This window comes from Nonomuraea sp. NPDC048892 (assembly GCF_040649735.1).
In the GTDB taxonomy this organism is placed as follows: Bacteria; Actinomycetota; Actinomycetes; order Streptosporangiales; family Streptosporangiaceae; genus Nonomuraea; species Nonomuraea maheshkhaliensis.
This window is the reverse complement of record NZ_JBEZFZ010000034.1, coordinates 1-57,671: the sequence shown is the minus strand read 5'-3', so window position 1 is coordinate 57,671 and position 57,671 is coordinate 1. Positions and strand designations below refer to the sequence as shown.

46 protein-coding genes and 1 pseudogene (1 of these 47 running past the window's edge) are annotated in these 57,671 nt (G+C 69.5%); 15 read left to right on the top strand and 32 right to left on the bottom strand.

All coding sequences use genetic code 11. From position 1 onward, the window contains the following. A protein-coding gene (locus tag AB0C28_RS50070; protein WP_358083606.1) for a BTAD domain-containing putative transcriptional regulator crosses the window boundary here: on the top strand, positions 1–2,878 show its 3' portion. The gene continues 110 nt to the left of window position 1, outside the view; 2,878 of the gene's 2,988 nt are visible here — the last part of the coding sequence; its start codon lies off the left edge, out of view; the stop codon is at positions 2,876–2,878. 35 nt (positions 2,879–2,913) lie between these two features. Further along, the gene (locus AB0C28_RS50065) at positions 2,914–4,428 is read left to right on the top strand and encodes an MFS transporter (RefSeq protein ID WP_357858027.1); all 1,515 of its coding nucleotides are present in this window, start codon (positions 2,914–2,916) and stop codon (positions 4,426–4,428) included. A gap of 66 nt (positions 4,429–4,494) precedes the next feature. Here AB0C28_RS50065 and AB0C28_RS50060 read toward each other — a convergent pair whose 3' ends face one another. The 8 genes from AB0C28_RS50060 to AB0C28_RS50025 form a co-directional block, all read right to left on the bottom strand. After that, on the bottom strand, positions 4,495–5,433 hold the full coding sequence (locus tag AB0C28_RS50060; RefSeq protein ID WP_358083603.1) for a serine hydrolase: 939 nt from the start codon (positions 5,431–5,433) through the stop codon (positions 4,495–4,497). Between the two features lie 119 nt (positions 5,434–5,552). Next, on the bottom strand, positions 5,553–6,425 hold the full coding sequence (locus AB0C28_RS50055; RefSeq protein ID WP_358083600.1) for an alpha/beta hydrolase: 873 nt from the start codon (positions 6,423–6,425) through the stop codon (positions 5,553–5,555). A 13-nt stretch (positions 6,426–6,438) separates the two neighbouring features. Continuing rightward, complete coding sequence (locus AB0C28_RS50050; RefSeq protein WP_358083598.1) at positions 6,439–7,833, bottom strand: FAD-dependent oxidoreductase; 1,395 nt, start codon at positions 7,831–7,833, stop codon at positions 6,439–6,441. Between the two features lie 21 nt (positions 7,834–7,854). Then, the gene (locus AB0C28_RS50045) at positions 7,855–8,640 is read right to left on the bottom strand and encodes an ABC transporter permease (protein ID WP_357858015.1); all 786 of its coding nucleotides are present in this window, start codon (positions 8,638–8,640) and stop codon (positions 7,855–7,857) included. Further along, a complete protein-coding gene (locus tag AB0C28_RS50040; protein ID WP_358083596.1) occupies positions 8,637–9,488 on the bottom strand; it encodes an ABC transporter permease in 852 nt (283 codons plus the stop codon). Before AB0C28_RS50040 ends, AB0C28_RS50045 begins: the two co-directional genes overlap by 4 nt. 4 nt (positions 9,489–9,492) lie before the next feature. Beyond that, on the bottom strand, positions 9,493–10,686 hold the full coding sequence (locus tag AB0C28_RS50035) for a spermidine/putrescine ABC transporter substrate-binding protein (RefSeq protein ID WP_358083593.1): 1,194 nt from the start codon (positions 10,684–10,686) through the stop codon (positions 9,493–9,495). A gap of 30 nt (positions 10,687–10,716) precedes the next feature. Then, positions 10,717–11,784 carry an ABC transporter ATP-binding protein gene (locus AB0C28_RS50030; protein ID WP_357858006.1) on the bottom strand — a complete coding sequence of 356 codons (1,068 nt, stop codon included), beginning with the start codon at positions 11,782–11,784 and terminating at the stop codon, positions 10,717–10,719. A gap of 16 nt (positions 11,785–11,800) precedes the next feature. Continuing rightward, the gene (locus AB0C28_RS50025; protein WP_358083591.1) at positions 11,801–13,234 is read right to left on the bottom strand and encodes a gamma-aminobutyraldehyde dehydrogenase; all 1,434 of its coding nucleotides are present in this window, start codon (positions 13,232–13,234) and stop codon (positions 11,801–11,803) included. A gap of 198 nt (positions 13,235–13,432) precedes the next feature. Here AB0C28_RS50025 and AB0C28_RS50020 point away from each other — a divergent pair, with 198 nt between their 5' ends. Continuing rightward, a complete protein-coding gene (locus tag AB0C28_RS50020; protein ID WP_106252021.1) occupies positions 13,433–13,924 on the top strand; it encodes an Lrp/AsnC family transcriptional regulator in 492 nt (163 codons plus the stop codon). A 67-nt stretch (positions 13,925–13,991) separates the two neighbouring features. On the opposite strand, the gene AB0C28_RS50015 is transcribed toward AB0C28_RS50020, so the two are convergent. The 10 genes from AB0C28_RS50015 to AB0C28_RS49970 are packed head-to-tail and all read right to left on the bottom strand — an operon-like array spanning position 13,992 to position 25,257. Continuing rightward, positions 13,992–14,270 carry a hypothetical protein gene (locus tag AB0C28_RS50015; RefSeq protein ID WP_357857999.1) on the bottom strand — a complete coding sequence of 93 codons (279 nt, stop codon included), beginning with the start codon at positions 14,268–14,270 and terminating at the stop codon, positions 13,992–13,994. Next, positions 14,267–15,166: a hypothetical protein gene (locus AB0C28_RS50010; RefSeq protein WP_358083588.1), complete on the bottom strand. Its 900-nt coding sequence runs from the start codon at positions 15,164–15,166 to the stop codon at positions 14,267–14,269. Before AB0C28_RS50010 ends, AB0C28_RS50015 begins: the two co-directional genes overlap by 4 nt. A gap of 34 nt (positions 15,167–15,200) precedes the next feature. After that, entirely contained in the window at positions 15,201–17,945 is a 2,745-nt protein-coding gene (locus AB0C28_RS50005) for a glycoside hydrolase family 38 C-terminal domain-containing protein (RefSeq protein ID WP_357857994.1), read from the bottom strand. Next, a complete protein-coding gene (locus AB0C28_RS50000) occupies positions 17,942–19,021 on the bottom strand; it encodes a Gfo/Idh/MocA family oxidoreductase (RefSeq protein ID WP_358083585.1) in 1,080 nt (359 codons plus the stop codon). Before AB0C28_RS50000 ends, AB0C28_RS50005 begins: the two co-directional genes overlap by 4 nt. Further along, entirely contained in the window at positions 19,018–19,911 is an 894-nt protein-coding gene (locus tag AB0C28_RS49995; protein ID WP_358083582.1) for a TIM barrel protein, read from the bottom strand. Before AB0C28_RS49995 ends, AB0C28_RS50000 begins: the two co-directional genes overlap by 4 nt. Then, on the bottom strand, positions 19,902–21,080 hold the full coding sequence (locus AB0C28_RS49990; protein WP_358083579.1) for a CehA/McbA family metallohydrolase: 1,179 nt from the start codon (positions 21,078–21,080) through the stop codon (positions 19,902–19,904). Before AB0C28_RS49990 ends, AB0C28_RS49995 begins: the two co-directional genes overlap by 10 nt. Further along, positions 21,077–22,141 (bottom strand): ABC transporter ATP-binding protein, encoded by a 1,065-nt coding sequence (locus AB0C28_RS49985; protein ID WP_358083576.1) that lies wholly within the window; start codon positions 22,139–22,141, stop codon positions 21,077–21,079. The genes AB0C28_RS49990 and AB0C28_RS49985 overlap by 4 nt, the downstream gene beginning before the upstream one ends. Then, positions 22,141–22,959: a carbohydrate ABC transporter permease gene (locus AB0C28_RS49980; protein WP_358083573.1), complete on the bottom strand. Its 819-nt coding sequence runs from the start codon at positions 22,957–22,959 to the stop codon at positions 22,141–22,143. Before AB0C28_RS49980 ends, AB0C28_RS49985 begins: the two co-directional genes overlap by 1 nt. After that, positions 22,956–23,888 carry a sugar ABC transporter permease gene (locus AB0C28_RS49975; RefSeq protein WP_357857980.1) on the bottom strand — a complete coding sequence of 311 codons (933 nt, stop codon included), beginning with the start codon at positions 23,886–23,888 and terminating at the stop codon, positions 22,956–22,958. The genes AB0C28_RS49980 and AB0C28_RS49975 overlap by 4 nt, the downstream gene beginning before the upstream one ends. Then, positions 23,863–25,257, bottom strand: coding sequence for an extracellular solute-binding protein (locus tag AB0C28_RS49970; protein ID WP_358083570.1), 1,395 nt, complete (start codon positions 25,255–25,257; stop codon positions 23,863–23,865). Before AB0C28_RS49970 ends, AB0C28_RS49975 begins: the two co-directional genes overlap by 26 nt. Before the next feature lie 186 nt (positions 25,258–25,443). Between AB0C28_RS49970 and iolC the strand changes: the two genes are divergently transcribed. The 6 genes from iolC to AB0C28_RS49940 all read left to right on the top strand — a co-directional run bounded on the left by iolC (position 25,444) and on the right by AB0C28_RS49940 (position 31,746). Continuing rightward, positions 25,444–26,382, top strand: a complete 939-nt coding sequence (gene iolC, locus AB0C28_RS49965; RefSeq protein ID WP_357857974.1) for a 5-dehydro-2-deoxygluconokinase — start codon at positions 25,444–25,446, stop codon at positions 26,380–26,382. 5 nt (positions 26,383–26,387) lie between these two features. Further along, positions 26,388–27,296, top strand: a complete 909-nt coding sequence (locus AB0C28_RS49960; protein ID WP_358083567.1) for a deoxyribose-phosphate aldolase — start codon at positions 26,388–26,390, stop codon at positions 27,294–27,296. Then, positions 27,293–28,132, top strand: a complete 840-nt coding sequence (gene iolB, locus AB0C28_RS49955; RefSeq protein WP_357857968.1) for a 5-deoxy-glucuronate isomerase — start codon at positions 27,293–27,295, stop codon at positions 28,130–28,132. The genes AB0C28_RS49960 and iolB overlap by 4 nt, the downstream gene beginning before the upstream one ends. After that, on the top strand, positions 28,132–29,976 hold the full coding sequence (iolD, locus tag AB0C28_RS49950) for a 3D-(3,5/4)-trihydroxycyclohexane-1,2-dione acylhydrolase (decyclizing) (RefSeq protein ID WP_357858115.1): 1,845 nt from the start codon (positions 28,132–28,134) through the stop codon (positions 29,974–29,976). The genes iolB and iolD overlap by 1 nt, the downstream gene beginning before the upstream one ends. Positions 29,977–30,037: 61 nt before the next feature. Next, entirely contained in the window at positions 30,038–31,072 is a 1,035-nt protein-coding gene (locus AB0C28_RS49945) for an AI-2E family transporter (RefSeq protein ID WP_357857965.1), read from the top strand. A gap of 17 nt (positions 31,073–31,089) precedes the next feature. Further along, positions 31,090–31,746, top strand: coding sequence for an HAD family hydrolase (locus tag AB0C28_RS49940; RefSeq protein WP_358083564.1), 657 nt, complete (start codon positions 31,090–31,092; stop codon positions 31,744–31,746). 88 nt (positions 31,747–31,834) lie between these two features. On the opposite strand, the gene AB0C28_RS49935 is transcribed toward AB0C28_RS49940, so the two are convergent. Next, positions 31,835–32,386, bottom strand: coding sequence for a DivIVA domain-containing protein (locus AB0C28_RS49935; protein ID WP_346115395.1), 552 nt, complete (start codon positions 32,384–32,386; stop codon positions 31,835–31,837). Positions 32,387–32,480: 94 nt separating this feature from the next. Between AB0C28_RS49935 and AB0C28_RS49930 the strand changes: the two genes are divergently transcribed. Both AB0C28_RS49930 and AB0C28_RS49925 read left to right on the top strand, forming a co-directional pair. Beyond that, positions 32,481–33,209, top strand: a complete 729-nt coding sequence (locus tag AB0C28_RS49930; RefSeq protein WP_357857959.1) for an ATP-binding cassette domain-containing protein — start codon at positions 32,481–32,483, stop codon at positions 33,207–33,209. Further along, complete coding sequence (locus AB0C28_RS49925) at positions 33,206–33,874, top strand: hypothetical protein (RefSeq protein ID WP_358083561.1); 669 nt, start codon at positions 33,206–33,208, stop codon at positions 33,872–33,874. The genes AB0C28_RS49930 and AB0C28_RS49925 overlap by 4 nt, the downstream gene beginning before the upstream one ends. A 135-nt stretch (positions 33,875–34,009) precedes the next feature. On the opposite strand, the gene rlmN is transcribed toward AB0C28_RS49925, so the two are convergent. Beyond that, complete coding sequence (gene rlmN / locus AB0C28_RS49920) at positions 34,010–35,110, bottom strand: 23S rRNA (adenine(2503)-C(2))-methyltransferase RlmN (protein ID WP_358083558.1); 1,101 nt, start codon at positions 35,108–35,110, stop codon at positions 34,010–34,012. 120 nt (positions 35,111–35,230) lie between these two features. Between rlmN and AB0C28_RS49915 the strand changes: the two genes are divergently transcribed. Continuing rightward, the gene (locus tag AB0C28_RS49915; RefSeq protein ID WP_358083555.1) at positions 35,231–36,250 is read left to right on the top strand and encodes a suppressor of fused domain protein; all 1,020 of its coding nucleotides are present in this window, start codon (positions 35,231–35,233) and stop codon (positions 36,248–36,250) included. Between the two features lie 189 nt (positions 36,251–36,439). Here the strand turns inward: AB0C28_RS49915 and AB0C28_RS49910 are convergent, their stop codons facing one another. From AB0C28_RS49910 to AB0C28_RS49885, 6 genes are all read right to left on the bottom strand, one after another. Beyond that, positions 36,440–37,279: a phosphatidate cytidylyltransferase gene (locus tag AB0C28_RS49910; protein WP_358083552.1), complete on the bottom strand. Its 840-nt coding sequence runs from the start codon at positions 37,277–37,279 to the stop codon at positions 36,440–36,442. 138 nt (positions 37,280–37,417) lie between these two features. Next, positions 37,418–37,975 (bottom strand): ribosome recycling factor, encoded by a 558-nt coding sequence (gene frr, locus AB0C28_RS49905; protein WP_357857944.1) that lies wholly within the window; start codon positions 37,973–37,975, stop codon positions 37,418–37,420. A gap of 43 nt (positions 37,976–38,018) precedes the next feature. Beyond that, positions 38,019–38,717, bottom strand: a complete 699-nt coding sequence (gene pyrH / locus AB0C28_RS49900) for a UMP kinase (RefSeq protein ID WP_357858112.1) — start codon at positions 38,715–38,717, stop codon at positions 38,019–38,021. 145 nt (positions 38,718–38,862) lie between these two features. Further along, positions 38,863–39,696: a translation elongation factor Ts gene (tsf, locus tag AB0C28_RS49895; protein ID WP_357857941.1), complete on the bottom strand. Its 834-nt coding sequence runs from the start codon at positions 39,694–39,696 to the stop codon at positions 38,863–38,865. 1,309 nt (positions 39,697–41,005) lie between these two features. Further along, on the bottom strand, positions 41,006–41,977 hold the full coding sequence (gene rpsB / locus AB0C28_RS49890; RefSeq protein WP_358083549.1) for a 30S ribosomal protein S2: 972 nt from the start codon (positions 41,975–41,977) through the stop codon (positions 41,006–41,008). A 1,117-nt stretch (positions 41,978–43,094) separates the two neighbouring features. Further along, entirely contained in the window at positions 43,095–43,718 is a 624-nt protein-coding gene (locus tag AB0C28_RS49885) for a metalloregulator ArsR/SmtB family transcription factor (RefSeq protein WP_358083545.1), read from the bottom strand. A gap of 264 nt (positions 43,719–43,982) precedes the next feature. Here AB0C28_RS49885 and AB0C28_RS49880 point away from each other — a divergent pair, with 264 nt between their 5' ends. Together AB0C28_RS49880 and AB0C28_RS49875 are read left to right on the top strand one after the other, a co-directional pair. Next, positions 43,983–45,236: an MFS transporter gene (locus AB0C28_RS49880; RefSeq protein ID WP_357857934.1), complete on the top strand. Its 1,254-nt coding sequence runs from the start codon at positions 43,983–43,985 to the stop codon at positions 45,234–45,236. A gap of 175 nt (positions 45,237–45,411) precedes the next feature. After that, positions 45,412–45,948 (top strand): annotated as a pseudogene (locus AB0C28_RS49875) (M23 family metallopeptidase); the annotation flags it as partial. 275 nt (positions 45,949–46,223) lie between these two features. Here AB0C28_RS49875 and AB0C28_RS49870 read toward each other — a convergent pair. The 3 genes from AB0C28_RS49870 to AB0C28_RS49860 form a co-directional block, all read right to left on the bottom strand. After that, complete coding sequence (locus tag AB0C28_RS49870; protein WP_358083676.1) at positions 46,224–46,850, bottom strand: hypothetical protein; 627 nt, start codon at positions 46,848–46,850, stop codon at positions 46,224–46,226. A 466-nt stretch (positions 46,851–47,316) separates the two neighbouring features. Beyond that, positions 47,317–48,183: a tyrosine recombinase XerC gene (locus tag AB0C28_RS49865; protein WP_358083670.1), complete on the bottom strand. Its 867-nt coding sequence runs from the start codon at positions 48,181–48,183 to the stop codon at positions 47,317–47,319. Positions 48,184–48,824: 641 nt separating this feature from the next. Further along, on the bottom strand, positions 48,825–50,222 hold the full coding sequence (locus AB0C28_RS49860) for an alpha/beta fold hydrolase (protein WP_358083667.1): 1,398 nt from the start codon (positions 50,220–50,222) through the stop codon (positions 48,825–48,827). A gap of 58 nt (positions 50,223–50,280) precedes the next feature. Between AB0C28_RS49860 and AB0C28_RS49855 the strand changes: the two genes are divergently transcribed. Continuing rightward, positions 50,281–50,841, top strand: coding sequence for a helix-turn-helix domain-containing protein (locus tag AB0C28_RS49855; protein WP_357857925.1), 561 nt, complete (start codon positions 50,281–50,283; stop codon positions 50,839–50,841). A gap of 599 nt (positions 50,842–51,440) precedes the next feature. Here AB0C28_RS49855 and dprA read toward each other — a convergent pair. The 3 genes from dprA to AB0C28_RS49840 all read right to left on the bottom strand — a co-directional run bounded on the left by dprA (position 51,441) and on the right by AB0C28_RS49840 (position 56,306). Beyond that, on the bottom strand, positions 51,441–52,655 hold the full coding sequence (dprA, locus tag AB0C28_RS49850; RefSeq protein WP_358083543.1) for a DNA-processing protein DprA: 1,215 nt from the start codon (positions 52,653–52,655) through the stop codon (positions 51,441–51,443). Between the two features lie 1,753 nt (positions 52,656–54,408). Continuing rightward, positions 54,409–55,947, bottom strand: coding sequence for a YifB family Mg chelatase-like AAA ATPase (locus AB0C28_RS49845; protein WP_358083541.1), 1,539 nt, complete (start codon positions 55,945–55,947; stop codon positions 54,409–54,411). After that, the gene (locus AB0C28_RS49840; protein ID WP_357857915.1) at positions 55,947–56,306 is read right to left on the bottom strand and encodes a YraN family protein; all 360 of its coding nucleotides are present in this window, start codon (positions 56,304–56,306) and stop codon (positions 55,947–55,949) included. Before AB0C28_RS49840 ends, AB0C28_RS49845 begins: the two co-directional genes overlap by 1 nt. Positions 56,307–57,671 lie beyond the last annotated feature (1,365 nt).

Sequence of the window (57,671 nt, the reverse complement as noted above, 5' to 3'; positions counted from 1 at the left end):
CGGCCGCATCGTCGGCGCGGAGCAGCTCGTGGCGGGCCTGTACGGCCCCAGGCCCCCTGAGGGCGTGGCGAACGCGCTGCAGTCGCAGGTGTCCCGGCTGCGCCGGTCGCTGGGCAAGGACCTGGTGGAGTTCCACCCCGCCGGTTACCGGCTGGTGACCGATCCGCAGGAGGTGGACGCGCGCAGGTTCGAGCTGCTGGCGTCCGCCGGCAGGCAGGCGCTGGCCGGCGGGGACGCGGAGCGGGCGGCGGCGCTGCTGCGCGAGGCCCTGGAGCTGTGGCGGGGCGCGCCGCTCGCCGACGCCCCGCACGCAGGTGCCGCCGCCGCGGCCCTGGAGGAGCTGCGCCTGACCGCCACCGAGGACCGGGTGCAGGCGGACCTCGACCTGGGCCGGCACCGCGAGCTGGTGGCCGAGCTGAGCCAGCTGGCCGCCGCCCACCCGCTGCGCGAGCGGCTGCGCGCCCAGCTCATGCGCGCCCTGTACGGCAGCGGCCGCCAGGCGGAGGCGCTGGCCGTCTACACGGACGCCAGGAAGCTGCTGGACGAGGAGCTGGGCGTCGAGCCGGGCGCCGAACTCGCCGCCGCCCACCTGGCCGTCCTGCGCGCCGACCCGGCGCTGAGCAAGACGACGGCGTCGCGGGTGGAGCCGTCGGCGGGGCGGGCGCGGGGCAGGCAGGGGCTGCGGGCACAGCTCACCAGCTTCGTCGGCCGGTCCGAGGAGCTCGGCCAGGTGAGCGCCAGGCTGCGAGCGGGACGCCTGGTCACGCTGATCGGCCCCGGCGGTGCGGGCAAGACGCGGCTGGCGATCGAGGCCGCCGCCCAGGAGAGCGGCGACGTGTGCTTCGTGCCGCTCGCGCCCGTCTCTGCGCCCGCCTCTGCGCCCGCCTCTGCGCCCGCCTCTGCGCCCGCCTCTGCGCCCGCCTCTGCGCCCGCCTCTGCGCCCGCCTCTGCGCCCGCCTCTGCGCCCGCCTCTGGGGCCGCCTCTGGGGCCGCCTCTGGGGCCGCCTCTGGGGCCGACGGCGTGGCGAGCGCCGTGCTGGCCGCCCTCGACATCCGCGACGCGCTGCTGCACCACCCCGACCGGCCCGCCGTGGACCCCCTGTCCAGGCTGCTCGCCGCGCTGGCCGATCGCGAGCTGCTGATCGTCCTCGACAACTGCGAACACCTCGTGGCGGCCACGGCCGAGCTGGCCGATCAGCTGCTGGCCGCCTGCCCCGGCCTGCGCGTGCTGGCGACCGGGCGGGAGGCTCTGGGCATCACGGGCGAATCGATCCTGCCCGTCTCGCCGCTCGGCCTGCCGCCGCCGGAGACGGGCAACCCGCTGGACTACGCGGCCGTGCGGTTGTTCGCCGACCGGGCGGCGGCCGTGCGGCCGGGCTTCGCCGTGGACGCGGGCAACGCCGCGCAGGTGGCGCACATCTGCCGGGCGCTCGACGGGCTGCCGCTGGCCATCGAGCTGGCCGCGGCCCGCCTCCGTACGCTGTCGGTCTCCGACATCGCGGCCCGGCTCGACGACCGGTTCCGGCTGCTGACCCGCGGCAGCCGTACGGCACTGCCCCGCCACCAGACCCTGCGCGCGGTCGTCGCGTGGAGCTGGGACCTGCTGGACGAGGACGAGCAGCGGATGGCCAGGCGGCTGAGCGTGTTCGTGGGCGGCGCGCGGCCGGAGGCGGCGGAGCGGGTGTGCGGGCTGCCGGAGGAGGTGCTGTTCTCGCTGGCGGAGAAGTCGCTGGTGGAGTTCGCGGACGGCCGGTTCCGGATGCTGGAGACGATCAGGGCGTTCTGCGCCGAACGGCTGGCGGAGTCGGGCGAGCAGGAGGCGATCCGCGACGCGCACGCCGGCTACTACCTGGACCTGATGATGGAGGCCGACCCCCGGCTGCGCACGTCGGAGCAGATGGAGTGGCTGGCCCGCCTCGACGAGGAGAGCGCCGACCTCGACGCGGCCGTGCGCTGGAGCACCGAGACCGGGCGGCTGGAGCTGGCACTGCGGCTCATGGCGCACGGCGCCTGCTACTGGTGGATGCGCGGCCACCGCCGCACCAGCGCGGACCTGGCCTTGGGGCTGCTGGCCGCGCTGGGCGAGACACGCTTTCCCGGCCGCGAGGAGGAGTACGTCATGTGCGTGCTCATCACCGCCTGGTCGGGAGCCAGGAACGAGACGCTGCGGGCGCGCCTGGACGAGGCGCGCCGCCTGCTGCCGATCACCCACCTGCCGATGCGGGTGGAGTTCCTGATGATGCTGCTGTCGATGTTCACCGGCCCGCCCGAGGATTTCGAGACGATCTACCGTCTGCTGGAGGAGGGCAGGACCGAGCCGCTGCCGCCCTGGCAGGAGGCACTGTCCTTCAGCGGCCAGGCGTTCGTTCTTCAGGTGCTCGGCCGTACGGACGAGTCGCTGGCCAGGTTCGAGCGGAGCCTGGATGCGTTCAAGGCGCTCGGGGAGCGTTGGGGCACGGTGCTGGTGGTGTCCGGGCTCGGTGCGCTGCGCCAGGCGCAGGGCGACTACCGCGCCGCGTACGCGCTGGCCGACGAGGCGCTCAGCACGGCGCTCGAACTGGACGCGAACACGGAGATCGCCGAGAGCCTGTGCCGGCGGGCCGACGCGCTGGTCCACCTGGACGACCCCGGCAGGGCGTGGGACGACTACGTACGGGCGGCCGAGCTGTCGCGCAGGAACGGCTCCATGGAGACCCTGGCCTGGGCCTGGCTGGGCCAGGGCGAGGTGGCGCTGGCGCGCGGCGACCTCGATCGGGCCCGTACGCTGCTGCTCCAGGCGCGCGAGGTGTGCCCGGACGGCTGGTTCAGCACCGAGGACACCCGCGAGCGCATCGCCGCCGGGCTGGCGGCGATCAGCCGGGCGGTCAGCGAGCGGTAGGCCCGCCGTCAGCCGCCGCCCCGACAGTGGGCGGCATGAAGAACAAAGGGGCCAGCCTGGCGATCGCCTGCCTGGCCACGCTGCTGCTCTCGCTCGACCTCACGGTCCTGCACCTGGCGCTGCCCCGCCTGGTGACGGATCTCGGCGCGAGCTCCACGCAACTGCTGTGGATCGGCGACATGTACGGCTTCGCGCTGGCCGGCCTGCTCGTCACCATGGGCAATCTCGGCGACCGCATCGGCCGCAAGCGCCTGCTGCTCATCGGCACGGCCGCGTTCGGGGCCGCCTCCGCCGTCACCGCGTACGCGCCCACCCCCGAGCTGCTGATCGCCGCCAGGGCACTGCTGGGTGTGGCCGGAGCCACGATCATGCCCTCGACCCTGTCGATCGTGCGCAACGTGTTCACCGATCCCGGCGAGCGGACGGCGGCGGTCGGCATCTGGAGCGGGATGAGCGCCGCCGGCTTCGCCGTCGGACCGGTCGTGGGCGGACTGCTGCTCGACCACTTCTGGTGGGGCTCGGTCTTCCTGATCAACGTGCCCATCATGGCGCTGGTCCTGGTCGGCGGCATCGTGGTGCTGCCCGAGTCGCGCAACCCGGACGCGGGCCGGATCGACCTGGCCAGCGTGGCCCTGTCGTTCACCGGCGTGGTGAGCACCGTCTACGCGATCAAGGAGGCCGCGCACAAGGGGCTGGAGCACGCCGACGTGCTCGGCGCGGGCGCGGCCGGGATCGGGCTGCTGGCGCTGTTCGTCTGGCGGCAGACGCGGCTGGCCGAGCCGCTGATCGACGTACGGCTGTTCGCGCGCAGGGCGTTCAGCGTCTCGATCCTGACGAACCTGCTGGCGATCTTCGCCATGTCGGCCATGATGCTGATGTTCGCCTGGTACCTGCAGCTCGTGCTCGGCTGGTCGCCGCTGCTGGCGGGGCTGGCGCAGCTGCCCGGCGGCCTGAGCGGCGCGGCGGGCGGCATCCTGGCCGCCAAGCTCATCCAGCCGCTCGGCAGGAACGGCGTGGTGGCGCTGGGGCTGGCCATGAACGCGGGCTCGTTCCTCTACTACACGACGCTGGGCACCGAGCTGAACTACCTCACGCTGCTGCCGATCTGGATCATCGGGGGCATGGGGGTCGGGTTCGCCTTCACCGTCAACAACGACAACGTCCTGGCCACCGCGCCGAGGCAGCGCGCGGGAGCGGCGGCCGCGGTGTCGGAGACGGCGTTCGAGCTGGGCGGGGCCCTCGGCATCGCGATCCTGGGCACGGTGCTGACCAGCGCCTACCGGGCCGGCCTCGACCTGCCGGCCGGGGCGCCGGGCGGCGAGGCCGCCGCCGAGTCCATCGCCGGCGCGGTGGGTGCCGCCGCCGCACTGCCGGCCGAGCAGGGCGAACAGCTCGTCCGGGCGGCTCAGGCGGCCTTCATCGAGGGCATGCACCTGACGTCGTACGTGACGGCGGCGCTGCTGGCCGTGGTGGCGGTGCTGGCGCTGGCCGGGCTGCGCGGCGTGCCGAAGGTGATCCCCGAGGAGGTGCTGGCCGGCGGGCACCGATGAGCCCCACCAAGTCGGGATCAACCGGCAGGCCCAGGCGGCGGGCAGGGGCCGCGGCGGACGGTGAGGTCAGGCGGTGGGGTTGGTCGGGCAGGGGCGGGTGATCGTCGGGGAGAGGTCGTCGAGGCGGGCGCCGATGCGGCGGGCGATGCCCTCGATGGTCTGGATCCCCGTCCCCTCCCCCGGCTGCCGATCCGTCTGCACCGACAGCAGCAGGTCCCGCCCCGGCCCCGCCACCCGCCCGTAACTCGTCACGGCCCACGTGTTGTGGATGAACGGCCGCGGCGTCCACCCGTTCTTCAGCGCCACCCGGTCCCCCGCCCTGGCGGCGGCGCTGACCCCCCACGCCTGGTCCCGCTGCACCCGTTCCATCAGCCCGAGCACCGTCCGCCTGTCGGCGGCCGTCAGCCCCCTGCCTCCCTTGATCAGCACCTTCAGCAGGCGGATGCGGTCGGCGGGGCTGGTGGTGGTGCCGCCCCAGAACTTGCTCGGCCCCGGCGTGGTCTCCCTGAGCCCGATCCTGCGGTAGAACTCGCTCATCCCGCCGCCCGCGCCCACCCGCGACCAGAGCGCGTCGGCGGCGCTGTTGTCGCTCTCCGTGATCATGCGGGTGGCCAGGTCGCGCTCCCCCTCACCGAGCCGGCCGGCCTTGCGCGACAGCAGGGCCGCGAGGATGTCGACCTTGGCGCCGCTGGCGGTGATCAGGTCGTGCTCGTGCTCGCCCTGGCCCACTCTGACCCCGCTCACCAGGTCGAGGGCGCCGTAGACGATCCGCCCCGGGCGGCTGCTCATGTATCGGGCGATGTCGCGTTCGAGCCGGGCGCGCGCCACCACCCCGGCCCGTTCATCACGAAACTTCAGCAGACATCGGGCGACCTTGACCGGCGCCCGCACCGCGACGGGCACCACCGGCGCCCGCTCCTGCCCACACCCCGCCGTCACCAGCGCGGAAGCCACCAGCAGCCCAATCACCGGGCCTGGCCCGAGCCACAGCCACTTCCTACGCACGCGCGAACCCCCGTGATCTCGACGGGGGTCACCCGGATGATGCCCGGCCAGGCGGCCGGCCCTATCCGACCAGGCGCTTTCCTGGTCAGATGTTCAGCCCGGCCTTGCCGACCGCAGGCTCAGAGGTGCTCGTCCAGGAAGCTCGCGGTCGCGTCGACAGCCTGCCCGACATACGGCTCGCGGTCGTAGAGGTCGATGTGCCGCTGGGCGTCCACCCAGACGATCCGCTTCGGCTGGTCGAGCCGCTTGAACACCTCCTCGGCCCCCTCCGGCGAACAGAACCGGTCCACCACCCCGTGCACGATCAGCGCCGGCTTCGGCGACAGGAAGTCACCGCCCATCATGTTGTCCATCGTGAGCAAATCCAGCACGCTGGCCCTGGTCACCTCGTTCGCCCAGAGCGGCGAGGCGCCGCGCTCGCTGCCGTAGTACGCGTACGGCTCGTCGCCCGGCATCGCGGCCTCCCCCTGCTCGGCCACGGCGGGCACGTACTCGACCGGTCCGCCGTGATCCTGCCGCTCAAGCACCTCGGTCAGGGACGCCAGCGCCACCTGGTAGTCCATGCCGGACCGCATCGCGTACGGGTTGTTGTACGCCCCGGCGATCCCGGCGAAGACCCGTACGCGAGGATCGAAGGCGGCGAACTTGAGCGCGTAGCCGCCGCCCAGACAGATGCCGACCACCCCGATCCGCCCGGCGTCCACCTCGGGCCGCGAGCGCAGGAACGACACCGCCGCCCGCAGGTCGTGCAGCTTGCCCTGGGGGTCCTCGTGACGGCGCGGCTGCCCGTCCGACTCGCCCCAGTTGCGGTGGTCGAAGGACAGCGTGGCGTAGCCGCGCTCGGCGAGCCTGGCCGCGTAAAGCCCGGTCACCTGGTCGCGCACCCCGGTGAACGGCCCCGTGAACACCAGCCCCGGCCACGGCCCCTGCCCGCCGGGCACCCGCAGGTCCCCGGCCAGTGTGAGGCCGTCGGCGTTGAACTCAACTCTCATGCGCACAAGTGTGCTACGAGTCGAACCCGAGGCCCATGCGGTCGAGCGCGCGCAGCCACAGGTTGCGCCTGCCCTCGTGCTGGTCGGCCTGGGCGATCGACCAGCGGGTGAACTGGATGACCCCCGAGCGCACCGGCTCGGGCGGGAACGGGATCGGCTTCTCCCGCACCATCCGCAGCTCCGTCCGCTCCGTGGGCTCGCCCGACAGCAGGTCGAGCATGACGTTCGCGCCGAACCGGGTGGCCCCCACGCCCATGCCCGTGTAGCCGGCGGCGTAGACGAGCCGGCCGCCGTGCGCCTGCCCGTAGAAGGCGCTGAACCGGCTGCAGGTGTCGATCACGCCGCCCCACCTGTGGGTGAAGCGCATGTCGGCGAGCTGCGGGAAGGTGTCGTAGAAGTGGCCGGCGAGCTTGACGAACGTCTCGTCGCGCTGCTCGTACTCGGCCTTGACCAGGCCGCCGTTGTAGTAGACGGCGTCGTAGCCGCCCCACAGGATGCGGTTGTCGTCGCTCAGCCGGTAGTAGTGGAACCGGTTGCCCGAGTCGCCGACGCCCTGCCGGTTGTGCCAGCCCACCGAGGCGAGCTGGGCGGCGGTCAGCGGCTCGGTCATCAGCGCGTAGTCGTACACCGGCACGACGAAGTGGCGCAGCCGGCGCAGCAGCGGCGGGAACACGCCGGTGCCCAGCGCCACCTGGCGGGCGGTCACCACCCCGTACGGCGTGCGCAGGCTGATCGTGGCGCCGTCGTCGCGCATCGAGCGGACGGGGGTGCGCTCGTGGACGCGTACGCCGAGGCGCAGGCACGCCGCGCGCAGGCCCCAGGCCAGCCGGGCCGGGTCGAGCATGGCGCAGCCGCTGCGCTCCCAGAGCCCGGCCAGGTAGGTGGGCGAGTTCACCTCGGCCCGCACCTGCTCGCGGTCCATGGGCACGTAGTCGAGCCCCAGCTCGGAGATCAGGTCGAGGTGCTCGTTCAGGCTCTCGACCTGCCACGGCTCGGTGGCCACGTGCAACTCGCCGGTGCGCTCGAACGAGCAGTCCACGCCGTAGCGCTCAAGCGTGCGCTCGATCTCGTCGAGGTTCTCCACGCCCATGCGTTCGAGCCGGTCGATCTCCTCCGGCCACCGCTCCAGCCCGTTGGCCAGGCCGTGGGTGAGCGTCGCCATGCAGAACCCGCCGTTGCGGCCGGTGGCGGCCCAGCCGATCCTGCGGCCTTCGAGCAGGACGACGTCGAGCGAGGGGTCGCGTTCCTTGGCCATCAGGGCGGTCCACAGCCCGGAGAAGCCGCCGCCGACCACGACCAGGTCGGCGGTGGTGCCGCCGATGAGCCGCGGCCTGGGCTCGGGTCTGGCCGGGCTGTCCAGCCAGTACGGCTTGCGCTCCGCGTCAGCCAGCGCCTTCAGCGGATCCACGAAATCCCACTTCCCTCGTTGTCAGGTGCGGCGGCGGGCGGCGACCGCGTTGGCGATCGCGATCAGCACACCGATGCCGAAGATCAGCGTACCCATGACGTTGACCTGCGCCGGGATGCCGGTCTTGACCGCGCCGACGATCCACAGCGGGAACGTCACGGTCGAGCCGTTGACGAAGCTGGTCACCACGTAGTCGTCCACGGACAGCGCGAACGACAACATCGCGCCCGCCAGCACGCCCGGCATGATCGCCGGCAGCGTCACCTGCCGGAACGTGCCCCAGGCCGTCGCTCCCAGGTCCCTGGCCGCCTCCTCCAGCGACGGGTCCAGCGTGACGACCCTGGCCCGCACGGTGACGACCACGAACGACAGCGAGAACAGCACGTGGGAGACGATGATCGTGTTGCCGTCGCGCGGCACGTTGCCGGAGACGAACAGCGACAGCAGCGAGGCGCCCATGACCAGCTCGGGCGTGGAGATGGCGGCGAAGACGAGGAAGTTCGTCACGCCCTTGCCGCGGAAGCGGTGCCGGCCGAGCGCCAGGCCCAGCATGGTGCCGATCACGACCGTGATGACCGTGCTGACCAGGGCGATGACCAGGGTGTTGCGCAGCGCCACGGTCAGGTCGGGGATGTCGAACAGCTCGCCGTACCAGCGCAGGGTGAAGCCCTGCCAGGTGGTGTTGGACTTGCTCCGCTTGTCGTTGAACCCGAACAGGATCATCACGGCGATCGGCGACGACAGCCAGAGGATGACCATCCACGTGTAGAGGTGCAGCAGGCGGTCGCCGAACCTCGCGCCCCTCATCGGGCCGCCGCCTCAAGGACGTTCTCGGTGCCGAGCGCCCGCGCATAGACGAAGATGCCGACCAGCAGCACCGCCATGAGCGTGAACGACAGCGCCGAGGCGGTCGGGTAGTCGAGGTTGGTCAGGTACTCGGTCTGGATGATGTTGCCGATCATCGTGTTGGAGGTGCCGCCGAGGATGGCCGCGTTGATCGGGTCGGCCGTCGCGGGCACGAACGTCATCAGTACCCCGGCGAACACGCCCGGCAGCGACAGCGGCAGCACCACCCGGCGGAAGGCCGCCGCCCGGGTCGCGTACAGGTCCTGCGCCGCCTCCACGACCCGCGGGTCCACCCGTTCGAGCGCCACGTAGATCGGCAGGATCATGAACGGCAGGAAGTTGTACGTCAGCCCGCCGACCACGGCGAACGTGGTGGCCAGCACGTGGAAGTCGGCCGGCAGCAGCCCCCAGTCCTTCAGCGTGCCGAACAGGATGCCGTTGTCCGACAGCAGGAAGTTCCACGAGATCGTGCGCAGTACGAACGAGACGAAGAACGGCAGCAGGAGCAGGAAGAGGTAGACGGACTTGCGGTGACCCGCCTTGAACGCGATCCAGTACGCCACCGGATACCCGATGACCAGCATGGCCGCCGTGGCCAGCCCGCCGTAGAGCAGCGAGCGCAGCAGCTGGGGGCTGTAGGTGCCGATCGCGTCGGCGTAGTTGGAGAAGCTGAAGGTCATGGCGAAGCCGTCGATGGCGTTGCCGGTCTGCAGCGACACCGACGCCATCGCGGCCATGGGCACGACCAGGAAGATCGCCAGCCACATCCAGCTCGGCAGCGCGAGCAGGTAGGGGGTGAGCCGCCGCATCGCGCTAGGCCTGGGTGATGGACTGGAAGATCGGGTTGAACACCTGCTCCTGCTGGGTGGTGAGCTGGGTGTAGGAGCGCAGCTTGGCGTAGTCGGCCTCGGTGGGGAACATGAGCGGGCTGTCCACCATGTCCTCCAGGGCCTTCTTGTCCGCGCCCTTGGCCGTCTTCGCCTTCTCCCGCAGCAGGTCCTGCACGGCCGGGACGGGCGTGACGAACTGGATGAACTCGTCGAGCTCGGCGGCCACGGCCGGCTGGTAGAGGTAGTCCATCAGCATGAGGGCGTCCACCGGGTTGGCCGCGCCCTTGGGGATCAGCATGTTGTCGGTCCAGATCGTGCCGCCCTCTTCCGGGACGATGAACTTGACCGGTTCGCCGGCGAGCTGGCGCTGGAAGACGTCGCCCGACCAGGCCATGCTCAGCCAGATGTCGCCCTTGGACACCGCATCGATATACGACTGATCATAATATTTCCGGACAATTCCGGCGTCGCGTTGCGCCTTGAGCTTCTCGCCGGCCTTCTTCCAGTCGGCCTCGGTCGACTTCTCCGGATCGATGCCCAGCGCGATCATGCCGAAGTTGCCGATCTCCTGCGCGTCGGACATCATCCCGACCCGCCCCTTGTACTTGGCGTCGAACAGCGACTCGATGCTGGTGATGTCCTCTTTGACGTACTCGGTGTTGTACGCGATCCCGGTCACCCCCGACGTGTACGGAACCGTGTACTTGTTCCCGGGGTCGTAGGCCCGCTCCTTGTACTTCTGCCCGGCGTTGGCCTGGAAGTTCGGCAGCTTCGACTGATCGAGCGCCACCACGTAGCCCAGCTCGATCATGTGCTGGAGCTGGATGCCGTTGGTCATGACCACGATGTCGTAGCCCAGCGACTGCCCGGCCCGCAGCACGGGATCGGCCTTGCCGAAGAACTCGGCGTTCTCCTGGATGACCTCTTTGTACTCGTAGGAGATGCCGGTGTCCTTCTTGAACCGCTCCAGCGGTCCCTTGTCCTCCGGCATGTACTCGGGCCAGTTGGCGAAGACGACCTTGCCGTTCTTGGTCTGCTTGGACCAGTAGTCCGCCACGGCGTCGGCCTTGGGCGGCGCCACCTTCTCCCCCTGCACGCCACAGGCGGCCAGGGCGAGACCGGCGGCGGAGAAGCCGGCCAGCCTGAAGACGTCACGACGGGTGCGGGGCTGCGTCATTCCACGCATGAAGGGGTTCATGAGGGGGTGTCAACTTCCAATCACGTACGAGTGCTGCGCCTGCCACGACAGCCACACGGAGTCGCCCCGCTCCGCCGTCGCCGTCGCGTCATGCGCGTTCTGCTGGAAAACCGTCATCTCGGCCCCGTCGGCGAGACGCACGGCGTAGCTGTTGTAGGTGCCCAGATAGACGACTTCGGCCACCGTTCCGCGCACGGCGCTCGATCCGCGCGCGGGCTCCTCGGTGCCGATGGTGATCTTCTCCGGCCGTACGGTCACCGTCACGTCGCCGTCGTGACCGGGCACCAGCACCCGGCCGCCCGCGATCTTCAGCTCACCGGCGGTCGCGGCGCCGGTGAGCAGGTTGGAGGTGCCGATGAAGCCGGCCACGAAGGCGGTCGCGGGCCGCTCGTAGATCTCGTGCGGCCCGCCCAGCTGCTCGACCAGGCCGTCGTTCATGACGGCGATCCGGTCGCTCATGGTCAGCGCCTCGCTCTGGTCGTGCGTGACGTAGACGAAGGTGATGCCGACCTCGCGCTGGATGCGCTTGAGCTCGATCTGCATGGCCTGGCGCAGCTTGAGGTCGAGCGCCCCGAGCGGCTCGTCGAGCAGCAGCGCCCGCGGCCGGTTGACCAGCGCCCTGGCCAGGGCCACGCGCTGCTGCTGGCCGCCGGACATCTGACGCGGCATGCGCTTCTCCCGGCCGGCCAGGTCGACGATCTCCAGCATCTCGCCGACCCTCCGCTTGACCTCCTCCTGTGACGTCTTACGCTGCTTGAGCCCGAAGGCGACGTTGTCCCAGACGCTCATGTGCGGGAAGAGCGCGTAGGACTGGAAGACCATGTTGACGTCGCGCTTGTTCGGCGGGACGTTCGTGACGTCCTGGCCGAGCAGGCGGATCAGGCCCTTCGACGGCGCCTCGAAACCGGCGATCATCCGCATGGTCGTGGTCTTGCCGCAACCGGACGGCCCGAGGAGGGAGAAGAACTCCCCCTCGGGGATGTCCAGGCTCACGCCCTTGACCGCCTGGACGACCTCGCCATGCGAGTGGTACTCCTTGACGACGTCTTCAAGCTCGATCGCACTCAGCTCGGTCATCCCAGGATTTTTCCTTTTACTCGCCGATGTAGTGCATGACGTGCTTCACCCGGGTGTAGTCGTGCAGGCCGAACACCGACAGGTCCTTGCCGTACCCGGAGTGCTTGAAGCCGCCGTGCGGCATCTCCGAGACGAACGGGATGTGGGTGTTGACCCACACCACGCCGAATTCGAGCCGGTTCGACATGCGCATCGCGCGGCCGTGGTCGGAGGTCCACACCGAGCCGCTCAGGCCGTACTTCACGTCGTTGGCCTTGGCCAGCGCGTCGGCCTCGTCGGTGAACGTCTGGACGGTGATCACGGGGCCGAAGACCTCGTTCTGCACCATCTCGTCCTCCTGGCGCAGGCCGTCGACGATGGTCGGGGCGAAGAAGTAGCCCTTGTCGCCCACGCGGTGACCGCCGGTGAGGACCTTGGCGTGCGCGGGGACCCGCTCGATGAAGCCCTGCACCTTGGCGAGCTGGCTCTCGTTGTTGAGCGGGCCGTAGAGCGCGTCCTCGTCGTCCAGGCCGCCGGTGACCGTACCGGCCGCGGCCTCGGTGAGCGCGGCCACGAACTCGTCGTGCACGCTCTCCTGCACGAGCACCCGGCAGGCGGCCGTGCAGTCCTGGCCGGCGTTGTAGAGGCCGGCGGTGGCGATGTCGGCGGCGGCCCGGCCCAGGTCCTTGACGTCCTCGAACACCACGACCGGCGCCTTGCCGCCGAGCTCCAGGTGCACCCGCTTGAGGTCGTCGGCGGCGCTCTTGGCGACCGACATGCCCGCGCCGACCGAGCCCGTGATGGCCACCATCGCGGCCGTCGGGTGGCTCACGACCAGGGCGCCGGTCTCGCGGTCGCCGGTGACGACGTTGAACACGCCCGCCGGCAGCACCTCGCCGATGATCTCGGCCAGCTTCAGCGTGGAGACGGGCGTGGTGTCGGACGGCTTGAGCACGATCGTGTTGCCCGCCGCCAGCGCGGGGGCGATCTTCCAGACCGCCATCATCATCGGGTAGTTCCACGGCGTGACCTGGCCGATGACGCCGATCGGCTCGTGCCTGATCACGCTGGTGTGCTCGGCCAGGAACTCGCCCGCCGTGGGGCCCTCCAGCGTACGCGCCGCGCCCGCGAAGAAGCGGAAGTGGTCGGCGGCGATCGGAGTCTCGTCCTCGGCCATGCGAGCGCGTGGCTTGCCGGTGTTACGGCACTCGGCCTCGTTGATCTCATCGGCTCGCGCGTCGATCGCGTCGGCCACCTTGAGCAGCAGGTTGGCCCGCTCACCCGGGGTGGTCCCGCCCCACGCCACGAACGCGGCCGCCGCGGCGGCGTAGGCGCTGTCGATGTCCTCGGGCCCGGAGACAGGAGCCTGGACGTAGGCCTCCCCCGTGCACGGATCGATGATGTCGGAGAACCGGCCGCTCTTGGCGTCCACGAACTCACCGTTGATGAAGTTCTGCAGACGGGGTGTCATGCGCCCTCCTGATGAGGTGGCTGAGATGCCGCGACTCTGACAGAGCGACAGCATCCGGACAAGGGATTTCGTGGCGAAGATATCAAATTGCTACGAATTCGCTTGACAGACCACCGAGAACTGACAACATGTCGCACCAGGACGGCAACCCAGCGGGAACGCCCGCGTAACGCCGGACCAGTAGGAGGAATCCTCTCGATGACGACGCCGCCGCGCGTACGCAGAAACAGCGCCAGCACCGGCACCGTCGTGCTCGACGACCTGTCCAAGCAGATCATCGAGCAACTGCAGAACGACGGGCGGATGCCGTACGCGGCGATCGGAAAGGCGGTGGGCCTGTCGGAGGCCGCCGTCCGCCAGCGCGTCCAGCGACTGCAGGACGCCGGCGTGATGCAGATCGTGGCCGTCACCGACCCGCTCACCCTGGGCTTCCCCCGCCAGGCCATGATCGGCGTCAACTGCGAGGGCGACCTGGAGTCGGTGGCGGACGAGCTGTCGGCCATCGACGAGATCGACTACGTGGTGCTCACCGCCGGGTCCTTCGACGTGATCGTCGAGGTGGTGTGCGAGGGCGACGGCCACCTGCTGGAGATCCTCAGCAAGATCCGCGCCATCCCGGCGGTACGGGCCACCGAGTCGTTCGTGTACCTGAAACTACGCAAGCAGACGTATTCGTGGGGCACCCGCTAGAAGCGAGTCCGGATGGAGGACGGCCCCTTCTCCGCCCTCCATCCGGGTGTGCTGTCAGCCGACTCGGCTAACCGAAAACGTCTTCCATCGATTTAGCATCCATGGCTCGCCTGAACCAGCCCTTCAGGATCACCACATCGCGACACGTCTGGACGCGCTTGTACACCTCTTCGGGCACGGCGATCCCTCGCACGCCCAGGACCCTGAGCACCGACGACGCCATATCCGCGGCTATGACCTTGAGCATTCCCTCGGCCCTGCCCTGCGCGAGGAGGCATTCGGCCCATTCGCCTTGGTACGCATAGGCCATCGCACTGAATTCGGGATCTACCTTTGTATCGCTCAAAGGAAGAGCTCCTCGACCGAGGAGCCCTTGAGGGCCCGCTCGAACCAGTTGTCCAGAGTCGCCTCGTCCCGACAGTCCATGACGCGCTCGCGCACATCCTCGGGTACCGCCTGTCCCTGCGAGTCGAGGAGCTTGAGCACCAACTCCGCCTTACCCGCGGCCTTGCCTTCGACCTTGCCCTCGGCCTTGCCCTCGGCCTTGAGGCTTTCGGCGTATACGCCCTGGTAGGGATAGGTCTTCGTGTTCATACCTCGGCCCCATTCTTCCTGAGCGTCACCTTCCAGTGACAGGGTGATGTATCGAGCATACCGATAGGCGGTCTCTCGATCGATGGTGTCCAGCGCCGCTTGTACCGCAGCGGTGATTTCACCGAATCGCGGATGCTCGCTCTGCGTGACGACCGAGACGACCGCCAGCCCGATGTTCTCCGCCGCCTGGCGGACATCCGTGATCACCGGCGTGTTGCCTTCGTGGATGACCAGGGGCTTCAGGACGAGCCCTGGATGGCCGGTGGTGATCTCGCCGCCCGCCCACTTCGCGACCTTGCCCTTGGGGCAGATGACGACCAGACAGGCCGGGCACTTCTCTCGCGCCCGCAGGTTCGCGATGTATTCCAGCCACGCATAGCGCTTGGTCTCGTCCTCCGCGCGCTGCGTCTCGACGATGACGCCGAGTTTGTCTCTCTTCTTCTGCCCGTAGAGGATGGCGCCGTCGGCGCGACAGACGCCGGGGTCGGCCTCCGAGAGGTCGGGCGAGGCGAGGCGTGCCGCGCCCGACTTCGCGATCGGCAGATCGAACAGAGCCAGGAGTAACTGCCGGGTATGGTCCAGATCCAGAGTCAGGATCTTGTTGATGCCCTCGTGTTGTGGCGTCACAGAACGACGCGCAGTAATCATGCGGTTACATTACTACGTGCGTTCGATTCATTACTCAGAGTTTGCGGAACTGGATCGTCACGATCTCCCAGGCGTCCAGAGGCAGGCGCACCGCGCCTTCCGTGATCTCGATCGGGTCGCCGGGGCGGCCGCGCAGGTCCGCGTGCCGGGCGGCCACCAGGTCGCCGCAGATGACGGCCTCGGTGGGGTTCGGGGTGAGGGCGACGACGCGGAGCTCGTGCCAGCCGTCGCGCTCGCGCAGCGAGGTCATCGCCACACCGTGGCCCGTCACCGAGACCCCGGTCCCCATCTCGGGCAGCGGCAGGAACGGCTCGCCCTGGCCGGGCACCACCAGCAGGTCGTGCCGGAAGGACTCGGCCGCGGGCACGACCTCCTCCCACGAGCGTCCGTACGGCATCAGCGCCAGCTCCACCGTGCGCAGCCCGCGGGACTGGGCGGCGGGGGTCGGCAGCTGGGGCCCGGCCGGCTCGGGGCGCAGGACGTTGCGGTTGCGGGACAGGTAGCCGACCGAGCGGAGCAGCGTCAGGGCCAGCTCTGTGCCCCCATCGATCACCTCGTACTCGGTCACGTGCTCCAGCAGCGCGGCCACGCCGCCCGCGGCCACCCAGGAGGAGGCGGGGAAGGTGGGCAGCGGCTCCTCGCCGCAGCCGCCCTCGGAGGTGAGGCCACGGGTGACGACCGCGAACTGCCCTTCGGCGTGCGACTCGGCCGCCTTCTCCGGCAGGGGGATGTGCAGGCGTACGCGGTGGTCGTCGCAGCGGTTGTCGAACTCGACCCGCAGGCGCACGAACGGCTCGCCGGCGCGCAGTTCGACGCGGGTGTTGACGACGATCTCCTCAAGCCTGGAGCTGCGCGTGATGGCGGGGATCTCCGGGCTTTCCTGCGACTTCTCCGCCGAGGCGGGCCAGTTGTAGACGCGCTTGACGTTGACCGCGGCGATCAGCGGCCCGGCGATGATCGACTCGATCTCGACCAGCTCCGCCTCCGTCACCTCCTGGTCGGCCAGCGGGGGCGCGTAGTTGTAGGTGTCGCCCACGTCGCCGCGGTTGACGATGCGTCCGGCGCCGGTGACGGTGGTGCCGTCCTCGCCGACCAGGGTCAGCGTGCCGTCGCGGGCGATCATGACCCGGAGCAGGCCGTTGTCCAGCACCTCCTCGTCGCCGCGCACCGGCAGAGGCGCGGAGTCGGAGCTGAGCCAGCAGGCCGGGTGGTGCTCGCGCAGGCTGCGGCCCTCGGGGTCGCTGGGCGGGCCGTAGACCTGGTCGCGGGGAGCGGGGCGGACGCTCGTGTGGCCGAGCGGGGGGACCCCGACCAGGGCCGCGACCGTGCGCCGGGGCTCGGCCTCGATGCGGACGCGGGTCACGCCGTCGATGGAGCGGCGCAGTTCGTCCATGTCGACGAGCTCGGACGTCTCCCGCGCCACCGTGAACGTGAGCGTCCCGTCCTTGACCGACCAGCGGGTGATCTGCTGTCCGTACAGCTCGGTGCCGTGGACGAAGGTCAGCGCCGTGGCGGGGTCCATGGTCTCGTCGAGCAGCAGCGTGGCGGCGTACTCCAGCGGCTGCGTGGGCACGGGCCGGCCGGCCGGGTCGATCAGCGGGTCGGTGCCCGCCACGTCCACGACGACGACGCCCTGCCGGGCGGCCGGCGTCGGGTTGACGACGAGCGCCGCGTCGGACGGGACGGAGCGCGCGAGCCGGGCGGTCACCATGTCGCGCACGGCCTGGCCGAGGTGCTCGGCCTCGGCGATGCGGGCGGCGACCTGCTGGGCGGTCTCGTCGACGCCGCAGCCGGTCACGGAGTCGTGGCCGCTGGCGTCCACCAGCCGCCACCACGCCATGTCGAGGAAGCGGCCTGGCCACTCCTCGCCCCAGAGGGCGGCCAGCGGCTCGGCGTAGCGCTCGACCATCCGCTCGGCCCGGCCCATGGCCTGCTTGACGTGGGCGCGGATGGAGATGACGCCGGGCAGGATGTTGGCCCTGGCGTGGGAGCGCAGCTCGCCGTGCACCTCGGGCAGGCCCTCGACGTCACCGCTGTACGCGCCGATGTAGCCGGACAGGGTGTCCATGCGGGCGTCGATGGCGGTGACCATGTCCGGCAGCCCGCGTACGGGGGCGGAGTGGTCGGTGCCGTACATGGCTAGCAGCGAGCCCTCGGGACCGTGCCATTCGCGCATGGTCGTGACGAAGGACGCCGCCCGCTCCTTCAGCCCCTCGGTGTCGGAGAACAGGTGGGCGCCGTTGCCGTAGCCGCCCGCGGGAAGGTATTGGGTGCGCAGCGCGGTGCCGTCGGGGGCGACCCAGGCGAAGGCGTCGGTGGTGACGGAGGACGGGACGCCGCGGTAGACGCAGGCGTGCAGCAGCCCGGCCTTGCGCAGGATCTGCGGCATCTGGGCGGTGTGGCCGAACATGTCCGGCAGGTAGCCGACCGGCATGGCGCCGCCGAGCTTGTCCGCCCTGGCCATGCCCAGCTCCAGGTTGCGGATGATGTTCTCGCCCGAGCACAGGAACTCGTCGAGCAGGATCTGCCACGGCCCCACGGCCAGCCGCCCCGACTCGACCAGGGCGGCCAGGCGGTCGCGGTTCTCCGGGCGCACCTCCAGGTAGTCGTCCACGCAGGCGAGCTGCCCGTCGAGGGTGAAGTGGTAGGCGGGCTCGCGTTCCATCGTGTCGAGCACCTCGTCCAGCAGCGCGACCAGGCGCAGCCGGAAGCGCTGGAAGGGTTCGTACCACTCCCGGTCCCAGTGCGTGTGCGGTACGACGACGATCTCCTTGCTCACGCTGCCTCCCCTCCAATGGGCAGATCATGCTGCAGGGCGTAGCGGGCCGCGATCCGCTGCGCCGTGACGATGTCCTCGAGCCCGCCGCCCGCGTCGGTGAGGGGCGGCTTGCCATCGTTCACGTAAGCATGAAAGGCCGCGAGCTGTACTTCGAACGCCTCAGTCACTTCGCGCCAATGTGCCCGGCTCTCCGCGTCGGACACCACGGTCAGCGTGGTCGGCGCGTTCATCAGGTACGGCGAGGGGAAGACCAGTTCGAGCGAGCCGCGATCGTGATGGATCGCCACGGTCTCGCGGTAGGCGGGATAGTCCTCCAGGTAGTGCCAGCGCAGGGAGAACCTGCCCCGGACCGGCAGCGGCCCCGAGATCTCGATGGAGCCGGGGGCGGCGCCCCACGTCTCGACGTACGAGATCTCCTGGGGCGAGCCGGTGAACCGGCGCAGGAGCGACAGATCGTGGCAGATGGAGCCGAGCGCCACCCCGTACAGGTTCCTGACCGATTCGGGGGCCGCCTCGCCGAGCGCCTTCGACACCAGATCGTGCTCGGCCGCCCGCAGGGAGGCGAGCAGTCCGGGGTCGACGTCGCGGGCCTGGGCCAGGTTCGCGAAGGCGAGCTGCGACTCCCCGCTCGGGTGCAGCACGGTGACCTCGACCGCGCGGATCACCTCGGGGCCGCCGAGCGCGGCCAGCGCCTCCTCGGCCCGGCGTACGGCGGGGTCGTACTGCTTCATGTAGCCGACCATCAACCGCCCTTCGGGCAGCGCGGCCACCTCGGCCCTGGTCAGCGCGAGCGGCTTCTCGCAGAGCACGGCGTAGCCGGCGGCCAGCGCCTTCCTGACGGTCTCGCCGTGCGAGCCGGAGGCCAGCACGACGACGGCCTCGAAGCCGCCGGCGGCGAGCAGGTCGTCCACCGACGTGTATCGTCCGGCGGCGCCCAGCCGGTCGCCCACGGCGTCGGCAAGCGTGCGTGACAGGTCGCAGACGGCGGTCACCTCGAACAGGTCACGCCGCCGCGACAGCAACGGTACGTAGACCGCCTGGGTGACGGCCCCGCACCCCACAAGCGCGATTCTCAAAGTCCCAAGTCCTTCAGCATCTGACGGTTGGCCGCCTGGTCGGCGATGTTCTGGGCGACCGAGCGGCGGCCGGGCAGGGTGTCCTGCTCGATGATGATCCAGCCCTCGTAGTCGATCTCGTCCAGCGTCCGCACCACGGCGGGCAGGTCCAGCTCGCCCTCGCCGAGCCGGGCGAACCCGCCGCGGCCCATGAGCTCGCGCAGGTCCACGCCGTCGGCCAGGGCCTGGGCCAGGATCTTCGTGTCGCCGTCCTTGATGTGCACGTGATCGACCCGGCCCGCCCAGGCGCGCAGGCACTCGACCGGGTCGCCCCCGGCCAGCAGCAGGTGGCCGGTGTCGAGGCACAGGTGCACGTCGGTCAGCTCCAGCAGGCGTTCGACGTCCTGCGGCGTCTCGACGTACGTGCCGAGGTGGTGATGGAAGGCGGGCTCGAAGCCGCGCTCCCTGCACCGGTCGGTGGCCTCCTGGATGCGGGCGGCGTAGCCGGGCCAGTCGGAGGCGGGCAGTCCTGGAACGCTCCCGCCGGGGCGGGCGAAGCGCTCGGCGGAGCTGGAGCAGGCCAGCGTGGGCCGCGGCGGCAGGTCTCCTGCCGGGGCGGCGGCGAACACGTCGAGCGCCGCCTCCAGCGCGGGCAGCCCGCTCGCGTACGCGTCCGCGTCCTCGTAACGCAGGTCCACCCAGCCGCCGGCCAGCAGCAGCCCGGCACCGGCCAGCCGGTCGGTCAGCTCGGAGCCGGTGCCCAGGTAGCCGATGGGGCCCGAGTCGATGCCCTCGTAGCCGGCGTCGGCCAGCGCGCGGACCATCTCGTCGGGGGTGAGCGGCGGCGGGGCGTCGCTCAGCTCGAAGACGCCGAAGCTCACGGGGGCGTTGGCGATTTTCCTCACGCGCATAGGGCGATCACCTCGTTCTCGTAGGTTTCCAGCCGGTGCCGTCCGCCGGTCGCCGGCAGCAGCGCGCGGTCGCCGCGCACCACCTGGCGGGTGCCGTCGGGGCGCACCAGCACCAGGCCGTCGGCGTCGAGCGCGAGCAGTTCGTCGCCCAGCCTGAGCAGCAGCGGCGCGTCGGGGCCGGCGGAGACGGCGGTGCGCCCGGCCCGTACGCCGTCGAGCACGGCGCCGGTGTCCTCGGCCAGCACCCAGGTCGTGGGCGCGCCGGGCAGCCCGTCGTTGCCGTGCTTGTGGAAGTCGCTGCCGCCGATCACGATCAGGTCGTCGCGCCAGGCGTCGGCCCAGGCCAGCGGGGCGCCCCAGCGGCGGTCCCACCAGCCGGAGTGCCACACCTCGGCGATCGGGGGGCGGCGCTCTAGCGGCTGCAGCCAGGCGCAGTCGCCGCCGAGCGGATGGTTGATCGACATGAGGCCGCCCGCGCGCTCGGCGTGGTCGAGCCAGGAGTCGGGGGCCTTTCTGAAGTCGACCCAGCCGACGTCGCCGAACACGTTGGCGTGGCCGCGGTCGGTGGTGACCTCCTGGCCGGGGATGAGCGTGATGTCGCGGCCGGTCTTGGCCAGCCAGGGGTGGTGGCTGACCGTGTTGTGGTCGGTGACGGCCAGGAAGTCGAGGCCACGACCGTGGGCCAGCTCGGCCAGCTCGGGGATGGTCAGGCTGCCGTCGCTGTGCAGGGTGTGGGCGTGGAAGTCGCCGGCGTACCAGCGCAGGCCGTCCACGGCGGGGATGTCCCTGCGGGGCGGGCGCTCGCCGTGCGGCGGCTCCTCGGCCACCGGCTCGGGCGGCGCGACGGGGTCGGTCGTGATCTCCAGCGTGTAGTCCAGCCCCTGCGGCGGGATCCGGTGCAGGCGCAGCCAGACGTGCCACGTGCCCGCCTCGGGCTCGCCCGGCAGGTAGCCGGGGGTGGCCCAGTCGCGGGTGATCGTGTACTCGTCGCGGGCGCCGCCCGACCAGCCGCGATAGCCGTCCGGCGCGTCGCAGCCGAGGTCGAGCACGCCTTGCGACCTGTCGTACGACAGCTTCACGTGCACGGAGGCGGTCCCGGCCGGCACCTCGAACGGCACCTCGCGCAGGATGCGCTCCAGCCGGTCGTCCAGTGTCCAGTGGCCTCTCACACCAGTTCTCCGTCCAGGTAGACGAGGGCGCGGTCGCGCCTGGGCACCGCGTAGCCGTCGTCGCCCACGGCGGGCTCGCTGCCCTCAGGGACGACGGCCTGCACGTTCACGTCGTTGACGTCGAGGGTCACCAGGTGGGAGGCGCCCAGGTTCTCCACGATGGCCACCTTCCCGCCCAGCGCCCCGTCAGCGGGCTCGGCCGAGTACGTCATGTACTCGGGACGCACGCCGTACACGATCTTCCCTCCGTCGGACAGCCGGCCCTCCGCCGCGGCCGGGACCGCAACCTTGCAGCCCGCCACCTCCAGCGTGTCACCTCGTACGACGCCGTCCAGGAGGTTCATCGGCGTGGAGCCGATGAAGCTCGCCACGAAGGTGTTGGCCGGCCGCTGGAACACCTCGGCCGGCGTGCCGATCTGCCGGATGTGCCCCGATTCCATGACCGCCATCCGGTCGGCCATGGCCAGGGCCTCGGCCTGGTCGTGGGTGACGAAGACGGTGGTGACGCCCAGCTCCCGCTGCAGTTTCTTGAGAAACGTGCGTGCCTCCAGCCGCAGCCGCGCGTCCAGGTTGGACAGCGGCTCGTCGAACAGGAACGCCTGCGCCTGCGTGGCCATCACCCGGGCCAGCGCGACCCGCTGCTGCTGGCCGCCGGACAGTTGCCCGGGGCGCCGGTCCATGAGGTGTTCGAGCCCGAGTCGCGCTCCCACCTCGGCGGCCTTGTCGCGGCGGTCGTTCTTGGAGACCTTCTTGATCCGCAGCGGGTAGGCGATGTTGTCCGTGACGTCCATGTGCGGGAAGAGCGCGTAGTCCTGGAACACCATGGCCACGTCCCTGGCGCCCGGCTGCACCCCCGTCACGTCCCGGTCGCCGATGACCACGGCGCCGCCGGTGGCGGTCTCCAGGCCCGCGATCGTGCGCAGCAGCGTGGTCTTGCCGCAGCCGGAGGGGCCGAGCAGGGCGAAGAACTCGCCGTCGGGGATGGCCAGGTCGAGCGCGTCGAGCGCTCTGACCCCGCCGGGGTAGACCTTGGTCAGCCCGCGTAGTTCGATGGCGGCCATTAACGCTTGATCCCTCCGTGGAAGCGGAAGCCGTACTTCTTGCTGACGAACAGGTACATGAGCACCACCGGGATCGAGTAGAGCAGCCCGAAGGTGGACAGCATGCTGAGGTTGGCCTGCCCGCCCTCGGTGTAGAGCGTGTACGTGATCACCGCGGCCGGCTGCTTCTCCACGTCGCTCAGCAGCAGGTACGGCATCAGGAAGTTGCCCCACACGTTGGCCACGGCCCAGACGGCGATGGTCGCGAGGCCGGGCCGCACCAGCGGCACCACCACGTCCCGCACGATCTGCAGCGGCGAGGCCCCGAACACCCGGGCCGACTCCTCGTACGACTTCGGCGTGGAGTCCATGAAGTCCTTGAGCATGAAGATCGCCGCCGGCAGCAGCCCGCCGGTGAGGATGAGGATCAGCCCGAACTGGGAGTCGATCAGGTTCAGCTCCACCGCGAGCTGGAACAGCGGCACCATCGCCGCCGTCCCGGTGATGATCGACGACAGCAGCAGCAACGCGTACAGCAGCGCGTCGCGGCCCGGCAGCCGCACCCGGCTGAGCGCGTACGCGGCCAGCGCCGCGAAGATCACGACGAGCACGGCGGTGCCGACCGACAGGACGACCGAGTTCCACAGCGACGGCAGCGCGTACGGGTGCTCCAGCACCGCGGTGAAGTTGTCCCAGGTGAAGTCCGGCACCCGCACCTCGTATGTGGGGTCCGAGGTGAACGGCGCCGTCACCAGCCACAGCAGCGGCACGGTGAAGAAGGCCAGCAGCACCGCGATCAGCGTGTAGAACCCGATCCGGCCCAGGACGAAACGCGTCATTTCTTGCTCCGCAGCAGCCGCAGGTAGAACACCGCCACGACCAGGTTGATCAGCAGGATGATCGTGGAGACGGCGGCGCCGTAACCGAGTTCGCCGCTCTGCAGCGCCACCTTGTACACGTGCACGGCCAGCACCTCGGACTTGCCGTCGGGGCCGCCCGCGGTGAGCAGGAACGGGGTGAAGTCGTTGAACGTCCACAGGCTGATCAGCAGCAGGTTGGTCAGGATGTGGCCCCTGATGTGCGGGAAGACCACGTCCCTGAGTTGCTGCCAGCCGGAGGCGCCGGCCAGGCGGGCGCTCTCCAGGTGGGAGGGGGGCACGTTGCCGAGGGCGGCGCCGTACAACATCATCGAGAAGGCCGTGCCGCGCCACGTGTTGAACACGATGATCGACAGCATCGGATGGTCGAGCAGCCAGGCGAAGCCGGGCAGCCCGAGCAGCGCGTTGAGCGTGCCGCCGTCGCGGTCGAGCAGCGCCACCCACAGGAACGACACGATCGCGCTGGGCAGGATCCAGGCCAGGATGACCAGGCCCTCCACCACGCGCTTGAGCGGGCCACGCCGGTCGCGCAGCAGCCAGGCGATGGCGAAGCCGAGTCCGACCTGCCCGATGACGGCCGAGCCGAGCACGAACTGCACGGTCAGCCAGGTAGAGCTCCAGAACGTGGGGTTGGAGACCGCGTCGAGCAGATTGTCCAGGCCGACGAACTGCGGCTCGGCGGCCGCGGTGCCGGTCAGGCGGTAGTTGGTCAGTCCGAGATAGAGCACCCAGAGAGCGGGGAAGACGAGGAAGACCGCGATGAGCAGCAGGGCCGGCGCCGCGAAGATGCCGGCCCGCGCCTTGCCCAGGCCCGCCGCGTCAGAGCTGTAGCGGGGGGCCTGGGCCTCGTCCTCCGGCCGCGTCTCAGGAGGCGATGTTGCCTGCGCCACCGACGATTCCTTCGAGCTTCTTCTGGTAGTCGGCCGCCGCCTGGTCGGGGGCGGTTCCGCCGACGACCGCGGCGGTCGCCTCCTGCAGCGCCACCGACACCTGCGGGTAGGCGGCGACCGGCGGCCGGTAGGCCGTCAGCGGCAGCACCTTCTCCGAGATGAACGTCAGCAGCGGCTCACCGGCGAGGATCTCCTTGTTGACGTCGGTGCGCGGCGTGATGCGCACGTTGCCGTCCTTGGTCTCCTCCTTCAGCGCCTCCGGCGAGAGCATGAAGGTCAGCAGCTCGAAGGCCTCCTTCGGGTGCTTGGTGTTGGGGTTGACCGTACGCAGCGCGCCACCGGACATGCTGACGAAGTCCTGGCCGCGGATGCCCTTGCCGGGCTCCATGGCCGGGATCATGGCGTATCCGACGACCTGGTCGCGGTCGGCCATCTTGGCCACGCCCGTCTTGGGGTTGACCACGCCGCGCCAGAAGTAGTCGCCCTCCATCAGGATGCCGATCTTGCCGTCGGCGAACTGCTGGAACGACTTGTCGCGGCCCTTGGCCTCCTGCTGGAGCTTGGGGTCGCCGAGGCCGCCGCCGTAGATCTTCTGGTAGAGGCCGAGCGCGTCCTTGAGCGGCTGGGAGGCGCCGCTCCACTTACCGTCCTGCTGCACCTGTCCGCCCGCGCCGGCGAGCAGCGGCAGCACGCCCTGCATGGAGGTGGCCTCGCCCATGGCGGTGCCGGCGTTGATCTGGATCGGCACGGGCACGCCGGACGACTTGAGCTTCGTGCCGGCGTCGAGGACCTCCTGCCAGCTCTTCGGCTGCCAGTCGGCGGGCAATCCTGCCTTGGCGAACAGGGTCTTGTTGAAGTAGAGGACGCGGCCGTCGGTGCCGACGGGCAGGGCGTACCGCTTGCCGTTGAACTGGGCCATCCCCTGTACCGCCTCGGGGATCTGCGACCAGCCGTCCCAGCTGTCGGCCTCGGCCCCGGCCACCTCCGACAGCGGCTTGATGTAGCCGGCCTCGGCGAACTCGCCGGCCCAGATGCTGTCGATGTCGATCACGTCCGCGCCCTTGCCGGACTTGAGGTCCAGGGAGAGCTTGGTCTTGTACTGCTCGTCGTCGACGCCGCTGGGAACGAACTTGACCGTGACGTCCTTGCCCTTGGCCTTCTGGGCCTCTTGGAACTTGGGGATGACCCAGTCGGCGATGAACTTCGCCGCCGCCTCGTTCTTGCCGCCCTGGATGGCGTTCTGGGCGATCGACAGCTCGATCGTGTCACCGCCTCCCCCGGACGACGACGACTGGCCGCAGGCGGCGAGCCCCAGACCGGCTGCGGCGATGACCGCGACCACACCTACCGACCGTTTCCGCAGAGCCATGCAAACCCTCCGACGTGTGCTTTTGGGGAGGAAGCCAGAAGGTCAAATATGTCATGACATACATATGACGTAAAGACCTACCCATTAAGCCCCCAGGCTGGGGACATCAGGCAACATAGCGGACATCCGAATGTCATGACAATATGCCATAGTGGCCCCTCACAGCTCGGCCCCTCTGGAGGTGCGTTGTACGACTTGATCACGTTCGGGCGCAGCGGCGTCGACGTCTATCCGCTCCAGACCGGCGTCGGCCTCGCCGACGTCGAGACCTTCGGGAAGTTCCTCGGCGGCAGCCCCACGAACGTCGCCGTCGCCGCGGCCCGCCACGGGCTCAGACCGGCGGTGATCACCGGAGTCGGAGCGGATCCGTTCGGAGACTACGTGCGCCGGGCCATCCGCGGCTTCGGCGTGGACGACGCCTTCGTGCACACCGTCGAAGGCCGTCCGACGCCCGTGACGTTCTGCGAGATCTTCCCGCCCGACCACTTCCCCATCTACTTCTATCGCGGCGAGCATCCGCCCGACCTGCAGATCTCCCCTGACATGCTCGACCTCGACGCGATCCGCGCGACCGAGCTGTTCTGGTTCTCGCTGACCGGGCTGAGCCAGGAGCCGAGCGCCGCCGCCCACGCCGCCGCGCTGTCGGCGCGCACGTCCGGATGGACGGTGTTCGACCTCGACTACCGGGCCACGCTGTGGGAGTCGCGTGAGGCCGCCCACGAGGCGGCGCGCCGGGTGCTGCCGCAGGTCAACGTGGCGGTGGGCAATCTGGAAGAGGTCGAGGTCGCGGTCGGCGTCCGCGATCCTGAGGCGGCCGCGCAGGCGCTGCTGGACGCCGGCGTACGCGTCGCGATCGTGAAAATGGGCCCCGAAGGGGTTTTCGCGCGTACCTCTGAGGAGAGCGCACTGGTGGAGCCCATGGAGGTGAAGGTGGTCAACGGGATCGGCGCGGGAGACGCGTTCGGCGGAGCCATCTGCCTCGGGCTGCTGCGCGGCTGGCCGCTGGAGCGCACCCTGCGCTTCGCCAACGCGGCCGGCGCCTTCGTCGCGGCCCGCCTGGCCTGCGCCGACGCCATGCCGACGACCGCCGAGGTGGAGGATCTGCTGAACGGGGCCGGATCTTGAGCGACATGACGTTGTCCGTGACCGCCGCGGGGCCGACAGATTACGAGCGGCTGACTCATATCCGCGCCACCCGGCCGGGTGAGATCGCCGCGGCCGCGGCCCGCCGCGAGCGGCGCGGCCTGCCGGCCGAGGGCGAGCGGCTGCTGATCATCGCCGCCGACCATCCGGCCCGCGGCGCGCTCGGCGTGCGCGACCGGCCGCTGGCCATGGCCAGCCGCACCGACCTGCTCGACCGCCTGCGGCTGGCGCTGTCCAGGCCGGGGGTCGACGGCATCCTGGCCTCCCCCGACGTCCTGGAGGACCTGCTGCTGCTCGGCGCGCTGGAGGGCAAGCTGGCCTTCGGCTCCATGAACCGGGGCGGCCTGCAGGGCTCGGTGTTCGAGATGGACGACCGGTTCACCGGCTTCGACGCCGACTCGATCGACGCCATGCGGCTCGACGGCGGCAAGATGTTGTGCCGCATCGACCCCTCCGACCACGCGACCGTGGCCACCCTGGAGTCGTGCGCCAAGGCGGTCACCGGCCTGGCCCGCAGGCGGCTGGTGGCGATGGTGGAGCCGTTCTGGTCGCTGCGCTCGGAGTCCGGCGTCGTCCGCAACGACCTGTCGCCCGACGCCGTGATCCGCTCCATCAGCATCGCCCAGGCCCTCGGCGTGACCTCCGCCTACACCTGGCTGAAGATCCCCGCCGTGGCCGAGATGGAGCGGGTGATGGCCGCGACCACGCTGCCCGCGCTGCTCCTCGGCGGCGACCCGCCCGACATCGACGCCGCCTACGCCGACTGGCACCGGGCGCTGAGCCTGCCCGGCGTGCGCGGCCTCGTCGTGGGGCGGGCCCTGCTCTACCCTCCGGACGACGACGTGGCGACCGCGGTGGACGGCGCCGCGACCCTGGTGCGAGAGGCTGGCGCATGACCTATCTTCCCTACGGCAAGACCGCCGACGGTCCCTGGTCGGTGGAGATCACCCCGTCGCTGGCGGGCTGGACCTACTCGGGGCTGCGGGTCGCGGATCTGAGCGAGGCCCCGGTCACGTTCGACACCGGCGAGGAGGAGATGCTCGTCCTGCCGCTGTCCGGCTCGTGCACGGTCACCCTGCCGGACGACACGTTCGTGCTGACGGGCCGCGCCTCGGTCTTCGACGGCCCCTCCGATTTCGCCTATATCCCGATTTCTACGGAAGTGACCGTGCAGGGGGCGGGACGCATCGCGTTCCCCTCCGCCCGCGCCACCCGGGCGCTGCCCCCTCGCTACGTGGCCGCCGCCGAGGTCTCCGTCGAGTTCAGGGGCGCGGGCCGGGCCAGCCGCCAGGTCAACAACTTCTGCAGCCCCGACGCCTTCGACTGCGACAAGCTCATGGCCGTCGAGGTGCTCACCCCCGACGGCAACTGGTCCTCCTATCCGCCGCACAAGCACGACACCCCCAACCCCGGCGAGGCCGTGCTGGAGGAGATCTACTACTTCGAGGTCGGCGACCAGGGCATCGGCTACCAGCGCGTCTACGCCTCCGAGCGCGGCCAGATCGACACCCTCGCCGAGGTCTCCTCCGGTGACGTGGTGCTCGTCCCGTACGGCTACCACGGCCCCTCCATGGCCGCGCCCGGCTACGACCTCTACTACCTCAACGTCCTGGCGGGCCCAGGGGAGCAGCGTTCGATGGCGTTCTGCGACGATCCCCGCCACGCCTGGATCCGCTCGTCCTGGGAGGCTCAGCCCATCGATCCCAGGCTGCCCTTCGGGAGGACATCGTGATCCGGCTGACCGTCGCGCAGGCCGTCGTGCGCTTCCTGGCCCACCAGTGGAGCGAGCGCGACGGCGTGGAGCACCGGTTCTTCGGCGGCTGCGTCGGCATCTTCGGCCACGGCAACGTGGCCGGCCTCGGCCAGGCGCTGGCCACCTCCACCGAGGACCTGCCCTACCACCTCAGCCGCAACGAGCAGGCGATGGTCCACACCGCCGCCGCCTACGCCCGCGCGAGCAACCGGCTGGCCACCCTGGCCTGCACCACCTCCATCGGCCCCGGCGCCACCAACATGATCACCGGCGCGGCCGGGGCGACCATCAACCGCCTGCCCGTGCTGCTGCTGCCCGGCGACATCTTCTCCACCCGCGTCGCCAGTCCGGTGCTGCAGGAGCTGGAGGACCAGCGCTCCTACGACATCTCGGTCAACGACTGCTTCAAGCCGGTCTCCCGCTTCTGGGATCGGATCAACCGCCCCGAGCAGCTGCCGTCCGCACTGCTGGCCGCCATGCGGGTGCTCACCGACCCGGCCGAGACCGGCGCGGTGACGCTGGCGCTGCCGCAGGACGTGCAGGCCGAGGCGTGGGACTGGCCCGACGAGCTGTTCGCCGACCGCGTCTGGCACATCCCCAGGCCGCGCCCCGAGCGCGCGGCGCTGGCACGGGCCGCCGAGCTGATCAAGACGGCCGAGCGGCCGGTCATCGTGGCCGGGGGCGGGGTCATCTACAGCGAGGCCACCGACGAGCTGCGCGCCTTCGCCGAGGCGTACGGCGTCCCCGTGGCCGAGACGCAGGCCGGCAAGGGCGCGCTGCCCCACGGTCATCCGCTCGCGCTGGGCGCCGTCGGCGCGACGGGCACCACGGCCGCCAACGCGCTGGCCCGCGAGGCCGACGTGATCATCGGCGTCGGCACCCGCTACAGCGACTTCACCACCGCCTCCCGGACGATCTTCGCCCCTTCCGCCCGGTTCGTGAACCTCAACATCACCGGTTTCGACGCCGCCAAGCTGTCAGGCCTGCAACTGGTCGCCGACGCCCGCGAGGGGCTGGCCGACCTGGCCGAGGCGTGCGCGGGCTGGAGCACGCCGGCGGCCTACCGGGGGCGGGCCACCGAGCTGACCCGGGTCTGGGACTCCGCCGTGGACCGGGCGTACGCGCTGGAGGGCACCCCCATCCCGCAGTCCGCCGTGATCGGTGCGGTCAACGCGGCGGCGGGCGACGACGGCGTGGTGGTGTGCGCGGCCGGCTCGATGCCGGGCGACCTGCACAAACTCTGGCGGCCCAGCGGCCCGGGCGCCTACCACGTCGAATACGGGTACTCCTGCATGGGCTACGAGATCGCCGGCGGCCTCGGCGTGAAGATGGCCAGGCCGGAGCGCGAGGTGTTCGTGCTGGTGGGCGACGGCTCCTACCTGATGATGGCCCAGGAGCTCGTCACCGCCGTCTCCGAGGGCGTCAAGCTCGTCGTGGTCCTGGTCGACAACTCCGGCTTCGCCTCCATCGGGCGTCTGTCGGAGAGCGTGGGCGCCGAGCGGCTCGGCACCGCCTACCAGCGGCACGACGGCGCCCCGCTGCCGGTGGACCTGGCGGCCAACGCGGCCAGCCTCGGCGCCACCGTGCTGCGTCCCGAGTCGGTCGCCGACCTGCGCAAGGCGCTCGACGACGCACGTTCGGCCACGGAGACCACGGTCGTCTACGTCCGCACCGACCGGATGGCCGACGACGTGCCCTCCTCCGAAGCGTGGTGGGACGTACCCGTGGCACAGGTGGGCACGACCAGCGCCACCTACGCGGCGCGGGAGACGTACGAGGCCAGCAAGCAGTCCCAGCGCTCGCACCTGGCCCCGCCCGGCTGAGCAGGATTGCCCCCGTTGACCTGGGGGAACTCCTCTGACCAGGCACGATGGGGGGCAGGGGATGGGGCCGTGGCGGCTGCTCGGTTGGTTCGCGGTCATCGCGGTGGTCCTCTTCTGCCTCTACCACGTGCGCACGGTGGCCATCTCGATCGTCATCGGCGTCTTCCTCACCGCCCTGCTCCGCCCGCCCGCCCGCTGGCTCCGCTCCCGCGGCCTGGGCGGAGCCCTCGCCACCACGATCGTCTTCGCCGGCGGCCTGCTGCTGGCGGGCGGCCTGGGCGCGCTGCTGGGGCCGCCCACGATCGACAGCCTGTCGGAGCTGGGTGACAGCCTCGGCAGGGTGCTCGACGACCTGCACCGCCTGTCCGTCAGGCTCGGGCTCGACGACCGGCAACTGCTCGGCCAGGCGCGCGACTACCTGGCCGCGCAGGGCCGCCAGGTCACCAGCGGCGCCCTGGCCGGGGTGAAGACGGCGGGCGAGATCGTCATCGGGGCCGTGCTGGCGGTGATCCTGTCCATCTACTTCGTGCACGGCGGCGACCGGCTCTTCCACTGGCTGCTCCAGCTCGCCCCCGCCGCCGCCAGGCCGCGCCTGGCCGAGACCGGCCACCTGATCTACTCGGTGATCGGCCGCTACATCCGCGGCATCGCCGTCGTGGGGGCCGTAGACGGATTCTTCATCGGGATCGCGCTGTGGATCCTCGGGGTGCCGCTCGCGCTGCCGCTGGCGGTGCTGACGTTCGTGGGCGCGTTCCTGCCGGTGGTGGGGGCGTTCCTGGCCGGGCTGCTGGCCGCCGTGGTGGCGCTCGTGGCCAAGGGCGTGCTGGTGGCGCTGATCGTGGTGGCCGTGACCGTGGCGGTGCAGCAGATCGAGGGGCACGTGCTGGCGCCGCAGATCTACGGCAAGGCGCTCGACCTGCCGGGCGCGGTCATCCTGGTGGCGATCGCGGTGGGCAGCGTGGTCGCCGGCATCACGGGCGCGTTCCTGGCCGCTCCAGTGACCTCCGTCGCCGTCGCCCTCGTCCACCGCACCCGGGCCGTACCGGCTCCTTCCGTCCTCGTACGTCCGCGTGGCTCGCCACAGGGGCCGTCGTGACCGTCATGATGGGATTCATGCGATGGGTAACGTTCGACGTCTTCGGAACACTGGTCGACTGGCGGCACGGCATCCATACCGGCGTCGAGCTGGTCGCTCCCGGTAAGGGGGCGGAGGTGCTGGAGGCGTACATCAGGCACGAACGCGACGTCCAGAGCGAGTCGCCCGCGATGCGTTACCGCCTGCTGACGGCCGAGGCGCTGCGCCGGGCGTGCGCGGAGGAGAAGGTCGAACTGGCCGCGGACGACGCCTCCGTGCTGGCCGCGACGCTGCCGTACTGGCCGGTGTTCCCCGAGACCGGGGCCGAGCTGTCGGCGCTGCGCGCGGCCGGGTGGCGGCTGGGGCTGCTCACCAACTGCGACCGCGACCTGATCGCCGAGACGCGGCGGCGGCTGCCGGTGCCGGTCGAGGCGGTGGTGACGGCCGAGGACGTGGGGGCCTACAAGCCGGCCACGGCGCACTTCGAGGCGTTCGGGAGCGCGTACGAGCCGGAGGTCTGGGTGCACGTGGCGCAGAGCTACTTCCACGACATGGTGCCCGCGCATCGGCTGGGGCTGCCGCGCGTCTGGATCAACCGGCAGGGGCAGCGGCCGGACGACGAGACGATCATCCAGCGCGCCCAGCCCGACCTGCGCGGCCTCCTCGAAGCGGTCGAAGCGCTGGAAAGCACCTGAACCCGCCGCGCCTGAACCGGTCGAAAGCGCGCGAACCCGCCACGCCCCGGAGCTGGTCGAAAGCGCGTGCTCACGCCGCCGGGACGGCTCAGGTGCGGCGCTGTTCCAGGACGTCGGCGATGCCCGCGAGGAAAGAGTCGACGTCCGCGATGAGGTAGCCCGACCTGAACAGCACGGTCGAGAACTTCGCCGCCCGCACCTCCTTGGCCGTCACCGGGAAGTCGGTCGTGCCGCGCAGCGTGGCCACGATCCGGTCGAGGAAGGCGTCGATCTCGTCCTCGTTGTAGCCGGTGCCCATGCGACCGGCCCGGAAGGCCACGCGCTCGACCCGCGCGGCCTGCGTCTCGAACCACTCCTCGCGGAGCATCTCGCCGGTGGGCTCGGCCATGGCCAGCCGTACGGGCCGCTTGGCCTGGGTCTCCAGGGCCACCACGAACGCCTCAAGGGCGAAGTCGACCGCGGTCTCCTGGTAGCCGCCTCGCTTGGCGCGGAACGTCGCGCCGCGCACCTCGTCGGCGGTGACGGGCTCCAAGGCGTGCGAGCCTCTGCCCAAGGTCGACTCGATCCGCCCGATCAGGGCGTCCACCTCGACGGGGTCATAGCCTGAACGCATGCCGATGACGCGTGGAAAGCGGTTCAAGCCTCTCTCCTCTTGAGACGTGATGCTGGGGTGCCGCCTCTATTGTCGGACCTTTATCCCGGCCCTGCGACCCGACCTATACCGTTACAGGATCATGCGTCTATCCCGGGTCTCTTTCCGTTACCGAAGGCGTGAACCTTTCGTCATCGAAGACGTCGACGCCGACCTCGCCCCCGGCGACCTGATCGAGCTGACCGGCGTGAACGGAGCGGGCAAGTCCACCCTGCTCCGCCTGCTGGCGGGCCTGGCCAGGCCCACGAAAGGCACCGTTTCCGGCCGCCCTGCGGTCGTCGGCTTCGCCCCCGACCGGTTCCCCACCGACCAGCCGTTCACGGTCACCCAGTATCTGCGGCATATGTCCCGCGTACGCGGCCGCGCCCGCTGGGAGCCCTGGGCCGAGCGCCTGAACATGGGCATGCTGCTCGACACCCGGCTCCCCGACCTGTCGAAGGGCAGCGCGCACAAGGTGGGCCTGGTCCAGGCGCTGATGGCCGAGCCGAGCCTGCTGATCCTGGACGAGCCGTTCGCCGGGCTGGACGCCGGCACGCGCTCGGCCCTGCCCTCGATCGCGACCGAGGTGGCGGCCCGCGGCGGCATCGTCATCGCCAGCGATCACCAGGGCGGGCTGCGCGGCCTGCACGGGCTGCGTCACTGGTCCGTGCTGGACGGCCAGGTCAAGGAGAGCGTGGAGGCTCCCTCGGAGCCCGTGGAACGCGTCCAGACGACGGTGGCCGTCACCGTGCCCCTCGACGAGCTGCCGCGGTTCCTGGCCGGTCTGCGCGAGCAGGGCTATCCGGCCCGTGAGATCGAGGAGATCCGATGATCCCCCTGGCCGTCTTCCGGCTGTCGGCCTATGTGCGCTCGCACCGGGTGTACCAGGCGCTGCTCCTCATGCTGGCCATGCTGGCGATCGTGCACGGCAACCGGGCGCCGAGAGGCGAGGAGGCGTCCGTTCTCACGGACGGCGCCGTACTCGTCATCCCCATCCTGGCCTGGGCGGCCAGGAGCCTGCTCGATACCGAGCCCGACCGGCAGCGCGAGATGTCGGCGGTGCAGGCCGGCGGGCGGGGCAAGGAAGTGACCGCCGGGCTGCTCGCCGCGTTCGCCGCGACCGCCTTCTTCTCGGCGCTGGCCATGGTCTGGGCGCTGCTGCTCGGCATCACCGGCCCGCCGTCGCCCGGCCTGCTGACCGCGTCTCTGCTGCTGTACGCGCTGTCGGCCGTCACCGGCACCGCACTCGGCGCCCTCACCAGCCGGGCGATCCTGCCGTCGCCGGCCTTCTCGATCATGACCCTGGTGCTCGGCTTCCTGGCGATGCTGCTGCTCAGCGCGACTTCGCTCTATTGGCTCACGGTGCCGCTCATCTCGTGGATGAAGGCCGCGAACGCCGGCGAGCTCGTCGGCCGGCTGCCTGTGCTCGGCTCGATCTCGGTGGTCTGGTGTGTGATCGGGCTCGGCACGTACGCGTGGCTGCGCCGCAGAACCTGACCCACCCGCACCGGCGATGCCCTTCGGCCGGTCGCCTTAGACCGGCCCACCCCAGATCGGCCCGCCCGAAACCAGCCCGCCCGAAACCGGCGCGTCTGAAACCGGCGCGCCTCTAACTTGCCCATCACACGGTGGTTACTCGGCGGCGGCGAGCTGTCCGCAGGCGCCGTCGATCTCGCGCCCCCGCGTGTCCCTGACCGTCACCGGAACCCCGTGGAACTCCAGCCGCCGCACGAACGCCCGCTCGTCCTCCGGCCGCGAGGCCGTCCACTTCGACCCGGGGGTCGGGTTGAGCGGGATCAGGTTGACGTGCACCAGTTTGTTCTTGACCAGCTTGCCGAGCAGGTCGGCCCGCCATTCCTGGTCGTTGATGTCCTTGATGAGCGCGTACTCGATCGAGACCCGCCGCTTGGTCCTGGCCGCGTACGCCCAGGCGGCGTCGAGGACCTCGGCCACCTTCCACCGCGTGTTGATCGGCACCAGCGTGTCGCGCAGCTCGTCGTCGGGCGCGTGCAGCGACAGCGCCAGCGTGACCGGCAGCCCCTCGTCGGCGAGCTTGCCGATCGCCGGCACCAGCCCGACCGTGGACACGGTCACCCCGCGCGCCGAGATGCCGAGCCCGTGCGGGGACGGCTCCACCAGGCGGCGGACCGCGCCGATCACCTGCTTGTAGTTGGCCAGCGGCTCGCCCATGCCCATGAACACGACGTTGCTGACCCGCCCGGGTCCGCCGGGCACCTCGCCGGCGGCCAGCGCCCGCGCCCCGGAGACGACCTGCTCGACGATCTCGGCGGTCGACATGTTCCGGGTCAGCCCGGCCTGCCCCGTGGCGCAGAACGGACAGTTCATGCCGCATCCGGCCTGCGACGACACGCACATCGTGACCCGGTCGGGATAGCGCATGAGCACCGACTCGACCAGCGCCCCGTCGAACAGCCGCCACAGCGTCTTACGCGTGGTGCCCCCGTCGGTGGTCATCTCCCTGACCGGCGTGAGCAGGTCGGGCAGCAGCGCCGACAACCGCTCCCTGGCCGCGGCGGGCAGGTCGGTCATCGCGTCCACGTCGGTGGTCAACCGCTCGAAGTAGTGGCGCGAGAGCTGGTCGGCGCGGAAGGCCTTCTCGCCCAGCTCGGTGACCGCGGCCCGCCGGTCGGCCATCGACAGGTCGGCCAGATGCCGCGCGGGCTTGGCCCGGCGCGGCGCGACGAAGGTGAGCTGGCCTGGAGGCTGGGACACGTTGCTGCCTTTGCTTTGAGGGGTTGTCGACCAGGGTAATGAACGTTCGGATCGGAGGTGGCATTCCTGGTCACGTCATGGCTCGCGTCTTGGTCACCGCCCGATCTACAGTCATCTCGTATGGCGATTTTTCGGTCGGCATCTGGCGAGGGTGGCACCGAGGTCGTGCTCGCCGCCGGCAACCCGTACGGGAGCCGGACGCTCGTGGTCGAGCGGGACGAGGACTCCTCGGTAGCTTACCTGTGCTCTCCGGACGGTGTGGTCCACGGCGCCGTCTGGCTGGCCAACCACCGCCCCGCGCCGGCCGTCGTCGATCTGGCGCGGATCAACGCCGGCCTGCCGCCGCTGATGCCCAGGCCCAACACCCTGCACCCCGAAGGTCGCCGCCCGCTCGGGCAGCTGAGCCCGCTGTGGTTCGAGGAGGGTGACGGCGTGGCCCTCTACGAGGACGACGACCTGCTCGCGGTCATCCCGGGCTGGGCCGACATGAGCAGGGGCATGCCGGGATACGCCCGCGACGCGGTGGGCGAGTCACCGTTCGCGTGGGCGCTGTCGGAGGCGCTCGAAGGGCTGCGTCCCCGGATCTCCAACGCCAGGTCCTACTGGCGCTGGCGGCACAGCGAGGGGTCGTGGCCGTCGTTCCAGGAGTTCGTGATGGGGCATCTGGACCGGGTGCTGGGGCCGGCGGGCCGCTACTGGGACGCCAGTGGTGACCGGCTGCCGACCGTCGGCATCACCGAACGCCCTCCGGTGCACGACCGCGCCTTCACCGTGCTGTCCACGGTCGGGATGAGCTGCCAGCGCATGCCGACGGTCGAGCAGTGGATCGACAAGCCGGGCGCGTACGCCAGGATCGAGCTGGCCGTGGCCACCCGCGAGGACCCTCGGGACGCGGCGCTGCTGCTGGTCTGGCTGTCGCAGTATCCGTGGCACTCGGTCACGTGGCTGGGCCACGGGCACACGGCCAAGTGGTATCACGAGCCTGCGACGTTCCCCCTCGGGCCGCAGTACTCGGGCGTTTTGATGCAGGCCAACCCACCCCACATGCCTGACATGTCAGGATTCGCATTCGGCGGCGAGGCCGTACGGTGGCTCTGGCTCTCCCCCACCACCACACCCACAGAAGCCCCGCAACACTGAGCCCCACCACCGTCAGGAAGGCGACTGAGCCCCGCCACCATCAGGGAGGCGGCTGAGGCACACCACCGTCAGGGAGGCGGCTGAGGCACGCCGCCGTCAGCAGCGAACACCTGAGATCCGGCCCCATCACAGAAGACGGCCGAGATCCGCCGCCGTCAGAACAACACCGACATGTGCCATGTGGCGCCGTCAGAAGAAGATGGCCATCAACGCCCAGACCGGCACCAGCGTCGTCACCAGCGAGTCCAGCCGATCCATCAACCCACCGTGCCCTGGCAGGATCGTCCCCAGGTCCTTGATGCCGAGATCCCGCTTGATCATCGACTCGATCAGGTCGCCCACGGTCGCCAGCACCGCCGCCAGCGCGCCGATCAGCGCCCCCTGCCAGATGTCGCCGCCGAGCAGCCAGGTCACCAGCCAGGCGCCCACCGCCGTACACGCGACGATCGACCCGGCCAGCCCTTCCCAGGTCTTCTTCGGGCTGATCACCGTCAGCTGGTGCTTGCCGAACAGCACACCCGCGATGTAGCCCCCGATGTCGCTGGCCACGGTCACCGCGATGAAGATCACCACGCGGTGGTCGCCGTCGCCCTCCTTCAGCAGCAGCGCGACGAAAGCGGCCAGCATCGCGGGGTAGAAGAGCGTGAGCACCGAGGCCGACGCGTCGCGTACGTAACCATCCGTACCGTCGCTGAACATCCGCCAGATCAGCAGCACCAACGCAAACACCGCGAACGCGGCCAGCAACCAGACGGGCCCGCCCCAGTACGCCCCCGCGTGCATCGCCACCATGCCCGCCAGCACCGGCACGGCAGGAACCTTGATGTCACGGGTGGCGAAGGCCTTGACCAGCTCCAGCACGCCCACACCGACAGCGCCCGCCACCACCAGGAGGAACAGCTCCTTGATCGTGTAGACGGTGCCGATGACCAACGCGCCCAGCACCACACCGACGGCGATGGCCGCGGGCAGGTTTCTTCCGGTACGGCTGCCGCCGCTCGAGCTGGTGCCAGCCGTACGTTCTTCCACTGAGTTCTCCAAGAGCCCACGGCCCCCGCCGTCGAAGCGAGGGCCGTAGTGCAGACCCGCTACGCTGCGGCGGCCCGTCGAACGCGGTCCGCCCCGTGGCGGCCCGTCGTGAGCGCGGTCCGCCCTGCGACGCGCCGCTCAGACTTCGAGCAGCTCGGTTTCCTTGTGCTTGAGCAGCTCGTCGATCTTGGCGACGTGCTTCTGGGTGAGGTCGTCGAGCTCCTTCTCGGCCCGCCGGACCTCGTCCTCGCCCGCCTCGCCGTCCTTGATCATCTTGTCGAGGATTTCCTTGGCGGAGCGGCGGATGTTGCGTAGCGACACCTTGGCGTGCTCGCCCTTGGTCCTGGCGACCTTGATGTACTCCTTGCGGCGCTCCTCGGACAACTCGGGGAACGTCACCCGGATCACCTGACCGTCGTCGGTGGGGTTGACGCCGAGGTCGGAGTCGCGGATGGCTCGCTCGATCGCGCTCATCGAGCCCTTGTCGTACGGCTGAATGATGATCATGCGCGCCTCGGGCACGTGGAACGACGCCAACTGCTGGATCGGCGTCGGCGTGCCGTAGTACTCGGCGTTGATCTTGTTGAACATCGAGGGGGTGACCCGGCCCGTACGGATGCTCGCGAAGTCCTCCTTCGCGACCGAAACGGCCTTGTCCATCTTCTCCTCGGCTTCGAGGAGGGTTTCGTCGATCACAGCGGCTCCCTGTCTTCTAGCTGGCGGTCTCGGGCTCGCTCCGTCATTTGCCTGCGGGACTAACCAGCGTGCCGATTTTCTCACCGCGCACCGCTCGCAGGATGTTGCCTTCGCCCATGAGGTCGAAGACCACGATCGGCAGGTCGTTGTCCTTGCACAGGCTGATCGCGGTGGCGTCCATGACCGCGAGGTCGCGCAGCAGCACCTCGCCGTAGTCGAGATGGTCGAACCTGACCGCGTCGGGGTTCTTGCGGGGATCGGAGTCGTAGATCCCGTCCACCTGCGTGCCCTTGAGCAGCGCCTCCGCGCCGATCTCCAGGGCCCGCTGGGACGCCGCGGTGTCGGTGGAGAAGTAGGGCGAGCCGAGCCCGGCGCCGAAGATGACCACGCGCCCCTTCTCAAGGTGCCTGATCGCGCGGCGCGGCAGGAACGGCTCGGCCACCTGCTGCATGGTGATGGCGGTCTGCACGCGCGTCTCCACACCCCGCCGCTCCAGGAAGTCCTGCAGCGCCAGGCAGTTGATGACCGTGCCGAGCATGCCCATGTAGTCGGCCCTGGCCCGGTCGATGCCGCCCTGGGACAGGGTGGCGCCGCGGAACATGTTGCCACCGCCGACCACGACCGCGACCTGCACGCCCTCCTTGACCGCCTCGGCGATCGAGTCGGCCAGATGATCGACGATCACCGGATCGATGCCGAGCGGCTCGCCGCCGGCGAACGCCTCTCCTGACAGCTTCAGCATCACCCGCTTCCACCTGAGTGGACCCTGCGGGTTCGGAGATGGGGAAGCCGCCGTCCGTGTGGATTCGTGGGCTGACTCCCGGTGGTCCTGCACGGCGGCGGCCTCCTTCATTCGGCGGATCGTTGAGCTGTGAGCTTGCCTAAGCCTAAGCCTGACCGACCTTGAATCGGACAAAGCCCAGCACCTCGACGCCATTCTCCTCGGCGTACTTGCCCACGCTCTTCTTGTTGTCCTTGACGAAGGCCTGCTGCAGCAGCGTGAAGTCCTTGTACCAGCCGTTCACGCGACCCTCGACGATCTTGCCGATGGCGGCCTCGGGCTTGCCCTCCTCACGGGTCATCTCCTCGAAGAGCTTGCGCTCCTTCTCGACGACCTCGGCGGGCACGGAGTCGGCCTTCAGGTACTGCGGAGCCATCGCGGCGGCGTGCTGCGCGACGTCCTTGGCGACCTCGGCGTTCGGCTTGTCCAGCTGGACGAGCACTCCGACCGCCGGCGGCAGCGCCGGGTCGGTCCTGTGCATGTACGCGCCGATGTAGCCGCCCTCCAGCACCGCGAAGCGCCGGATCTCGATCTTCTCGCCCAGCGCGGCGTTGGCGGTGTCGAGGTGCTCCTTGACGGTCTTGCCGTCGAAGGAGGACTCGAGCAGCGCCGCCACGTCAGCGGGCCTGCTCTCCAGGACGTGCGCGACGACCTGGGCGGCCAGCTCCTGGAAGCGCTCGCCCTTGGCCACGAAGTCCGTCTCGCAGTTGAGCTCGAGAAGCGCTGCGGAGGAGTCGCCGTCCTGCTTGAGCGCCACGAGGCCGTTGGACGCGGTACGGGCCTCACGCTTGCCCACGTCCTTGGCGCCCTTCAGGCGCAGCAGCTCGATAGCGCGGTCGAAGTCGCCATCGGACTCCTCCAGCGCCTTCTTGCAGGCCATCATGCCGGCAGCGGTGATCTCGCGAAGCCGCTTGACGTCGGCCATGTTCACGGAAGCCATGCTCTTTTTCCTTGTGGGATTTCGTCGTCGTCATCGTGGATGGGGCAGGCGCCGGGATCCGGCCTCCCACCCTCTGTTCGTACGGCAGGCGTGTGCCGTACGAGAGCCTTGCCTTACTCGGGGCCCGGGTCGGCCCGGCCTCGCTGCTGCTTCGCTCGGCATACTGCCCAGCCTCGCCTTGGTTACCACCTCAGCTCAGCACCGCCGCACGAACCGATCAGAAGGCCGGCAAGCCGAACGAACCGACCTGGCCGACCACGCTCATCCGAGCGAACCAGCCCGGCCACTCGCACGACCTGCGCCAACCGGCCTCGGCCAGGCACCGCCTGCGCCAACCGATCCAGCGGGACAGAGATTCCGCCCCACCCGACCCGATCAGCCACAAACGTGTACCCACCAACCCCGGCCGATCACGCAGAACGTACGCGGACCAACCTCAGCCGATCGCACAGCCTGCGCGCGGACCAACCTCAGCCGATCGCACAGCCTGCGCCAACCGACTCCGGCAAGCCGCAGACCCTGCGCGAACCGACCACAGCCAGTCGCCCAGCTCGTGCCGACCTCAACTCTGGCCAACCTCAGCTTCAGCCAACCTCAACTTCGGTCAACCTCACCCTGGCCAGCCTCAGCTTCAGCCAACCTCGGCTTCGACAGCCGCGGCCAAGCTCAGCCAACCCGGCTCTACCCAGCGGCAGAACTAGAGCCAACCGACCTCGTGCCGACACCAACTCTGAACCGGCACCGACCCTGAAAGCCAGTGCCCGCCCCTGAGCAGGCACCCGACCTCAAGCCGGCGCTCCGGCCCTGAGCCGATGCCCCGACCGTGAGCCGACACCCGACCTTCGGGCGGATGTCCGCCCTCAGCCAGGCCCAGCCTTGAGCCAGTATCCGCCCTGAGCCAGGACCCGACCTGAGCCGGCACCCCGGCCCCAAGCCGACACCCGACCTTGAGCCGGCGTCCGATCCTGAGCCAGCGCACCAGCCCTAGTCCGACACCTGGCCTTGGGCGAGTGCCCGCCCTGAGCCAGGACCCGACCTTGGGCCGGTGCCAGCCCGTGAGCCAGAGCCTGGCGTTAGACCGGTGCCCGACTCAAGCCGACACGAACCCGACCCTCAGACCTCAGCCGGTATCCAGCCCCAGACCAGCACGCCGAGCCTCAGCCCGGCGCACCCGACCTTTGACCGGTACCTTCCAAGAGTCCGGAAGTACCGCCTAAGAGTCAGTCCGGAAGCTCTAGCTCGCCAACCCGCATGCGTGCCCCGAAGAGGGCGGGGACGTCAGAACCCGTGCCCCGCCCTGACCAAGGCGTCAGGCCTGCTGGTCGTTCTCGCCCTCGGCGGCAGCGGCCTCAGCCGGAGCCTCCTCGGCCGGAGCAGCCTCAGGGGCAGCAGCCTCAGGAGCTGCGACCTCAGGGGCAGCAGCCTCAGGGGCAGCTTCAGCAGCGGGAGCCTCCTCGGCGGCAGCCTCGGGAGCAGCCGGCGCGGCCTCGTCAGCCGCACGCTCCGGGGTGCCCTGCTCGATGAGCTCACGCTCCCACTCGGCCAGCGGCTCGGCGGCGGCCGGCTTCTCGTCACCGCGAGCGGCGCCGGAGCGAGCCATCAGACCGGCCGCGACACCGTCGGCGACGACCCTGGTCAGCAGGCCGACGGCGCGGATGGCGTCGTCGTTGCCCGGGATCGGGTAGTCGACCTCGTCGGGGTCGCAGTTGGTGTCGAGGATCGCGACGACAGGGATGCCAAGCTTCTTGGCCTCGCTGATCGCGATGTGCTCCTTCTTGGTGTCGACGATCCACACCGCGCTGGGCACGCGACCCATGTCACGGATGCCGCCGAGCGTACGCTCGAGCTTGTCCTTCTCGCGACGGCGCATGAGGAGCTCCTTCTTGGTGAGCCCCGAGCCCGCGACGTTGTCGAAGTCGAGCTCCTCGAGCTCCTTCAGACGCTGCAGCCTCTTGTGCACGGTGGAGAAGTTGGTGAGCATGCCACCCAGCCAGCGCTGGTTGACGTACGGCATGCCGACCCGCGCGGCCTGCTCGGAGATGGCCTCCTGAGCCTGCTTCTTCGTGCCGATGAAGAGGATCGTGCCACCGTGGGCGACGGTCTCCTTCACGAAGTCGTAGGCCCGGTCGATGTACGACAGAGACTTCTGCAGGTCGATGATGTAAATGCCGTTGCGCTCGGTGAAGATGAAGCGCTTCATCTTCGGGTTCCAGCGCCGGGTCTGGTGACCGAAGTGAACGCCACTCTCGAGCAGCTGTCGCATGGTGACGACGGGGGCCATGTGCTGGTCCTCCAGGTCTGGGCGCCCTGCGGATGGGCGCGATTCTCGGTTATGCCGCAGCAGCGCGTTGTCTGCCGCCCTGATGCCCCGAACCCGCTCCCGCCGGGCACATGGCCCGGACCGATGGCGCGGTCCGCAATGGGGCATGCGAAGTCGGCCTGTGGTCACAGGCCACCGAAAAGTCTACCTCCCACACCGCCCCAGGCTGACCGTCTGCGGTCAACCAGACATTCCACCCCTCTGCCACACCACCACGCACCAACCCCACCAGCCCCACACCGCCCTCCCAAAGCCCCCGTACTCCGCACGAACAGTCATCCCTGCTCACAAGCCCAGCCCCCCACCCAAACCAAAGCCGTTCAAGCACCCCCTCAACCATCACCACCTACGCCCCACCCAGCCGCCCTCCTTTCCAGCCCGCTATAACCCCCCACCCCACTCACGCCGCAACCACCTGTCGACGACGGGTGAACACCGGCCGTCGCCGACACCACCTTGACCACACTCAGCCCCGCCCTCCTGCTCCACCCGACGGCCCGGCGAGACGCCGGCGGTGTCGGCGATGCCGCGGATGGGTGGCCCGCTCGTAGCCGTTCTCGCCGATGTGCCGCCCCCTGCCAAACCCGCACCCACCCAACCCCAGCCCCACCGACCCCGGCGCCAAACCCAGCCCCCACCCGACGCTGGCCCCGCCCGACCCAACCCCAGCGCCGCCCAACCCAACCCGCCCAACCCGAGCACCGCCCGATCCAGCCCGCCCAACGCCAGCGCCGCCCGACCCAGCCCGCCCAACCCAGCGCTGCCGAACCCCAGCCCCGCCTGACCTAACCGATTCAACCCCCCGCCCTGCCGAACCCCTCCCTGCCTGACCTAACCCACCAACCCCCGCCTGCCGAACCATGCCCTACTCAACCCCGCCCCGCCTCTGCCCGGCCCTTCTGTCCCACGTCAGCCAACCCCGGTTCCACCGAACCAGGCCTGCCCAACTCCGCCCCGCCGAACCCCCGTCCTGCCCGACCTAACTCGCCAACCAACCCAGCCCCACCCCCACCCCGCACCGCCTGAGCCCCACATCCCTGCCGAATCCCAAGCACACACCTCCGCAGGGCCGCATACCTCACTTACGCTCAGCCACACCATGATCTTCGGTAGGCAGCCCCGGAACCGCCCTCGCCGCCACCGGGAACAGATTGATCTGAGCCTCAGCCACCCTGGCCCCCTCCGGCGCGACCCCTTCGCCTCGACGCTGCAGCACGAACGGCTCGATCAACTTCTCGATCTCCCGGTTCAACTGGGCAAGCTCCTCGGCATCGACCCTGATCCGGTACCGACCGAACCGGGTCGCATCCCGCCACTCCTCGGGCTCCCGATCGACATTCGCCAGCGCCCGTTCGGCCTCCTCATTGGCCTCCCGGCGGAACGCCGTGATCAACGTGACCTTGGCCTCCCGGACGTCGGGCTGATCATCAGGCAGCACCCCCACGCTGACCGGCTTGCCCACCGCCTTCCACAGTCGCTCCCTGCCATCTCCCCTGGGCGGCGCATCCTCCACGAACCCGTACTTGGCCAGCATCCGCAGGTGATAACTGGCAGCGCTGGGAGTGATCCCCGCGATCTCCGCCACTTCGGTGGCGGTGGCGCTGCCTTCCACATTGAGCCTGTTGAGGATCATCAACCTCGCCGGATGGGCCAGCGCCCGCATTGCCTTGGGATCACTGAGCCCTTCGCCGTGCCGCGTCATGTGCCAACGGTACTCAATCACAGGCGTGAAGCATTGCCTTCATAACTATGAAAGGATACCTTCATAGTTATGAAGCGTTCCCTTCACAACTTGGCTGACTCCACCCCTCCCCACTCCCCTCAGCCTGAATCACATGAGGCCCCCACCATCCATGACCTCGTCGAACCCCCGGCTACAGCCTCCGGACTCACCGGGACCGGCAAGGCTGACGCCCGCCGGCCCAGCCCCCCAGCTGCCGCTGAGATTGCTCCCCAACCCACTCCGTTGAGAAAGCAACGCGACTATCGCCTGCTCTGGACCGCCCGAACGATCTCCATCACCGGCTCAGAAGTATCGAAACTGGCCATCCCACTGACCGCGATCACCCTGTTGACCGCATCCCCGTCCCAAATGGGCATGTTGACCGCCGCCGCCTCGGTGCCCGCTCTCGCGTTCGGCCTCCAGTCGGGTGCCATCGCCGACCGGCTCACCCGTCATCGCCCGATGATGATCGCTTGCGAACTCGTCTCATGCGCGGCCGCAGCCACGATCCCAATCGCCTGGCTCCTCGGCATACTGAACGTCGTCTGGCTGATCGTCGTGGCACTGGTGATCGGTACGGCCGGCGTGCTCTTCAAAGCGGCGAACTTCCCCCACATCGCAGCCGTGGTCCCCACGACCCAGCGCACCGAGGCGATGGCCGGCTTCCACGCCTCCTACTCCGTCGCATCAGTCAGCGGCCCCGGCTTGGCCGGCCTTCTGGTGCAAATACTCACAGCTCCCTTGGCCGTACTGGCGGAAGCCCTGTCGTTCCTGACCTCGGCCCTGCTGCTCCGCTCCATCCGAACCCCCGAGAAGAACACCGCCACGACCTCCCGAGGCATGTGGCAGGACGTCATGGAAGGCCTGAAGGCCAGCGTCACCCACCCCGTGCTCCGCGCCCTCCTGGGCGCAGGCGTCACCATCAACTTCTTCGCCATGGCCTACACCGCCGTCTACATGCTCTACATGCTGAACACGCTCGACATCCCCAAGAGCCTCATCGGTGTCCTCATCGCCCTGGGCGGCGCCGGCGGCCTGCTCGGCGCGTGGGCAACCGCCCGCCTGTCCAAGCGCTACGGCGAGGACCGCATCCTCCTCATCGCAGTGATCTTCTTCCCCATGGAGATCCTCGCAGTGGGTCTGCTGAACGGCTCCCTGTGGTGGAAGATCTCGATACTCGTCCTGACAGGCACACTGACCGGCGGCATTGTCGTCGCCTTCGCCACTTGTATGGGTGCGATCATCCTCCGGGAAACGTCCCCGGAACTCCGTGGCCGGGTCAACGCCACCATGACCTTCGCCGTTCAAGGCGTACTGGCCCTGGGCGGCCTCGCCGGCGGTCTGGTCGCCGAACTCATCGGCTTGCGCCCTGTCATCCTCATCTGCGCCGCTGGCATCGCTCTGAGCACCATCTGGATCTGGACGTCACCTCTACGTCCGCACCGCGCCAAGCCGTCATCTCCGGACCACGCAACTTCAGCGCCATCACATGTGTAGCCCACGAACCACTTGATCGAGTCGGCCCGCCGTCCCGCAGCAGGCGTGACCATCATGCCTCACCTTCATCATTCCGCAACCGCGTTATCCACAGGCACCCTTCCGCCGCTCCCGATATCCACAGAACGACGTTCACCACCTCGCGCCGCAAGCCACCCCCGCCAAACTCCCCCGCATGAACGTCAACACCACCTCCCCCGCCGCCTCTCCAACTCCCGCCTCTCCTCCGCCGATGCACTTCCAACTGCGACCACGGCCTCGCCCCTGGACAAGCCCGGCACCGATCAGGGCAGCCATCGTGACCACGTTCATCTCCGCGACCCTGATCCTGCCCATCCTCACTCCTCCAGCCAGAGCCTCCCCGCCCCCTTGGCGCTGGCCTCTGGAGGGACACCCCAGGATCGTGCGCCGTTTCACCCCACCTCCGGAGCCCTGGCTGGCCGGCCACCGCGGCGTGGACCTGGCCGCCCCGGTCTCCGCCACCGTCCTCGCCTCAGGCTCGGGCACGATCCGCTTCGCCGGCCCCGTCGCCGGAAAAGGCGTGATCGCCATAGATCACCCAGACGGCCTCCGCACGACTTACCTTCCCGTCACAGCATCCGTACGCCGTGGCCAGCCCATCACAGCGGGCGCCAAGATCGGCACTCTCGAAGATTCGAAGCCCCACTGCACGGAGTCATGCCTGCACTGGGGCCTGCTCCGCAACACCCGCTACCTCAACCCTCTCGCCCTCCTCGGCCAAGCCCCCATCCGCCTCCTCCCTTTCTGGTCTCTACCAACGACCAAGACAAACGGCCCCCAGCATCCTCCCCCTGACCAGACCTTGCCTTCCTTGCACACAGCAACGCCCTCGAACGCCCTCACCCTCCCCCGCGCAGAGCCGGCCCCACCCACACGCCCACAAACCCCGCTCAACCCCTCGACAGCGTCACTCCCACCATCAGCGGCACACCTCTCAGCCCCATTTCCGCAGGTAGAAACACCGCCCTACTCAACGGAAACCGCAACCCAACCGCCGACGGCACTCCCACCGGCCTTGTTCCTGACCGCATCCCCAGTTGCGCCAAGCCTCAGCCTCCTGGCCATGACGCTCGCGTCGTTCCGCCACAAGGCCGCCCAGGAAGACGCCACACCCAACACGAGCCCGACCACGCAACCGCCCCCAAACCCGACCACCCAACCAGGCCGAAACAAGAACCCAGACACCGACACCGACAAGATCATCGCGGTCGCAACCGCCGACGTCACGGTCACCACGAGCACAAGCACGAGCACGAGCACGAGCACGAGGGCGAGGCCGACGGCGACGACGGCGACGACGACGACGGCGACGGCAGCAGCAGCGAGCAGGACCGCCAGCGCCAGCATCATCACCACAACGACAACCGTGAACGACACCGCCGCAAACCCCACCGCCACCCCCGCCACCTCCGGCACTGGCCATGGCCCTGGCAGCGACAGCGACAGCGACAGCGACAGCGACAGCAACAAGAGCGCTACCACCTCAGGTACAGCCTCGCTAGCCGTCAGCCATCGCCCAACATCCCCGATCCGGCCTCTGCTGCACGCAACCTCAACCCAGCTGACCTCTGCCTCCACGATCGGCGTCGGCATACTTCTGGGAGCCGTGCTCCTCCTGCTCACCGCCACCCTGCGCAGCCCAACACGCCGCAGACGCAGCAAGCGCCGGGTCAGAACACCCAGGCACGGCCCTGTACGAGGCCAGCACCGTAAAGAACGACGTCGCCTCCGAAATCCAGTTCCTCGACACCACCCTCCTCCGAGCTGACTGGCGAACCCCTGCGACATCCATCGCAGCAACCTGCTCGGTCCATGGCCCTTCCCCATCTCTGCAACCCCGCCCCACGGCCAAAGGGCTGATGAGAACGGCCAAGCCACCGGCTGCGAGCGCCTCGTTCCTTCGCGTTAGGTGCTCAAAGCAGACCGACCAACGTGGGTCCGATAGTCGTACCACCCGACCAACGTGAACCTAGTAGCCGTTCTCGCGCATCGACCGCGGGTCGTCGACCTACGCGGTAGGGGAACCTATCCGCCCCCTCGTCCTTGCCCTCTTCCTCGATCAAGCCCGAGGATGCGCCTGCCGATACGCCGCCCGCAACCGTTCGATCGATACATGCGTGTAGATCTGGGTGGTGTTCAAGGACGCGTGCCCAAGCAACTCCTGCACGCTGCGAAGATCGGCACCGCCTTCAAGAAGGTGCGTCGCCGCACTGTGCCGCAACCCATGCGGCCCCAGGTCGGGCGCGCCCTCCACCTGTGCCAGCCGCGCGTGCACCACTCGCCGTACGGTGCCCGCGTCGATACGTCCACCCCGTACCCCAAGGAAGAGGGCCGGCCCGGTTCCAGCCTTCATCCACAGCGGCCGCCCGTGGATGCACCACCGATCCAATGCGCGCAGAGCAGGCAGCCCGAACGGCACCGTACGCTCCTTGCGCCCCTTGCCCATCACCCTGACGACGTTCCGCTCGCGGTCGACATCGTCGACATCGAGCGCGCACAGTTCACTCACCCGCACGCCCGTGGCGTACAACAGCTCCAGAAGCGCCTGATCCCGCAGTTCCTTAGGGCCTTCGCTGGAGGCAGCGTCGAGAGCGGCCTCCGCCTGCCGCTGATCCAGTACGGCGGGCAGCGGCCTGGGCGCCTTGGCGCTTCCCAGCAGCAACCCGGGATCCGTCGACAACCAGCCGCGGCGATGACAGTACGCGGTGAAGGTGCGCGCGCAAGCCGTCTTGCGCGCCAGCGTGGCTCGCGCCTTTCCCGCCGCATGCTGCCCGGCCAGCCACTCCCTCAGCGCCCCGATATCGAGTCCTTCCAGCACCCCGTGCGTGTGATCGAGAAGGGAGTTGACGTCGGTCAAGTACGCCCGGACCGTGTGCGGCGAAAGATCGCGTTCGAGCCGTAGATACCGCCCGAACTCGGTCACCACTTCTTCCCTATCCACGCTCACATCGTCCACGCCCACGTCGCCCTCCGATCACGATCCGACCGCGTCCGTCCCCTCAAACGTCCACCACATGGCACACCCACCGCCACTCAAGACCCTCACGCACTCCTCCGACCACCCCCAACTACCCGCTGCGCTTCCCACCTCCATCCCAAACCCATTCACGTCCGGCACGCCCTCCCACCTCCAACCCGCGCCCACCCATACCCGCCACGCTTCCTCACCTTCGCCGCACGCACCCACCCACCCATACACCGCACGCCCCCTGCCTCCAGCCGAGCCCACCCACACCCGCCACGCTCCGTCACCTTCGCCGCCTGCAACCGCCCATACGCTGCATGCCCCACCTCCAGACGCGCGCCCACTTAACCCGCCATGCCCTCCCACCTCCAGCCGCGCCCACCCACACCCATCACGGCTTCATCACCTTCGCTTCACACACCCGCCCATACACTGCACGCAACCACCTCCGGCCGCGCCCCCTCATACCCGCCACGCCCCCACCCTTCGGCCCATGCACCCGCAGATATGTGGCACGTCCTCTCACCTTCGGGGCACGCAGCGAGTGATCGACGACCGGCTCCTGCGCCGAAGCCGGGCCGTCGAATCAAGCCAGCGACTTCCTATGCCGCCGAGACCCAGGCAGCGATGTCACCGATGACCAATGGATCGACATGCTGCGGGGATTCGTAGTCGGCCGGGGTGGACGGTCCGTCGCCTGGAAAGAACAGGTGGTCGTCGGCGTCGTAAACCCGGATCGTGACGTCCGGTCGATGCCCGAGGCCTGCCTTCCATCCCGAGAGATCATCCGCGACGGTCACCTGATAGTCGCGCCCTCCCTGAAGGATGAACATCGGCTTGTCCAGCGCCACCGCAGTCGCCACGGGGTCGTAGTCGCGCAGATCCAGCCAGTACGTGGCCGATAGCCCGAACGGCAATGCCTCGGAAGGCGTCGAGGGCGACAGGTCAGGGCTGTCGACCGTCGCGGCCAGCCGCACCATGCCCTCCACCATTGCCTCCGCGGCCGGGCCCGGGCTCAGTGAGGCGAGATGGCGAGTGACACGCACCGCGGCGTGGTGCATCGGCTGCGTGTCGCCCGCCAGGATCACCAGGCCCCTGATGGAGGCGTCAGCGGCCGCCACTCGCGGAGCGACCTTGCCGCCCATGCTGTGGCCGACGACGAAGATCCGCTCCGGATCCACTCCGTCCTGGCTCTGGAGAAGACGTACGGCCGCGACCGCGTGCGGCACGTACTCGTCCGTCATCGTGAAGTCCGGCGCGTCAGCCGCCTGGACATGTGCGTATGTCACCTTGTCGAACCGCAGCGCGGCCACGCCGCGACTTGCCAGGCCCCACGCGAGGTCCTTGAGCGGTTTGTTCGGCCCGCTGGTCTCATCGCGATCGAACGGTCCTCCCCCACTGAGCAACACCACGCCCGGTGCTTGTCCTGTACCCGACGTCTGCCCCGGGCCCGATGCCCGTCCCCCGTCTGGCGTATGTCCTGTGCCTGGTGTTTGTTCCGCGCCCGGAGTCCGTGCCGGGCCCGATCCCCGTCCTGCGCTCGGCGTTTGTCCCGCGCCTGGAGTCTGTGCCGCGCTGTGCGGCAGGGTGAGCGTTCCCGGTACGGCGAGAGGTCCGGAACCGATCATGACGTCGCGCTCGGTAAAGCGTTGGGGCACGGCGTAAGCCGGCGGTGCCCACACGCTGGTGGTGCCTGGGGCGAGACGAAGCCCATGCAGTCGCCCAGCGTCGTCGACCGCCATGACCAGCGCGAGCACGCCGTCCCCGCAGACGATGGGAACGCTCACCTGCATCAGCCCAGCTCCGGCCGGTTGGCCGACCGGCTCCCCGAGTGCGGACACCGAACCGCGCTTCCCGACCTCCGCTTCCCAGGCAACCTGTAACGCCTGCTCCGATACGACAGCACGCAGCGGCGGTTCAAACAGCTCGACGACTTCCGCGAAGCGCCCATCCCGGGCAAGCTGCGCGACCCGTACGGCTACCGCACACGCATCCCCCATGACCACTCACCACCTTTCTCATATTTGCGAAAGGTAACACATATGAAATCATTAGGCGATGGACTCACTGGACCTCCTGGCGCACCCGGTACGGCTCCGCGTCGTGCACGCCATGCGGGGAGGGCGCACGCTGACAACGGCCGAGTTGTGCACACGAATCCCCGATGTCTCCAAGGCCACGCTCTACCGCCACATCGACGTGCTGGTGTCAGCGGGAGTTCTCGAGGTGGCGGACGAACGGCGGGTGCGAGGAGCGGTGGAGCGCCATTATCGCCTCCGCCAGGACCTCGCGGTGATCGACGAGGCCGCCCTCAGAACGCTGTCCGTTGACGATCACCGTCGCGGATTCGCCACAGCCATGGCGATCTTGCTCGCCGAGTTCAACACCTATCTCAGCCGGGAGGGCGCGGATCCGGTCGAGGACTTGGTCGGATACCGGCAACATGCCATCTGGCTCAACACCGACGAACTCCATGACCTGATCAGTGAGCTGCGCCGCGCCATCGTTCCCCATCTGGCGAACCCGTCCGCCCCTGACCGCACGCAGTACCTCCTGAGCCCGATCATGTTCCCTGTCGAACCATCAGCCTCCGCCCAGACAGACCCTGAGCACGATTGAACCCCCGCAACAAGCTGGTTGACGGGAAAGGAGGAGGGCACGAGCGTGAGCCCGCCGATCTGCATAAAGTGCGCGCTCATGGAGGGCCGACAAAGTAGGAGCCACCGATGGGCGTTCTGCCTCACCCGTGCGCAGTCAGAAGCCACACTGTTCTTGCGGCCATCGTTCTGTTCTCCGGTCTCGTCAGGGCCCTCCAAGGATCAAACGGTGGCCGTCACCATTTCACGGTGGCCCCGCCTGTGACCAGGTCAAACTCGTACACCACTCCCATGCCCGTGGACGTAGCCCACCACGGGATGCCGTTGTAATGGGGCCGGGGTCGTATCGAGCCGACCTCACGCCTTCACCTGGTCGATCGGCCTTGCCTTGGCAGGTCCGCATCGTTCGGATCCTGTGCGGTGCCGTAGTCGGGATGTGGCGGGGTGCCGTCCGGCGGTCGCGGAGCGCCGTAGCCTGGGTGCTGTGGGGCACCGTCTGACCGCTTGCATGCCATCGTCCAGGTCTTCAGCCTCCTGCTGGCAGACCGCTTTGGCCCCATCCGGTACGTGGTGGCGGTGCGTAGGTGATCGAGGTCGTGGGTTGGGGCAGCCCTGCACTGGTCACAGGAAGTCCTCCGGGAACGGCGGGACTTCCGCTGGGTCGGGCTCCGGCGTGGGTGGGGGTTCGAGGGTGGCGGAGTCGAGGGCTTTGCGGTAGGCGGTTTGTTGTTTGCGCAGGCGCCAGCCTTTGGTGCTTCGTTCGACGTAGCCTGCGGCGGCCAGGCCGCCCAAGGCGCTCAACGCCGTGTCCAGGCCGACGCCGGCGGCTACCGCGATCGATGCCGGTCCTGCGCCGCCTCGGGTGGGTACCGCGTCCAGGACTCTTTTCGTCGACTCGTTGAGTCTGTCTCTGGGGACGGCGGGGGCTCTCATCTGTGGGGTCAGGTCGTCGCCCAGTACGCCCACGAGCTCGATCATGTCCTCCGGGGAGGTGACGCATACCGCTTTGCGTTCGCGGAGGAGTCTGTGGCAGCCGGCGGACATGCTCGACGTGATCGGGCCCGGCACCGCCCCGAGGTGTCTGGTGAGGGTCAGGGCATGGGAGGCCGTGTTGAGGGCGCCGCTGCGGAGGGCCGCTTCGACGACCACCGTACCTCGCGACAATGCGGCGATCAGGCGGTTCCTGATGAGGAAGCGGGCTCGGGTCGGATGGACGCCGGGCGGGCACTCACTGATCAAGACCCCCTGCTGTCCAATGGCCGCGAACAGGGCCTCGTGGCTGCTCGGGTAGCAGATGTCCACGCCGCAGGCCAGGACCACGACCGTCGGGGCACCCGCGGCGAGCGCGCCCTTGTGCGCGGCCCCGTCCACGCCGAACGCTCCGCCTGACACGACGGTCCATCCCGACTCGCTCAGACCGACGCCGAACTCCGCCGCGACGTGGGAACCGTACGACGTGGCGGCTCTGGCTCCCACTACGGCCACCGATTTGAGGCAGGAGAAGCGGAGGTCCGCGGTGCCGTGAGCCCACAGCGCCAGGGGGCGGCCCGCTCCGAGCTGGTCCAGCTGCGTCGGCCACTCCGAGTCGCCTGGGATGATCAGCCTGGCTCCGGACCTCTTCCCTGCCTCGACATCCGCTGCGGGGTTGGAGGCCGCAAGGCGGGCGTACCAGGTGTTCAGGCGTGCTGCGAGGTCGGGTGGGCGTTCTTGCTCGGCTTCTCGGGCGGTGAACTCCGGTGGCAGGGCCCGAGAACGGATCGCCCTTACTGCCTGCTGAGCGCCGTACTGGTCCACGAGACGGCCCATGACGGGATCGCCTACGTCGGCGGCTCGCATGAGAGCGGCTCTGGCTTCGGCCTCTGCCTGGGCGGTTGAGGCCGCGACGAAGGCGGTGGTGGGTGTGCAGTTTGCCTTGGTGGCGTTTGGGGCTTCAGTTGCTGCGGTGACGGTGACGGCGCTTTGAGGGGGTCCGGCAATCTCGGACGTTCCGGATGATTCATGGGCTCCTGGCGAGGTCTCGCAGGGTTCCCGAGACTCGTCGATCTTGACCCTTCCAGATACTTCAGCGGTCTCGGAGGGCTCGCTTGGGCGGCCCGGGATTACGGCAGGAGAGGTTGCAGGTCCGTGCGGAACCTCGAACCTCTCAGAGGGTCTGAGGGCCGGAGAGGAATCAGGGGTCCTTGGAGGAGGAGGAGTGAAGGTCGTTGATGCGGTCCTGGTTTCTATCTCCCCGGGTGACTGCGAGGGCCCGCTGTCAGCTGCCCAACTGTCGGCGGCCCAGCTGTCGGTGGTCCGACTGTCTGCGATCCGACTGTCTGCGGTCCGGGTGTGGTCCTGGACTTGCGCGTGGTTTTCTGGCGCACGGCTCCTGGCCGCTGTCTCGATGCTGATCTCCATCACAGGCTCGGCCTCCACGTCAGTCCTGGTTTTCCTACGGGGTCTGGTCTCCTTCCGGGTCTCGTGCAGCAAAGAACCTCTGTCCGGACGTGGTCGCGCTCGGTGGGTGCGATTGATTCGGTGATGACCGCGCCTGCGGGTGGAGGAGTCGCAGGAGCGAGGCGTATGGCGAGCATGAGGCACTGAAGGGGCTCACTGGCTCTGCTCGGCCTATCGGCTCTGATCGGCGTATCGAGCCCGACCGCCATACCGGGGCCGACCGCCATACCGGGGCCGAGCGGCGTACCGGGGCCGAGCGGCATTTCGAACGTAGCCGGTATGACGCGTGCGACGGGCCTAACGGGCGCGGGGGGCGTCGTGGGGCTGGTGCGTGCCAGGGATGAGAGGGGCGTGTTCGGGGTGGCGGCTTGGGATGGCGCTGGGCATACGGTGATCATGGCGAGGCTCCGGGTGGCAGTTCGGGGCTGTATGAGGCGTGCGATGGTCATGGGTTGGGGCTTCGGCCCGCCGCTACGCAAAGTGCAGTCGAGGCCTGGCCAGTCACCGCACGACGTGCAGTCAGGCTTCGGTCGGCCGCTGCACAACGTGCAGTCGGGGTTCCGACCGATCGGTGCGTGAGGAGCAGTCGAGGCTCCGGTCGGTCATTGTGCGAGGTGCAGTCGAAGGCTCCAATCGGTCAGTGCGTGAGGTGCAGGGGTTCCGGGTCGCTGTGCAGCGGGCGGTTCGGCCTGTTTGGAAGTTTCTGGCGCGGTGGGGTGTGCGTATGGCTATGACGGTTCACGTTTGGCCCTACCGGGACGGCGCGAAGTGGCCCCGCCCCGGTTCAGGCATTGGTCGCGTCGGTCAGGGCCGGCTCCGGCCTGGAGCTGGTCCCTCTTGTCGATGCTGCTTGCAGCGGTGCTATCTCCGTCCTTCACGTGATCTGCGAGGTGGAGCTGACTCAGACCGTGGAGTAGGGGCGGGTGCGATCGTCATTGCCAGTGCGTGAGGGGGGCCGCGTCCGATGGCGACGCCTTCGGTCCTGCTCGTGCGAGGTGGCGAGCTCCTCGACACTGCTGGTGCGAAGTCGCGACGTCCTCGACACTGCTGGTGCGAGGCGGCGGCATCCTCGGCTCTGCTAGTGCGAGGGCGCGCCGTCCTCGACGTTGCTGGAGCGAGGTGGCGCCGTCCTCGACACTGCTGGTGTGGGAGGTCATGACTCCACTCCGAGCCAGAAGCTGAGGGCGGCGTTGGTTTCGTCTTGGCCGGGGACGTCCTTGTCGGCCAGGTCGGCGAGGGTCCAGGCGACTCGGACGACACGGTCGAGGCCGCGGGCGGTGAGGGTGCCCGAGTCGAGGCAGGACGTCATGGGGTGCATGGCTTCGGCGGACGGGCGGTAGTCGGCGTGGAGGACGGAGGACGGGATTTCGGCGTTCGAGCGCCACGGGGTGCCGGCCAGGCGCTTTGCGGCCCGTTCACGAGCCACCAGGACGCGTTCGGCCACCGTTTCACTCGTCTCGACGAACTGGCGGTCTGCCAGCAGCTCGCGTCTGGACGAGCGCGCGACCGTGACCTTCATGTCGATGCGGTCGAGCAGCGGGCCGGAGAGCCTGCCGAGGTAGCGGCGGCGCGTCATGGGCGTGCATCTGCAGGTGCCTCCCTGGTCTTCCGCCTGGGCGCAGGGGCAGGGGTTCGCGGCCAGGATGAGCATGAATCTGGCGGGGAACGTGACCGACCCGGCGGATCTGGAGACGGTCACACGGCCGGATTCGAGGGGCTGTCTCAGCGCGTCGAGGACATGGCGCGGGAACTCGGGCGCCTCGTCCATGAACAACACTCCGCGATGGGCCAGGGAGACTGCTCCTGGGCGGACGATCGTGCTGCCGCCGCCGATGATCGCGGCCGAGGTCGCCGTGTGGTGCGGGCTGACGAACGGCGGCCGGCTCATCATGGGGGCGCTGGACGGCAGCGCTCCGGCTACCGAATGGATGGCCGTGACCTCCAGGGCATGGTCGAGTTCCAGGTCCGGCAGGAGGGTGGGGAGGCGCTCGGCGAGCATGGTCTTGCCGGTGCCGGGCGGGCCGAGCATCCAGAGGTTGTGGCCGCCCGCCGCGCACACTTCGAGGGCTCGGCGGGCGACCGGCTGGCCCACCACGTCCGCCAGATCGAGGTTGTCGGACGTGGTGGAGGGCGTGGGCGGCTGCGGGCACTCATCGGTCTCGGGTTTGGGCGGGTCGTCTCCCTTCCGCAGCCACTCCACGAGCTGGCGCAGGTGTGAGACGGGCACCACCTTCACATCAGGCACCAGGACGGCCTCCGCGGAGTTCGCCGCCGGGACCACGACCGTGACGTCTCCGTGCTTGGCCGCGCCCAGGACCGAGGGCAGCACGCCGCGTACGGCCCTGATCCGGCCGTCGAGCCCCAGCTCTCCGAGGAAGAACGGCTCCGCGATTCGTTCCGCGGGAACCACTCCGGCCGCACCGAGTATCGCCATCGCGATGGCCAGGTCGAACTGTGATCCGCGTTTGGGGAGACTGGCCGGGAAGAGGCTGACGATGATGCGGGCGTCCGGCCAGGGATAATTGCTGTTGACCATCGCCGACCTGACCCTGTCGCGGGCTTCGCTGAGCGCCGTGTCGGGGAGGCCGATGAGGTGGATGCCGGCCAGGCCGTTGCCCACGTCGGCCTCGACCTCCACCGTACGGCCCGTGACACCAACCAGGGCCACACTGCGCGTGCGGGCCACGGCCACTAGATCGCCCCCCGTACGTGACGCAGCGCGAAGTCACCCGCGAAACGTTCGAGGGCGATCACGTCTACCCTGACTGCTTTGTACGTTTCAGTGCGGGTGGCCAGCCATTTGGCCGCGAGCACGCGGAGCCTGGCGAGTTTGGCGGGGCTGACCGATTCCAGAGCGGTGCCGTGTGATCTGCTCGATCGGGTTTTGACCTCCACCACGACGAGGTTGGAGCCGTCTTCCGCGATGATGTCGATCTCGCCGTGGCGGCAGCGCCAATTGCGTTCGATCACCTTCATGCCCTCGGCCTCCAGGTAGGTCACCGCTACCTCTTCGCCGCGTTTGCCCAGCTCTTGTTTGCTCTCGGGTGTCATGTGCCAGCTCCGTCCGGTGGGTGGTGCGGGGTGGGTCTGGGCACTGACCTTCGTGGATGCGGGGTGGTGAGGGTGGGGCCGAACGGGGTTCTGTGGATGAGGGCGGTGGGAGGAGGAGAGCCTGTGGATAACGTGGGTGTGGGTCGGGCCGAGTGGCCGCTTCTCAGGCCGCTTCTCAGGCCGCTTCTCAGGCCGCTTCTCAGGCCGCTTCTCAGGCCGCTTCTCAGGCCGCTTCTCAGGGGAGGATATTGAGTTCGCAGGTGGCGGCGGGTCACCTCCCAGTCACGTCGCATGGTCCTCCGAGGGCTGGCGTCTCGTTGAGGATGAAGGGCTGCGATGAGGGTGAGCGGCCTCAGGAGGGCACGGAGCGGGCGCCCTTGCCACGCGGGCGGACACCCCTGCCACTTGGGCAGACGTCGGAGGTCGGACGGCACCTGTCGGGTCGACGCCGGGGCGAGGGCTGCGGTTGTCGCTGAGGATGTCCCGCGTCCCATGCTGCGAGCCGGATGGGGGGCGTTGTCGGCGCATGGCCCGGCCGGTGGGAAGCGTAGGCGGCTCAGGAAAGCGCAGGATCCTCCCCGCCGGAGGGGCGAGGGGCCCGAGGGAAGCACAGGTTCCGCCCGCGAAAAGGTCAAGCCGCCCAGAAAAGCACCGGGTCCGCGCTGCAGGAAGAACGAGCAGCCCAAGAGGGTGGGTGCAGGGCCCTCTGCAGGACGAGCGAAAGGCCCCAGGAGGGTGAAGGGGTTGCGTCAATGGGAGTTGTGTACGGTTTTGACCCGGTCACAGGCGGGTTGCGTCCACGGGAGTGGTCTACGAGTTTGACCTGGTCACAGGCATGGCGCTGTGAAATGGCGACGGCCATCGCGTGAGGGTCCGCTCCTAGGGAAGGGCGAGCGGACCCGGGATAGGTCCAGCGCAGTTCCGTGGCAAGGGGAAGCACCCCAGGAAGGATGCGGGGTTTGCCCTACAAGGGGTGAGCGGCCAGGAAGGTGCAAGGCCCGCTCCATGGCAAGAGGCGATCTCCGTGAAGATGAGCGCGGCGCTGGTGCGGCACCGCGCGGCGCTGGTGCAGTGCGGCGCGGCGCTGGGTGCGGCGCGGCGCGGTGTGGCGCAGGTGAGGCGCAGGTGAGGCGCGGCGCGGTGTGGCGCAGGTGAGGCGCGGGTGCGGGTGGCGGTGGTCGTGCCTGTGAGCCGTCCGGCCCGCCCGCCTGGAGCCGTGAGGGCAGATCAGCCCTCTGAGATGCGGGTACGGAGAAGGCCCAGGCTTCTGAGAGTGCGTTCTGCGAGTTGATGTCCCTTTCATCGGTGGGGTTGGGTTAGGTCGGCTGGTCGGAGACCCGCCGGTCGGACTACGGGCGTGGCTGG

Coding starts and splice junctions, on each gene's coding strand:
- AB0C28_RS49840 (WP_357857915.1), bottom strand. CDS start 56,306: ATGACACCCGAGAGCAAACAAGAGCTGGGCAAACGCGGCGAAGAGGTA.
- AB0C28_RS49980 (WP_358083573.1), bottom strand. CDS start 22,959: ATGACGCGTTTCGTCCTGGGCCGGATCGGGTTCTACACGCTGATCGCG.
- AB0C28_RS49930 (WP_357857959.1), top strand. CDS start 32,481: ATGCGTCTATCCCGGGTCTCTTTCCGTTACCGAAGGCGTGAACCTTTC.
- AB0C28_RS50065 (WP_357858027.1), top strand. CDS start 2,914: ATGAAGAACAAAGGGGCCAGCCTGGCGATCGCCTGCCTGGCCACGCTG.
- AB0C28_RS50030 (WP_357858006.1), bottom strand. CDS start 11,784: ATGACCGAGCTGAGTGCGATCGAGCTTGAAGACGTCGTCAAGGAGTAC.
- AB0C28_RS49940 (WP_358083564.1), top strand. CDS start 31,090: ATGCGATGGGTAACGTTCGACGTCTTCGGAACACTGGTCGACTGGCGG.
- AB0C28_RS50035 (WP_358083593.1), bottom strand. CDS start 10,686: ATGACGCAGCCCCGCACCCGTCGTGACGTCTTCAGGCTGGCCGGCTTC.
- AB0C28_RS49855 (WP_357857925.1), top strand. CDS start 50,281: ATGGACTCACTGGACCTCCTGGCGCACCCGGTACGGCTCCGCGTCGTG.
- AB0C28_RS49870 (WP_358083676.1), bottom strand. CDS start 46,850: ATGCCGACGCCGATCGTGGAGGCAGAGGTCAGCTGGGTTGAGGTTGCG.
- AB0C28_RS50025 (WP_358083591.1), bottom strand. CDS start 13,234: ATGACACCCCGTCTGCAGAACTTCATCAACGGTGAGTTCGTGGACGCC.
- AB0C28_RS50020 (WP_106252021.1), top strand. CDS start 13,433: ATGACGACGCCGCCGCGCGTACGCAGAAACAGCGCCAGCACCGGCACC.
- AB0C28_RS50040 (WP_358083596.1), bottom strand. CDS start 9,488: ATGCGGCGGCTCACCCCCTACCTGCTCGCGCTGCCGAGCTGGATGTGG.
- AB0C28_RS50045 (WP_357858015.1), bottom strand. CDS start 8,640: ATGAGGGGCGCGAGGTTCGGCGACCGCCTGCTGCACCTCTACACGTGG.
- pyrH (WP_357858112.1), bottom strand. CDS start 38,717: ATGCTGAAGCTGTCAGGAGAGGCGTTCGCCGGCGGCGAGCCGCTCGGC.
- AB0C28_RS49925 (WP_358083561.1), top strand. CDS start 33,206: ATGATCCCCCTGGCCGTCTTCCGGCTGTCGGCCTATGTGCGCTCGCAC.
- AB0C28_RS49995 (WP_358083582.1), bottom strand. CDS start 19,911: ATGCGCGTGAGGAAAATCGCCAACGCCCCCGTGAGCTTCGGCGTCTTC.
- AB0C28_RS49860 (WP_358083667.1), bottom strand. CDS start 50,222: ATGGGGGATGCGTGTGCGGTAGCCGTACGGGTCGCGCAGCTTGCCCGG.
- tsf (WP_357857941.1), bottom strand. CDS start 39,696: ATGGCTTCCGTGAACATGGCCGACGTCAAGCGGCTTCGCGAGATCACC.
- AB0C28_RS49970 (WP_358083570.1), bottom strand. CDS start 25,257: ATGGCTCTGCGGAAACGGTCGGTAGGTGTGGTCGCGGTCATCGCCGCA.
- AB0C28_RS50055 (WP_358083600.1), bottom strand. CDS start 6,425: ATGAGAGTTGAGTTCAACGCCGACGGCCTCACACTGGCCGGGGACCTG.
- AB0C28_RS49915 (WP_358083555.1), top strand. CDS start 35,231: ATGGCGATTTTTCGGTCGGCATCTGGCGAGGGTGGCACCGAGGTCGTG.
- AB0C28_RS50010 (WP_358083588.1), bottom strand. CDS start 15,166: ATGATTACTGCGCGTCGTTCTGTGACGCCACAACACGAGGGCATCAAC.
- rpsB (WP_358083549.1), bottom strand. CDS start 41,977: ATGGCCCCCGTCGTCACCATGCGACAGCTGCTCGAGAGTGGCGTTCAC.
- AB0C28_RS49985 (WP_358083576.1), bottom strand. CDS start 22,141: ATGGCCGCCATCGAACTACGCGGGCTGACCAAGGTCTACCCCGGCGGG.
- dprA (WP_358083543.1), bottom strand. CDS start 52,655: ATGCGAGCCGCCGACGTAGGCGATCCCGTCATGGGCCGTCTCGTGGAC.
- AB0C28_RS49885 (WP_358083545.1), bottom strand. CDS start 43,718: ATGACGCGGCACGGCGAAGGGCTCAGTGATCCCAAGGCAATGCGGGCG.
- AB0C28_RS49960 (WP_358083567.1), top strand. CDS start 26,388: ATGACGTTGTCCGTGACCGCCGCGGGGCCGACAGATTACGAGCGGCTG.
- iolB (WP_357857968.1), top strand. CDS start 27,293: ATGACCTATCTTCCCTACGGCAAGACCGCCGACGGTCCCTGGTCGGTG.
- AB0C28_RS49945 (WP_357857965.1), top strand. CDS start 30,038: ATGGGGCCGTGGCGGCTGCTCGGTTGGTTCGCGGTCATCGCGGTGGTC.